We start from the raw sequence: 56,461 nt of genomic DNA on the forward strand, positions 1-56,461 counted from the left end.
CGCACCGGCTCGTCGCGCGCGATCCCCGCGATCCGGGTCCGGTACTGGGCGCTGTGGATCAGCCGGTCGGCCGGCAGGCCGGCGAAGACCTCCGGTACGCGCGGGTCGCGGCCACCGCCGACGACGAGGTCCCGGCAGCGGATCTCGTCCCCGTCCGTCAGCAGCACGCTCCACCCGGACACCGAGCCGTCCGCCCCGCACACCGGGTCCACCTGCGCCGCCCGCGCGCCGTAGCGGATCTCCACCCGCTCCAAGGACTTCGCGACCCACTGGAGGTAGTCCGAGAACTCCCAGCGGAACGGGTGGAAGGTGCCCAGGTTGATGAACTCGTCCAACCGGCCCTGTTCGTGGAGGAAGTTGAGGAAGGTGAACCTGCTCGACGGATTCCGCAACGTCACCAGGTCCTTCAGGAAGGACACCTGGCTCCGCGCCCACGGCATCAGCAGATCGCGCTGCCACTTGACGTCCGGACTCTGCTCCAACAGGAGCGTTCCGTCCGCCAGTTCGGCCGAACCCGACTCCTCGATGGCCACTGCGAGCGCCAAATTCGCCGGACCGGCACCTATCGCCAGAACACCGACCTCCCGAACAGCCACACTTCCCCCTCGAACGCAGTGATCCCAGTCGCGGACAGGCAGTAGCGAGGCTAGATTTCCGCCGTTCCCGAGAGATAGGGGAACTTGTCCCGTCGAGTGGGGAATCTGGGCGGGGAAGGGTCGAGCGGGGAAAGCGGGTCTTCGAACTCAACCGTGCCCGGTGGGCACGGTCCGCTGTCAGGGTCTTGACGGGTGCTCCGTCGATCCCACCGCGGTCACGGTTGACGCCGCGGCTGCGCACCTCGGCCGGGGACGCGGTCGCCGACCGCGGACGGACGGTGGTGCAGGCCGCGCGCGACTGCGAGGTGTCGTGGCCGGTGGCATGTCGGGCTGGTTGACCCGGGGTCCAGGTGGTCGCGATCACGGAGATACATAAAGGATTCATATAAAGCTGTTATGCTTCAGGCATGAGTCGCCGAGACGCCGCGCACGGCGCTTCCGATGCCATCGGGTCAGCCCTCTACGGTCTGGCCACCAGGGCCGTGAGACGCCTTCCCCGCGACATGAGCCTGACGTCCGCCGCCACCTTGGCCACCCTGGACAAGACCGGCCCGCGGCGGATCACCGATCTGGCGGTGGCCGAGGGCGTCACCCAGCCCGCGATGACCGTCCTGGTCCGGGTGATGGAGGAATCCGGGCTGGTCGAGCGGAAGGGCGATCCGTCCGACAAGCGGGTCACGCTGGTGTGCCTGACCGAGGCCGGCGCGTCGTACGTCCGGACGCGACGCCAGGCGGGCGTCGACGCGTACGCGCGGTTGATCGACGAACTCACCGGTGACGAGGTCGAGGCCTTGACAGCAGCCCTTCCGGCGCTGCTGCATCTGGCGGAGCTCGAAAGCCACGCCCGAGAGGAGTCGGACCGGTGACCGCGGCCCAGGCTCATGACCAGCCCATGAGTGCTGCCCCGATACGTTCCGAGGCACGGCTGCTGGTTCCCGCCCTGATGTTCATCGCCCTGGTCGTGGCGGCGGTCGCCAGCCTCGGGACGCCGCTCATCACCAGCGTGGCGACCACGTTCCACGTCTCCCTCGACAGCGCGCAGTGGACGCTGACCATCGCCCTGCTCAGCGGCGCCGTCGCCACACCCGTCCTCGGCCGGCTCGGAGCCGGTCCGCACCGGCGGGCCACGGTCCTCGCCACGCTGGCGATCGTCGTCGCCGGCAGCGCGCTCACCGTGCTTCCGGTGCCGTTCGCCTGGCTGCTCGTGGGCAGAGCGGCCCAAGGCGTCGGACTCGGTCTCACGGCGCTGATGATGGGCGTGGCCCGCGACCATCTTCCCGAGGAGCGCAGCGCGGCCACGATCGCCCTGGTCTCAGTGGTCTCCATCATCGGAGCCGGCGTCGGCTACCCGTTGGCCGCGCTGCTCGCCGAGTTCGGCGGACTGCGGGCCGCCTACGGCCTCGGCCTGCTCGTCACCGCCATCGCCTTCGTGACCGCGTGGCGCTCCATGCCCGCAGCTCCCGAAGGCCGCTCCGCTCACGTGAACGTGGCCGGTGCGCTCGTCCTGGCGGGTGGACTGCTCCTCGTCCTGTTCCTGGCCGGCGAGAGGAGCCTGTGGAGCCGACACCTCGCCGTGGCGGTGACCCTTGCCGTCGCCGCCGTACTCCTGCTCTGCGTCTGGACCGTTTCCGAACTGCGGACCAAGACGCCCCTGGTCGACGTCCGGGCGGTACGGCACCCGGCGGTCGCCGGGGCGAACATCGCCATGTTCGTCGGCGGGAGCGGCATGTACCTCCTGCTCACGCTGATCACCCGCTACGCGCAGACGCCGCACAGCGCCGGCTACGGCTTCGGACTGACCACCTTCGCGGCGGGGCTGGTCCTCATCCCGTTCTCCGTGCTGGGGTTCGTCGCCGGCAAGCTCACGCCGCGGGTCCGCGAACGGATCGACGGCCCCCTGCTCCTGGCCGGCAGCGCCGCCATCGTCGGCGGCGGGTTCGTCCTGTTCGCCGCCGCCCGGTCCAACCTGGCCGAACTGCTCGTGGCCATGGGGGTACTGGGCTTCGGCGTCGGCAGCTTCTCGGCCGCCATGCCCGGCGTCATCCTGGCCGTCACCCCCACGAGCGAGACGTCGAGCGCCATGAGCTTCAACTACGTCGTCCGCAGCGTCGGGTACTCCCTGGGCAGCGCCATCGGCGGCCTGGTCCTGGCCGCCGGTACCCCCACGGGCCGCCTCTTCCCGAACGACGACGCCTACACGACCGCGGCGCTGGTCGGCGTCGCCGCGATGGCGGTCACGGCGACGGCCGGCCTCGCCCTCGCCCGCCGACGCTCATGCTTCTGAGCATCAGTTCCGAACACGAGAGGTGCCGTGGCCGGCACGCATACGATCCGGCGTGACGACCGATGAGGGAAGCGGGGGGTCAGGACACCGGCGCGGGATCGCTTCCCTTCGCGGCGGTGCGGGACGCTGCCGGCGCCGCGCCCGACACCGCCGCGGCCTCCACTGCCTCCGCGGCCTCCATGGCCTCCAACCGCCTCAGTCCGGTCCGCCGCTGGACCACGGCGACCCCCGCGACGGCCGCCCCCAGCGCCAGCCAGCCCGCCGGCCCGGCCGCCATCACCACACCCGTCAGCAGCATCGGCCCGGCCGACTTCTGGATGGACTGGGACATGCCCGCCACCCCCAGGTACGAGGCCCTCGCGTCCCGGGGCGCGAGGGAGACGGCCAGCTCCCAGGAGCTCACCGAGCGCAGCAGCTCTGCGGCCGTGACCAGCACGGCGGCGGCCAGCAGCGCGATCGATGCGGCCCAGGCCCCGTCTTCGGGGGTGAGGGCCAGCAGCACGCAGCAGCCGAGCAGGGTCAGCCCGTACAGCCGGGCCGCTCCGGCGGCCTCGCGCGGCCGCCGGACCCGCGCGGACACGGTCATCTGCAGGACCACGACGAGCACGGTGTTGATGATGAGGAAGGCCGGGACCAGGGCGTGCGGGGCGTCGGTGTGCTCGATCAGCCACAGCGGCAGCGCGACCCCCAGGATCGAGTCGTCCAGGCACAGCGGGATGTCCAGGAGGACGAACCGGAGGTAGCCGCGGTCCCGCCAGGGGTTCGCGTCCGGCCGCCCCTCGCCGGGCGCGTCAGCGGCCTCGGCGGCCGCCTCGACGCGCCCGTGCCGCTGCTCCCGGGTCCGCCACACCAGTGCCGCGGCCAGCACGAACGACAGCGCGTTGCCCAGGATCAGGACCTGGTACGCCTCGCGGGTGCCCACGGCGAGGCCGATGGCGGCGAGGCCCGCGCCGAGGGCGTACCCGGCGTTCGCGACGCTGCGCGACAGCGCCTGGTACGTGCCGCGCCGCTCGCCCGCCGCCCGGGTGGCGAAGAGCATCTCCAGCATCTTGGCCGCCCGGTCGCCGAGCGAGGTGACCGCGACCACGAGCAGCAGGACCTCGAAGCGGGTGAAGACGAGCAGCGCACAGATCGTGGCGAGGCGCAGCAGGTGGCAGCCGATCAGCAGCGTACGGGCGGGGAAGCGGGCGGCCAGGTGGCCCGCCAGCGGCGAGCCGGCGATGCCCGCGACTCCGGCGGCGCCCAGCAGCAGGCCCACCTGCCGCCCGTCCAGCCCGGCCACGAAGGTGAAGAACAGGACGCAGGACGCGCCCCACACGCCCGTCCCGGTGCGGTCGAGCAGCTGGGCGAAGAGCATGATCTTGGCGTCCCGGCCGCCGGGCGGACGGCGCAACTGTGCCAGCAGCCCGGTCCCACCCTCGCGGAGCCCCCGTTCCCCGCGGTCCTTCCGCTTCCCCACCCCGCGCCGCCAGCTCATTCGGACCCTCCGCTTCCCCCGTCGAAAGTATCTCGATATCGAGATACCTTGCGGTAGCCTGCCGGAAATCAATCTTGACGTCAAGATAAATCCGGGGGCATCCGCGGCATCCGCCTCCGGAGGCCCGCCACCGCGGCGATAGGCTGGGCGCACGGACGAGGGGAGCAGTCGTGACCGACCGCAAGCCACCGGGCGTCAGCTTCGAGTCATGGGTGGACCGGCAGATCAGGGAGGCCGCCGAGCGCGGCGAGTTCGAGCGCCTCCCGGGCTACGGCAAACCCCTGGCCTCGATCGACGCCCCGTACGACGAGCTGTGGTGGATCAGGGGGAAGATGCACCGCGAGGGGTTCGCCGCCCTGCCGCCCGCGCTCGCCCTGCGCAAGGAGGCCGAGGACGCCCTGGAGGCGGTCCGCGCCGCCCGGTCGGAGCGCGAGGCCCGCGCCGTACTCACCGAGATCAACGAGAAGATCCGCGCCGCGCTGCGCCGGCCACCGCCGGGCCCGCCCCTGCGTCTCTCCGCATTCGACGTCGATGCCGTCCTCGCCACCTGGCGCGAGGGCCGGACCGGCTGACGGCGCGCCCGGGCGCGGTCGTGGCGGCTCTCCCGGCCGCGGGCCACCGACAGTGCTACAAATGGTTCGTGACCCATCCTTGCAACCCGTGCCGGGGACGTCGGTGCGGTCACTGAGCCAAAAGCGCCCGCGCAGCGTCGCCCGACAGGTATTCGTCCTTCAGGTGGCGATCGTGGTGCTGCTCGCCGCCGGAGCGGTGCTGGCCCTCGTACTCCAGTCCCGGCACGACGTGGACCGGGAGGCCCGGACCCGCTCGGTGGCGGTCGCGCAGACCTTCGCCCATTCGCTCGGGCTGCGCCAGGCCCTCCTGACCCCCGACCCCTCCGCGATCCTCCAACCGCTCACCGAGGTGACGCGCAAGGACGCCGGGGTGGACTTCATCGTCGTGATGAACGACCAGGGGGTCCGCTACACCCATCCGCTCCCCGACCGCATCGGCAAACAGTTCGTGGGCACCATCGCGCCCTCACTGGCCGGCCAGGTGTACACCGAGAGCGTGAAGGGACCCCTGGGCCAGGAGATCCAGGCCGTGGTCCCCGTATTCGCCGACCCCTACAAGGACGGCGGCAAGGTCGTCGCACTGGTCTCGGCCGGCCTCACGGTGAAGAACGTCACCGGCGTGTTCCAGCGGCAGCTGCCCCTCATCCTCGGCACCAGCGCGGTCGGGATCGCCCTCGCCACCGCCGGCGCGGCGCTGATCAGCCGGCGCCTGCGCCGCCAGACCCGCGGGCTCGGCCCCCTCGAGATGACCCGCATGTACGAGCACCACGACGCGGTGCTGCACTCCGTGCGCGAGGGGGTGCTGATCACCGACGGCGGCGGCCGGCTCCTCCTCGCCAACGACGAGGCGAAACGTCTGCTCAGGCTCCCGCCCGACGCGGAGGGGCAGCACATCCGGGAGCTGTCGGGGCTCGACCCGCAGATGGCCGACCTCCTGCTATCCGGCCGCGAGACCACGGACGAGGTGCACGAGGCCGGGGACCGGCTGCTCGTCGTCAACCAGCGTGCGACCCGCCCCCGCGGCAGGCCCGAGGGCACGGCCGTCACCATCCGGGACTCGACCGAGATGCAGGTACTCAGCACCCGCGCCGAGGCCGCCCGCAAACGGCTCCGGCTGCTGTACGACGCGGGCGTCGGCGTCGGCACCACCCTGGACGTGCAGCAGACGGCCCAGGAGCTCGCCGACGTGGCCGTCCCCCGCTTCGCGGACTTCGTCACCGTCGACCTGGCGGAACCGGTTCTCCGCGGCGACGAACCCACCGCCGTCAAGTCCGACCTGCGGCGCACCGGTATCAGCGGGATCCGGGACGACGTCCCGCTCTACCCGCGCGGCCGGCTGATCGACTTCCTGCCCTCCACCCCGCAGGCCCGCGGGCTCAGCACCGGCCGCGCCGAGCTCGTGACCGACCTGACCGACGCCCCGGGCTGGCACGCCCAGGACCCGCCGCGGGCCAAGGCCATCGTCGACTACGGCGTCCACTCCCTGATCACGGCCCCGCTCAAGGCCCGCGGCGTCGCGCTCGGCGTGGTCAACTTCTGGCGCTCGGAAAAGGAGCCCTTCGACGAGGAGGACCTGACGGTGGCGGAGGAGCTGGTCGCCCGCGCCGGGGTCAGCATCGACAACGCGCGCCGGTACACGCGCGAGCACGCCCTGGCCGTGGCCCTCCAGCGCAGCCTGCTGCCGCGCGATCTGCCCGAGCTGAGCGCGGTGGAGGTGGCGCACTTCTACCTGCCCGCGCAGTCGGGGGTGGGCGGCGACTGGTTCGACGTGATCCCGCTGCCGGGCGCCCGGGTCGCCCTCGTCGTCGGCGACGTCGTCGGGCACGGTCTGCACGCCGCCGCGTCCATGGGGCGGCTGCGGACGGCCGTACTGAACTTCTCCTCGCTGGACCTGCCGCCCGACGAGCTCCTCGCCCGCCTCGACGACCTCGTCCAGTACATCGACCAGGGCATGGCGGGCGGCGACGGCGCCGAGGGCGGCCTGATCGGCGCCACCTGCCTGTACGCCGTGTACGACGCGGTCACCCAGCGCTGCACGGTGGCACGGGCCGGCCACATGCCGCCGGCGGTGGTGCGCCCGGACGGCACCGTGGAGATCCCTGAGCTGCCGGCGGGCGCGCCGCTGGGCCTCGGCGGCTTCCCCTTCGAATCGGCGGAGCTGCAGCTGAGCGAGGGCACCCAGCTGGTGCTGTACACCGACGGGCTGATCGAGGACCGGGCCCGCGACATCGACGAGGGGCTCGTCCTGCTCCGCTCGGCCCTGGCGCACGCGGACCGCAGCCCCGAGGAGACCTGCCGGGAGGTCCTGGCGGAGCTGCTTCCGGTGCGCCCCCGCGACGACGTGGCCCTGCTGGTCGCGCGGACGTCGGCGCTGCCGGCGGACCGGATCGCCGAGTGGGAGGTCCCGTTCGAGCCGAGCGCGGTCGGGGCCATGCGGGCCGTCGCCATGGCGAAGCTGGAGGAGTGGGGGCTTGCGGAGCTCACCTTCGGGACGGAGCTGGTGCTGAGCGAGCTGATCACGAACGCGATCCGGCACGGCGCCGCGCCGGTCCGCGTACGGCTCCTGTACGACCGGGTGCTGACCTGCGAGGTCTTCGACGGCAGCAGCAGCTCCCCGCGACTGCACTACGCCAAGACGGAGGACGAGGGAGGCCGCGGCCTCTTCCTGGTGGCCCAGCTCAGCCGCCGCTGGGGAGCGCGCTACACGCCGGATGGCAAGGTCATCTGGTCGGAGCAGCCGCTGCCGGATCCTGAGGAGACCGGCCCGGCGTGACGTGGGCCCGGCCCTCCGGTCCGGCGCCGCCCCGGGCCAGGTCCAGGAGCTGCTCGTGGAAACCGCCGAAGCCGCGCGGTTCGTCGACCAGGTGGATCTCCAGGATCCAGTGACGGCTCCACCCGGCCCGGTCGGTGCGGCGCAGCATCTCGGGACGACCGCCGGGCCGCGGGCCACCCGGCGCGTCTCGCGCGGCCCGCCTCGGCGTCGCTCCACTGGTGGACGCTGAACAAGGTCATCGCCCGATACCTCGCCTCGTGAGCAGGAGTCGGAGCGTTACCGCCCGGGCGGCGGCCCCCCATAGCGCATCTGCAAGGTCACTCACGCAAATTTGATTCGCAGGTGCCTGGCAGAACAAACAAGAGCTCCGCACATGTGGACCTGGAGATCCGTTCAGCGGATCCGGTGCACCCGCTGGCTGGTGAGTTCGTACCGTGCTCCGACGACGGCCAGCTTCCCGGCCGCGATCCGGGCGGCGAGATCGGGCTCCGACGCGAGGCGGGAGCGGACGAGGCGGACGTTCTGGGTGACCGCCGCGTCGACGCGCGCCTCCCTGCTCAGTGAGCGGTCGACGGCCGGCCGGATCTGCTCCGCCAGGTAGCGCAGGTGCCCGGGCAGCTGCTCCAGCCCCTCGGCGGCGCGGACGGCCGCGGTCACGGCCCCGCAGGACTGGTGCCCGAGGACCACCACCAGCGGGATGGCCAGCTCCACGACCCCGAACGCGATGCTGCCGAGCACGGCGTCGTCCAGCACCTCACCGGCCGACCGTACGGTCATCAGATCGCCGAGCCCCTGGTCGAAGACCAGCTCGGGCGGGACGCGGGAGTCGACGCAGCCCAGGATGACGGCGAACGGGTGCTGTCCCCCGACCAGTGCCTGCCGTACGGTCCGCGTGGCGTCGGGATGCCGCTCGTGGTAGGTCCGCCAGCGGACGTTGCCGGCCGACAGCGCGCGCAGCGCCGCCTCGGGCGTACCGGGCCGCGGACCGTGCAGGCCGGTGCGGGAGCCGCCGCCGGTGGGGCCGCCGGCGGCCGCCAGCGCGGCGCCCAGCCCCACGGTGAGGGCGCCCCGTACCAGGCGACGCCGCCCGGGAGTCCCGTCGGCCCGGTGCTGCTCGGCAAGGACGCTCATGCGGGCCCAAGCTAGGCCCCGCGGGACCGGGGAGGCGGAGGCGGGCCCGCGCTTGGGGAACTCTTGGGCAAATGCCGGGACCGGCGTGGCGGTCGGGCACGGGATCGGACGGTTCGGTTCCGGTTCAGCGGCCGGTGCCGGACGTGTCCTGGCCCTGGTCGAAGTAGGCCGCCAGGGCAGGATCGAGCGGCGGCACCCTTCGGGGCGTTCCGCCGTCGCGCAGGGACTCCGTCGCCATGCAGCCCACCGCGACCGCCATCCGGGCGGCGACCGGCGAGGTGTCCGTCGCGCCCCCGTGGCGTACGAAGCGCAGGAATTCGTCGATCAGCAGCGGGTCGGCGCCGCCGTGCCCGCCCGCGCCCTCCCCGTCGGGGACGGTGTACGAGGCGTCCGGCACGGCCCGGTATCCGGAGCGCCTCGCGTTCCAGACCCGGACCTCGGCGCCCGGGCCGTCTCCGAAGTTCTCCAGGCGGCCGGCGTCGCCGATGACGGTGTAGTTGCGCCAGTAGTCGGGGGTGAAGTGGCACTGCTGATAGGCGGCCAGCACTCCGCCCGCGAGGCGGAGGTTGAGCAGCGAGACGTCCTCGACGTCGATGACCGGGTTCAGGCCGCGCTGTGTGTGCGGCGGCCAGTGGCCGTCCTGCGTGTACCAGTCGTCGCCCTTGGGCTCGCCGGGGGCGCGCCGGTGCGGATTGTCCCCGTAGACCATGAGGTCGCCCATCGCCTGGACTTCGTCGGTGTAGGAGCCGGCCAGCCAGTGCAGCACGTCGATGTCGTGCGCGGCCTTCTGGAGCAGCAGGCCGGTGGTGTGGCGGCGCTCGGCGTGCCAGTCCTTGAAGTACCAGTCGCCGCCGTAGCCGACGAAGTGCCGTACCCAGACCGTCCGGACCCGGCCGACCGCACCGGCCGCGATCAGCTCGCGCATCATCCGTACGACGGGCATGTGCCGCATGTTGTGCCCGACGTACAGACGGGTGCCGCTCGCGTGGGCGGTGCGCAGGATGTCGTCGCAGCGGTCGACGGTGATGGCGAGGGGCTTCTCGACGAAGACGGGCTTGTGGGCCAGGAGCGTACGGCAGGCCAGGTCGGCGTGGGTGTGGTCGGGGGTCAGGACGAGGACGGCGTCGACGTCCGGGTCCTCGATCACGGCTGCCGGATCGGGGGTGACGTACGCGCCGGGAAAGACCGCGGCGGCGTCCGCCCGGGCCCGCGGGTCGGGATCCGCGACGGCGGTGACGCCCGCGCCGCGGCCGGGCCGGTGTGCCGTACGCGCGATGCTGCCGCGCAGCCCGTATCCGAGGACGCCGATGCGAAGGTCGGTGGTCATGGCCGGGTCCTTTCCCGGCGGCGCCGCGTTCATCCGCCCGGCCGAGCACCGGATGCCGCCCGCGCCGGGCCGGGGCAGGCTGTGGGCAAGGCAGTCACCACCGCACAGACGAGGACCGCGCCATGTCCCACAGCCGGCGTATCGGCGTCATCACCGCGGCCGCAGCACTGCTGCTGACCGCCACCGCCTGCTCGGGCCTGGGCCGGAGCACCGTCGGCATGCTGACGTTCCGCGGCCACGACTCGCCGGTGGAGCTGAGCTACTCGAACACCTCGGTGAACGGATGCCAGAAGATCGCCCTCCCGAAGGGCGCCACCCACGTGGAGAACAACACCCTCGTCGACGTCGTGCTGTACCGGACGGCGGACTGCAGCACGCCCTTGGGGAACGACGGCATCTACGTCGCCACCACGCTCTCGAACGTCACGGCCCCGGTCAGCCTCCCCTGGCGCAGCTTCAGCGTCATCCACTGACACCGGAGGCCGGGCGCCCGCCGACAGGAACGCCGCGGCCACGGCGGTCGTGGCCACGAGGGCGGTTCTGGTCGTGGGGACGGTGCGCCGATGACGCATGTCGAGCACGCGGTAGCCGGCGAGCCAGACCATGGTCGTTCTATGGTCCAGCGGTGGCGTCCGAGCCGCTTCGAGGACTCGATTCCCCTGCGGGCGATGCGGTGGCGGATGCGGCGCTGGCGCAACCTCGCGGGCGCACCTTGTGGTGCTGCCGTACATCCTCGCCCGGGCCGCGACCGGCAGTCAGGCCGGAGGCGGACCGGGCCGCGGCCGGTACTCGGCACCTCGGTGCAGGATGACTTCCGATGGCTCGCCACGGTGGTCATGGACGGAGCGCGGGCCCGGTCAGAACACGTCGGTGGTCCACAGGACGTGCATATCCCATGCGATGTCCAGGGATTCCTTCGCTCCCTGATACCACGCACGTTGCGCGGTGTCGTCCGGCACCGTGCGAAGGGCCGCGAGCACATCGGCCGGCATCCATGCTCCACCCCAGTGGCCCAGCCAGGTCCCCGGCGTCTCGGCGGGTTCCGGGGTTCGCGGTATGGAGTAGCCCTCGCTCCGGAGAATCTCCAGAGCGGTATCCCGTTGATTCCTCATCAGATGCTTCGGGGAGAAGATCCCGTAGGCGTCCAGACTGATTCTGTTCCCGTTCAGGTAGGCCTCCCATGCCGCCTCCGCCGTGGGCTGATCCCGCCAATCGACCACGGGGATCTCCACGGAGGGCCGCGCCGCCCACGGGCCGCCGGTACTCGCGCGCACCTCCTGCGGTGCGGATCCCACCACGACGAATGCGAGCTCGTGGCGCGGGACAGGGAGCTCGATGCTCTGTCCCGTCCCGCTGTCCCAGCTGGTCGTCATTCCCGCCGCGATCCGGACGATGTACTCGCCATCGTCAAGCCCCACATGCGCGTCGAACACAGCGCCCTCGGGTATCTCGGCCGGCACGCCGTCACAGTTGAAGAACCTCCGGATCGGAGGGCCCCCCGTCGCGGAAACGATCTCGAAGTCGTAGTTGTCCGGGCTGCCCAGGTCGCGGCCGAGTGCGTAGGACGAAACCCGACGGGCAATACCGTCCTTCACCACGTACGTCTTCCGGACCAGACCGCAGGTGATGAACTTGCGACCCTCAGACGTAGGAACTCTCACCTCCAAGCGCGTCTGCATCAGGTGCAGGCCGTCCTGAGACACCGTCTCCCCCCAGTCGGTGCGGATCTCCCCGTTGGTCATGCTGCTCTCCCTGCCGTTCGGTGCGAGTGGATTCGATGCCCGGACGCGGGCAGGGCCCGATGCCGCCCGGTCCGGAGCTGGGCGATCACGGCGTGCCGGACGTCGGTCTCCGGGGTGAGGACAACGCGACGGTGGCCTTGCCGCTACTCAAGGCACATCTACGGGCTCGTAGAGCACGTCGGTTCTGAGTATTGTTTTCGTACCCTCAAGAAGCGGGGCCGAGTCGTGAAGTGTCCGATGCCAGAAGAGGAGCGCATCGCCCGGTTCGGGGTGGTGGGCACTCAATATTTCCTCAGGCTTCGCGAGCCGCGGCCAGTCAGAGAAGTCACGTTGCGCAAAGGGGAGATCGTTCTGCTTATCGGCGATGAACCGCGTTTCTCCGCCCACGGCCTCATACGACAGGTAGACGACGACCGTCAGGAGAGTGCGCCTTCCGTCGGGAGCGAAATAGGGTGAATCGTAGTGCGGGACAATGAATCCGCCGTGTTCGTACGTGATGAAGCGCATACGCGGATTGACGGCCGTCGGCCTCCAGGGCCTTCCGTCCGAATCCGTCGGATCGCCCGATCCCACTTCAAGCGATAGAAGCGTCCGCAGCCTGCGGTAGAATTCAGCCGCCAGGAATGTGGATTCGGCCGTGGCGCGGAAATGAGCGACCGGATCTCCCTCGGCGTAGTTGGCGGCAATGCCGTCTCGGCCCACCGGGGCAAATCGCTGGGCGGCCAGTTCGGTCGCGAATGCCTCCACTTCGGCCGGAGTGAGGAAATGGCGAATCACCTTGGCGTTGGTCTTTGGGATCTCCAACTCGATCGGGGTCCATGAGTCATCGGCAGATATTCGGCTCAGCGTTTCTTCGGAGAGCTCAAAGGGATTTACCGGCATTTCGAACATGATCACTTCTCCGTGCTGAGGCCGTCGTCGATCTCAACGTGGTCGTGGGCCCCACCGCCCGGAACGGCCGCGGGCAGCGCATCGAGGTGGGCGGCGGGACCGCGGGCCACGTACTTGTGCGCTTCGAGTCCGTGGAGGGACTCGAAGCCCCTGGAGTCAATGCCTGCGGGGAGGGGGCCACTGGGCGGTTATCGTCACGATGACGATATTAGGCCGGGGTGAGCCCACAAAGCAAGCGGGACGACCCAACGCGGCGGAAAGGGCCGGGAGACGGGGCGGGGACCGGCTCAGGGGACTACCGAGGCGAGGTAGTCCCACGCGGCGCTGGGCCGCTCCGTACCGGAGCGGCTGACGCCATCGAGGGCGTCGACCTTGCCGGGCACCGACCAGGTGCGAGTTCCCTCAGCGGGCGCCCTTCGCGCGCTGGGGTCGTAATGCCCGCAGGGGCACGGGAGTTGGAGGGGCCGGCATGCTGGACGAGTTGGCATTGGCGGCAGCGGCGGCGGGCGGATCCGCAGTGGAACAGGCGGCGGGGACTGACGTGTGGAACGGTTTTCGGGGCCGGGTCGCCGAGTGGTTCGGGCGTAGGGACGCGGTGCGGGAGAGCCGTGAGCTGGAGCGGCTGGACCGCAGTGCGTCCGAACTGACGACGGCCGGCCAGGACGAGGTGGAGCGGCTCCGGGTGCGGCAGGAGGCCGTCCGGCAGAGCCGGGTCAAAACCCTGCTGGAGGACCTGGACCGGGTAGAGCGCGACCAGTCGGTGGCGGAGCTCAGCGAACTCCTGGCCCAGGCCCGCCCACAGCCCGGCCCCGCGGACGCCGGCCCCGCCGAAGAGTCCGGCAACACGTTCAACGACCCTGCCGCCTTCCAGATCGGCGGCGAGCAGCACGTCCGCTTCACTTCCGGCTCCCAACCCAACCTCCTTAGAAGCCATCTCATCTGGTGAGTCTGCGCTAGCAGATGAGGGCTGCGGCGATGCCTGCGAACGCGAGAAAGTGCTCAGCCTCGCGTTCGTAGCGGCGGTGTAAGCGGCGGCAGCCGCGAGCCAGGACACGGTCCGTTCCACGACCCATCGGTGTCGGCCGAGCCGGTTCGACGGTTCGATTCCTTCGCGGGCTATGCGGTGCTTGATGCCGCACACTCGGCGATCAAGTGGATCTTCGACCCGAACTTGCCCCGGTCGACAGGATTCGGACCCGTCAGGTCCCCCTTTTCAGGGCCCGCATGTTCACCGAGTCGATCGCGCAGCGGGACCAGTCGAGCTCACCGCGAGCGCCGAGCTCGTCGAGGACCAGGCGGTGGAGTCTGGCCCACACCCGGGCCTTGCTCCACTCCGAGAAGCGTCGGTGAGCTGTTGCTCCCGAAGGGCCGAAGGACGTTGCAGGCAGCTGCTGCCAGGTGCAACCCGACGTGGCCACGAACACGATCGCGGCAAGCACCTCCCGATCACCGTGCCTGCGCCGCCCACCTCCCTGAGGCCGTGACGGCGCTTCAGGCACCAGCCGCTCAACAATCCCCACCATGACCGACAACCTACCCATCAAGCCCAAATGAGATGGCCTCATGATCCCGTACCCGAGCCCAACCATCCGAGGGAAAGGCAGTTCATGCAGAAGCGGAACAGGACGGGGTGCACCGCCGGTTTGCGCCTCAGGCCGGCGTGGGCTGCGGTCGTCCTTTCCGCTCTCGCGGCCCCTCCGTTCACAGGGTGCAAGTGGATCTCGAGCGTCCGATCTACTGGCCGGGCTCAGGCCAAACCAAGGTCGACGGCACGCCGATCTCGCCCACCGAACCGCCTTTCACAGCAGACGCGATGAAGCAGTTCAAGCTCGAGCTCGACCCGAACAAGCGGTATGAGACCGACATCGGCTTCGTCACCCCGAAGAGGGCAGAATTCGATGTACTTCTCGTTCCGCAGGGCGAGCAGGTCGGTGTCTGCATGGAATGCGTAGTCTCCGGCGACGTCAGCAAGCGTGACTGAGCAGCGCCGCCAAGGCAGGGCCCCGGACCGTTTCGGTCCGGGGCCCTTCCGCGTTCCGGGGCCTCAGGCCGGGAGGGAGTCGACGGTGGGGGCCACCGGGGCGAAGAGGTCGGCGATCGTCGTGAGGCTCGCCGCCTGGAGGGCGGCGGCGGGGATCAGGGTGCCGTCGGGCGCCGTGAGCGTGCGCGTCGCGGTGGCCTCGGCGACCACCGTCGGGCGGTAGCCCAGGTTGAAGGCGCCCTGGGCGGTGAACGTGACGCACATGTGGGTCATGAAGCCGGCGATCACCAGGTCCGGGCCGGCGCCCAGCTGCTGGAGGGTCTTCTCCAGCTCGGTGGCGTGGAAGGCGTTCGGGACCTGCTTGACCACGACCGGCTCCCCCTCGTGCGGTGCGACCTCGGCGCTGATGGCACCGATCTCGGCCCGGATGTCGTACGGGGTCCCCTCGCCGCCGTCGTTGACGACGTGGACGACCGGCGCGCCGGCGTCCCGGGCCGCGGCCAGCAGCCGGGCGCCCGCCGCCAGGGCCTCCTCGGCACCCTCCAGGGCCATCACGCCGGAGCGGTAGGTGTTCTGGAAGTCGACCATGATCAGGACGGAGTCGGCCAGGCGGGGCAGCGTTCCCGGCAGGCCGATCACGTCGCGCAGGGTGGTGGAGGGGGTGGATGCGGTGGATGCGGTGGATGCGGTGGATGCAGACATGGCGGATCGTCCTTCTGTGGGAAACGGGCACGGCGAAGCCGCGCGCCGGCGCGCTGTCGCGCCGGGCGGTCGGTGAGTCGAGACGGTCGGTGGGCCGGGACGGTCGCCGGCCGAGACGGTCAGTGGGCGGTGCGGAAGCGGCGGCGGTACGCGGCCGGGGTCGTGGCGATCTGCTTGCGGAAGGCACGGTGCAGGGTCTCCACCGAGCCCAGGCCTGCCGCCGCGGCGACCTGTTCGAGCGGCTGGTCGGTGGTCTCCAGCAGCCGTCGGGCGGCTTCCACCCGTACGGCCTCCACGTAGGCGGCGGGGCTGGTGCCCAGCTCCTTGCGGAACGTACGGGCGAAATGCCGCTCGCTCAGGCTCATCCGCTGCGCGAGCGCGGCCGCCGACAGGTCCGCGCCGAGGTGTTCGGCGATGTGGACCCGCAGGGCGTCGATGTCCCGGCGGGAGGCCGCCGGGCGGCTGAGCGGCACGCTGAACTGGCTCTGCCCGCCCTGCCGCTTGAGGTACATGACCAGCTGCCGGGCGACCGCGAGGGCCAGTTCCTCGCCGTGGTCCTCGGCCACCAGGGCCAGCGTCAGGTCCATGCAGGCGCTGATCCCGGCCCCGGTCCACACCCGGCCCGACCGGACGAAGATCGGGTCCGGGTCGACCTCCACCCGCGGGTGTTCGGCCGCCAGCTGGCGGGCCGTGGACCAGTGGGTGGTGGCCCGTCGCCCGTCCAGCAGGCCGGCCGCCGCCAGCAGGTGGGCGCCGACGCACACGGAGGCCACGCGCCCGGCGTACGGGGCGGTGGCGGCGACCCACCGCACCACCGCCTCGTCGACCCGCGCGACCGGGCCGTCCTCCGTCGGCTCGACGGCGCCGGGCACCACCAGGGTGTCCACCGCGGCGCCGACCTCGTCGAAGGCGAGGTCGGTGACCAGCCGGACGCCGGCCGAGGTGGTGACCTGGCCCCCGTCCGGGCCCGCCAGGCGTACGTCGTACAGCCGCCGCCCGGCCTCCCGGCTCGCGAGGGCGAAGACCTCGGCGGGGCCGGTGACGTCGAGCAGGTCGACTTCGGGGAAGACCGCGATCACTACGCGGTGGGGCGTGGACATGCGTCCATCCTGGCCGGACGGGCAGGTGTCCGCAATGACGGCTCTCTGTCACATCCGGACACCCCGGATGCGGCGCCCGCCCGGGCCGGGGCCCCGGGCCCGGCCCCGGTCCGGGCCCGGCCACCTCACCGTGAACCGAACTCGGTCCGTCTCCGCCGGAACCGGCACGCTCCTCCGTCCGACCACCTCCGCGTGCGGGGAGCCACCCGGCACCGGACGACGGGAGGGCGACGGATGGGCGGGCTGGACGTACGCATGCGGGGGGTCGCCTGCCGCCACGGACGCGTCGAGGCGGTCGCCGACGTGGACCTGGAGATCGCGGCGGGCGAGCGCGTCGCGCTGACCGGGACCAACGGCTCGGGCAAGACCACGCTGCTGCGGGCGGTCCTCGGGCTGCACCGCCAGGTGTCCGGCAGTATCACGGTCGGCGGCCGCGGCACCGGCTCGGCCGCCGAATGGGCCTGGCGGCGGCGCTGCTGCGCCTGGATCCCGCAGAAGCCGGCGGCCGGCCGGTTCCCGCTCCTCGGGGACGAACTGCTGGCCAGCGGCGGCGCACCGGCCGAGGCCGCCGAAGCGGCACGGAAGCTGGGTGTCGGCGCGCTGCTCGGCCGGCCGCTGCACACGCTGTCCGGTGGGCAGTTGCAGCGGATGTACCTGGCCCGGGCGATCGGGGCGGTGGCCGCGGGGGCCGAGGTACTGCTGGCCGACGAGCCGACCGCCGCGCTGGACTTCAGCGGCCAGGAGGAGGCGGCGGACGTACTGGCGGCACTGCCGGTGACCCTCGTCGTGGTGACGCACGACCGGGCGCTCGCGCAGCGCTGTGACCGCGTGCTGGAGATGGCCGCGGGCCGGCTGCGGGAGGTCGAGTGATCCTCGCCGGCGTCCTTGCCGGCGCCGACCTCGGTGAACTGCTGCGGCTGCTCCCCGTACAGCGGGCGGGCTTCGCCCTGCTGCTGGCGGCGATCGGCCTGCCGGTGATCGGCGTGGTCATCGTCGGACTCGACATCATGCCGGTGCGCTTCGCGATGATGCACGTCGCGCTGCTGGGCATCGCGGTCGGGCTGCTGACCGGGCTCGACCCGATGCTGTGTGCGCTCGTCGCCTGCGCCCTGGCCGGGGCGGGAGTGGCCCCGCTCGCCCGCACCCCGGACGGGCTGTCCGGGGCGATGGGCCTGCTGATGAGCCTGGCCATCGCGGCCGCGCTGCTCGTCCTGGCCGTGTCGGGGGTCAACGCCTCCGGTGCGTTCGCCCTGTTGTGGGGCTCGATCCTGTCCGTGGGCACCGCCGATCTCGTGGTGCTCGGCGCGCTGGCGGCCCTGGTGCCGGGGCTGTTCCGGTGGCGGCGGCGCGATGTGGCCCTGCTGCTGTACGACCGGGAGCTGGCGCAGTGTTCGGGGGTCCCGGTGCGGGCGCTGACCGCCGTACTGCTGGTCCTGGTCGCGGTCGCGGTCGCCGGGGCGATCAAGCTCACCGGGGCGCTGCTCGTCGACGCCCTCACCCTGCTTCCGGCGCTCGCGGCCCGCCGCCTGGGCACCTCGCTGCGGTCGATCACCCTGTGGGCGGTCGGCATCGGGGTGGCCGTGAACCTGACCGGGTTCCTCGTCGCCCTGCGGCTGGACTGGCCGCCGGGTCCCGTCCTCGTCCTCACCGCGGGGGCGCTCGTCCTCGCGGTCCATCTCATCCCCGAACGGAGCATCAGCACATGGCGCGCACCCGCGTCCGATTCGCTTCCCTCCTCGCACTGAGCGCGGCACTGACGGCCCTCGTCAGCGGCTGCGGAGACGGCGGCGGCAACGGCGACACCGCTTCGAAGGACGACGCGACCGGCCCCCGCGGCGGGAAACCGGTCGTCGTGGTCACCACCACCTGGGAGGGCGCCTTCGCGAAGGCCGCCGGCGCCGAGGAGGTGAAGGTGATCGTGCCGCAGTCGGTGCACCACGCCCCCGACTACGACCCCAAGCCCTCCGACCTCGCGGCCGTGGGCAAGGCCGACTTCGTGCTCTACGCGCCCTTCGAGCCGTACGCGGCGAAGATCAAGGAGGCGGCCGGCTCGAAGGCCGAACTGATCGAGGTGGACCTCGACAACGACGCCGACAAGGTCAGGGCCGAAGTGGCCAAGCTGGGCAAGCTGTTCGGCACCGAGGAAGCCGCCGCGCGGTGGACGGCGTCGTTCGACACCGAGTACGCGAAGCTCTCGAAGGAGGTCCAGGGCTCCTGGCCGGGCGGGAAGAGCCCGGCCGTCGTCAGCCAGGTGTTCACCGCCTGGTCCGCGAAGCTGGCCGGGGCCGCGCCGGTCGGCACGTACGGCCCGGAGGCGGTCACCCCGGCGCAGCTCGCCGAACTCTCGCGGAAGAAGCCCGCCTTGGTCCTGGACAACGCCCACATGTCGACCGGGACGGTCCTGCCCGACTCGGGTGCCCGGCAGATCGAGATCGTCAACTACCCTGGGGCTGACCTCGACTTGCTGCCGGTGTACCGCAATGCGGCGGTCGAGCTGAAGAAGGCCATGGGCGGTTCCTGACCCGCGGCGCACGGGGTGGGGGCGCGCCCTGTGGTGGGCGGTGCAGGGGCGGTTCCCGGTCAGTCCGGCGGCGGACAGCAGCCCGGTGCCCGTGCAGACGGCGCCGGGGTGAGGCCGGGGCGCGCGGCCGCGGCGAGGCCGCGCGGGAGCGTGCCGCGCCGGATCTCGGCCCACGCGCCGGGTTCGTCGCGGCGCGCGTATCCGCCGCCCGGTTTCCGTCAGCCCGCGTGGGCGAGCGGAGCGGCGGGGGCCTGCCCGGGGGCGGAGGGCGCGGTCCGCGTGAGGCGCTCGCGCAGGGCGGCGCGGTCGGGCTTGCCGGCCGGCGTGAGCGGGAGTTCCGCGAGCACCAGCAGGCGCTCGGGGTGCTTGCGCCGCTCCAGCCCTCGGCGGGTGAGGTGCTCGCCCAGCGAGGCGAGCGTCGGGGCCTCGGGGCCGCGCGGTACGACGCAGGCCGCCAGGCGCTCGCCCATCAGCCGGTCCGGGATGCCCACGCACACCACGTCCCGTACCCGGGGGTGCGGGGCGAGCTCCCGCTCGACCTCGGCGGGGCTGATGTTGGCCCCGCCGCGGATGACGATGTCCTTGAGGCGGCCGACGAGGTGCAGGATCCCGTCCTCGTCGATCAGGCCGAGGTCTCCGGTACGGACCCAGCCCTCGGGGGTGCGGTAGCGGGCGTCCAGCTCCGGGGAGGCGACGTAGCACATCGGGGTCATGGGGCCGCGGGCGATGATCTCGCCGATCTCCCCGTCCGGGAGCCGCTCGTGCGTGTCGGGGTCGGCGATGCGGATGTCCGCGACGCGCGGGTCGGGGCGGCCCGCCACCACTCCCGCGGCGTCGGCCCCGCGGGTTTCCTCGCCCAGGCCGGTGTGGCAGTTGACCCCGTCGGCCGAGCCGTAGAGGTTGACGACCGGGCAGCCGAAGGCGCGGGCGGCCTCCTCGGCCGTGGTCTCGTCCAGGGCCGAGCCGCCGAGGACCAGGGCGGTGGGCGCGGGCAGTCCGTCCGTGTCGGGGCCGGGGCCTTCCAGCCGGTCCAGCATCATGCGGACCATCGTGGGGACGCCCAGGACGTGCGTCGGCCGGTGCTCGCGCACGGCGGCGAGGGCGGCCTCCGGGGTGAAGTGGTCGAGCAGGATCAGCGTTCCGCCGTGCCGGGCGAGCGTGACGGCGGTGCCGTTGGACCCGAACGCCGACCCGAGCGGTACGAGGAACAGGCTGCGCGGCGGGGTCCCGTCGGGCATGAGCGAGGCGAGGAAGTTGCCCCGGCCCCCGGCCAGCGCGTTGTGCGAGTACGCGACCATCTTCGGCTCCGCCTCCGAGCCGGAGGAGACGAGGATGCGGGCGGCGCTGTCGGGGTCGGGCCGGGCGGGCACGAACGCGGCCGGGTCGGAGCGCAGCAGTCCGGTGAGCGGAATCGTTCCTTCAGGCGTGCTGCCGACCCGCCCCGCGGCGATGACGTGGCGCAGCCCCGGCAGGGCCGGGCCCAGGACCCGCAGTGCGGCGGCGGGGTGACTGCCGCGGTGTTCCGCTGCCGCGATGACCGCGACGGCCTCCGCCGTGCGCAGCAGGGCTTCGGCCTCCAGACTCCCCCGGCCGACGGGGAAGGGCAGCGCCACCGCGCCGAGGGCGGCAAGGGCCAGATCGGCGATGACCGCGCCGCGGCCGTCGGGGAGCTGGACGCCGACCACCTCGCCGGGCCGTATGCCGAGGCCGGCGAGGCCGGCGGCCAGACAGCGCACCTTGCGGTCCAGCGCGGTGTAGCAGAGCTTGCCCTTGGCGTCGATGACGGCGGTGGCGTGCGGGTCGGCGATCTGCCGGGCCCGGAACAGGCTGTACAGGTCGAGGTCGGGACAGGTCCCGTCGACCGCCCACCCGCGGCGGAGTCCGGCGGGCAGCAGGTCGTGCAGAGCGACGGTCACAGGAAGCTCCAGGGGTCGGGAACGGCGGGGGCACCGTGCGCGTCGCGGCTGATCGAGCCGGGGAAGCGCGGGTCGTGGTGCAGGTCGGCCGGATCCATGGTGACTCCGGTCGCTGAGAGGCCGTGGGCGCGCAGCTGTGCCAGGGCCTCCGCGGTGGGCAGTTCGCGCAGGTCGTACGCGGCGGTCGCGGGCGCGCAGGTGTCGGTGGGGGCGATCCATCCGTCCGCGGTGCGCAAGGGGCGGCGGAAGCCGGCCGGCCGGCGCGGGTCCTGCCCGCGCAGCGCCCGGCGCAGGGCGGGGGCGGTGAGGGCGTCGGCGGCGCCGAGCAGCGAGGAGTCGACGCGGACGCCCGCTCCGCCGCTGCGCTCCCGCAGGAGCAGCCCCGCCAGTACGGCCTCGGCGCCCAGGAGTCCGCCCAGTACGTCGAGCAGGGTCATCAGGGAGGGTGCGGGCGGCTCGTCCTGCGGCCGGGCGGCCTCGCCGACGCCGGTGCGGGCCTGGACCATGAAGTCCGTGCCCATCGGGGCGCCGGGGATCCGGTCCGCCCAGCCGCCCGTGTACGCGTAGACGAGTGCGGGGTTCACGGCGGCCAGATGGGCTGAGTCGAGTCCCAGTGCGGCCGCCTTGCCGGGGGCCCAGTTGTGCAGGAAGACGTCGGCCCCGGAGGCCATCTGGCGCAGGCGGCGCCGGTCGGCGACCGACTTGATGTCCAGCTCGACGGCTCGCTTGCCGCGGTTGAGCGCGAGCCAGCGGGCGGAGATCCCGGAGCAGGCGGGCGGCATCCCGCGCAGCGGGTCGCCGCCCGGGGGCTCGATGCGCACGACGTCGGCGCCGAGGAGGCCCAGCAGGTGGGCGGCGAGGGGGGCCTGGATCCGGCGGCCCGCTTCGAGCACGGTCAGCCCGGCCAGCGGCCGGGAGGGCGCGGGAGCCCCGGGGTCGCGGTGGGGGGCCGTGGGGTGGCCGAATCCGTACGGGCTGAGGGACCAGGGCGCGGCGCCGTCGTGTTCGGCGGCGCGTTCGGCCAGGGTCCGCAGGCGGCAGACCTCGGCGCCGCAGGCGGCTGCCGCAGCCTCGATCCGCCGCCAGGTGTGCGTACGGGCCGTGGTGTGCAGGGCCGGCGGAAAGGGGGCGCAGGCGGTGGCGTACCGGAACTGGAACGGCCGCCACCCGGCGCGCACGGCGCCGAAGGGGGCCTCCAGGGCCTGCCAGAACGCGGCCCAGGCGCCCGGGTCGAGGGTCTCCAGCTCGAAGAGGACTCCGTCGGAGGAGGTGAACGGGGGTCCTCCCGGGGCGAGTTCGGCGGCTTCGCCCTCGTCGGCCCCGGCCGCGGCGAGATACTGGGACACCGCCAGCAGCCCGGCCCGGTCCGCGCCCGTGGTCACCTCGACCGCCCGGCCTCCGCGGGCCTGGGCGAGCAGCCCGGCGAGCATCCCCTGTACGGCGAGTACGCCCGTGGCGGTGGCCGCGTAGTCCACGGCCAGACCCCGGGGCGTCCCGTCGCGACGCCCGTGCACGGCCATGATGCCGGTGGCCGCCTGGACGGTGGCCTCGTCGGTCATGCCGCTCGCGGGATGCGCCGACCAGCGGACGGTCGCGTCCTGCCGGTCGAAGCCGGCGCCGGACAGGGAGATGCGGGCCGGCGTACGGCCCTCGCCGGGGCGGTCCGGCTCCGCTCCCGCCCCCGTTCCGGCTCCGGCCCGGGTGACCGCGCCGAGGAGCCTGAGGTGCTCAAGGGCCGGGCCGGTCGGCCCGGGCGGCCCCGAGGCGTCGAGGTGCAGTCCTTCGAGCGGCCGGACCGTGCGGGTGACGGCTGGTGAAGCCATGCCTCTCCTCTTCTCGGATGTGCGCGACGCGGGGAACCAGGAGGGGCGCGCACCCGACCAGTTCCTCGGAAAGGCAGTCGGACCGCCGTTCCCACGGGTTCCCGGCACGTTGGAGGAAAGTGGTGCAGAGCCACGGAGACGCATTGAGGGACCGGGTCGCGGACTTCGTCCGGAACCGGGTCATGCCCTGCGAGCCCGTACTCGACGCGGGCGGCCCGGGGGCCGCCGCGGCCCTGCGGGAGTTGCGGGCCCGGGCGAGGCAGGAGGGTCTCTGGGCGCTGCCGCTCCCCGCCGAACTCGGCGGCCGGGGGCTCTCCTTCGAGCGGTACGCCGCGCTCGCCGAGGCCGAGGGGGCGAGCGACCACGGGCCGGCGGCCCTCGGCTCCGCGTCCCTGCTCGACGCGGCGATGCTGTGGAAGCACGGCGGCCACCGGATCCGCGAGGAGTACCCCGCGCGGCTGGCCGCGGGGGAACTGCGCGCCTGCTACGCCATGACCGAACCGGACACCCCGGGCACCGAACCGCTGCGTACCGCGACCCGCGCCGAGGAACAGCCCGGCGGCGGCTGGCGCGTCAGCGGCCGCAAGTGGTTCGTCTCGGGAGCGGCCGGGGCCGATCTGGTGACCGTCCTGGCCCGGACCGACGGGGAACCGGGAGACCGCGAGGGCCTCTCCCTCCTGGTGGTCCCCACCGGCTCCCCCGGCTTCCGCGTCGTACGCGAACTGCCCGTCTTCGGGGCCGGCGGCCAGTGGGAGATCGACTTCGACCGGGTCCCGGTGGACGCCGACCACCTCCTCGGCCGGCGCGGCGAGGCCCTGGCCGTCGCCGCGGAGCGGCTGCAGACGGGCCGCACCCTGCGCTGCCTGCGCTGGCTCGGCCAGGCACAGCGCGCCTTCGACCTGATGTGCCTGCGCGCCAACTCCCGTACGGGGTCGCGCGGTCCGCTGGCCGGCCACCAGCTCGTGCAGAGCCACGTCTTCGAGGCGCTGCTCGCGCTGCGCACCACCCGCCCGCTGGTCCACGAGGCCGCGGCGAAGATCGCCGCCGGGCTGGACGCGCACGTGGAGGTGGGACTGGCCAAGGTCGCCGCGGCCCGGATGCTCCAGCAGGTCGCGGACGCGGCCATCCAGGTGCACGGCGCGGCCGGGCTCGGCCCCGACACCCCGCTGCCGGCGCTCTTCCGCACAGGCCGCGCCGCCCGCATCCTCGACGGCCCCGACGAACTCCACGTCACCTCGGTGGCGCGCCGGGTCCTGCGTGCGTACGAGAAGTACGAGAACGACGGGAAGGGGACGTACGAGCAGTGCGCGTCGTAGCGGGTGTCAGATCACCCTGACATCGGCGAGCCCGGTCAGCGCCGCCAGGCCGAGCGCCAGGAAGAAGTCGCCCCACACCAGCTCGTGCCGGACCGCGATGCCCTTCCCGGCGTCGTAGCAGCCGTCCAGCAGCATGCCCCGGGTCAGGTGCTCGCCCACCAGCCGCTCCAGGATCGAGGCCGCCCGGTACGCGTACGCCGGAGCGGCCCGGCAGCCCGGCACGGCGGCGAGCTTCAGCAGCGCGACGGCCGCGATGGCGGCGGCCGACGTGTCCAGCGGCCCCGCCGGCCGCGCCTCGTCCGCCGGCGGGACGAGCGGGGTGCAGGGCCGGGTCCACCCGTCGGCCAGCCGCTCCGCCGCGGCTTCGAGCCGGCCCGGGGCCGCGCGGGCGACTCCGGGACGGTGCCGTGCGTCGGCCACGGCCAGAAGCAGCCAGGCGCTGCCCCGGCTCCAGCCGGCCGGTGGTTCCTCGTAGGCCCGCCAGCCCGCCCGGGGGTCGAACTCCCAGGCCGGTGCGGTGCGTCCGCCCGCTCCGAGGCACAGGTCGAGATGGCGGTGGAGGTGGGAGGCGGCGGCCCGTTCGCCTTCCGGGCCTCCGGCGGCGAGCAGCGCCACCATGCCCGGTACGCCGTCCACCCGGGCCAGCAGCCGGGGGCCGCCGAAGGCCGATCCCCAGGGCACCAGGCCGAGTTCGGGGTCCAGCGCGGCGAGAGCGGCCCCGGCCGCCCGGGTCCGCAGTGCGCGGGCCCCGGGGTCACCGGTCGCGAGCGCCGTCCCGTACCAGAGGATCAGCCCGCGTGTCGCGGTGTCCGCCTCGACCCAGTCGGCCAGCCGCGCCGTGCACGCGGCGGCGGCCTTCCGGTCGGCCGCGTCGCCGGTGTGCCGGGCGCGCAGCCACAGCAGCCCGGCCCAGAACCCCCCGGTCCACGCGCCGCGGCCGGTGGTCGTCCAGCGGCCGGTGCCGGGGTCGGCGTACAGCGGGAACCGGTCGCCGGTCTCCGTACGGGTGGCGGCGGCCCGGCCGAGTACGTCGGCCAGCGCCCGCCCGGCCCAGTCACGGGGTGTCCGGCGGATCACGCCGGGACCTCCGCACGCGGGCCGCGCCGCCGTTCCCGTACGGCCCAGGTCGTGGCGACGGCGGCGGCCACGGCGAACTCGGCGGCGACCAGCAGCCATCCCGGCCCGTACCGGCCCGCTTCCGCCAGCCGTCCGAACAGCGGCGGCCCGACCGCGAATCCGGCGAAGAACCCGGCGGCGACGAGCGCGGAGTCCTGGCCCGCCCGGCCCGGGGCGGCCCGCTGCATCACGAGCACCATGGAGACGGCGTTGCCGGATACGGCGAACACCCCGACCGCGACGGCGGCGACCCAGACCAGCGGCGGCACGTACAGCGCCGCGGCCAGCAGGCAGGCGGCCGCCACGGCGCCCGCCGCCAGAGCGCCGGGCAGCCACTCGGCACGCCCGGGGCGGGCCGCCTTCGACCAGCCCACCCGGCCGGCGATGCCCGCGACGCCGAGGACCGCCACCAGGGCCGCGGCCGACGTCGGCCCCATGCCGAGCTTCTGGGCTCCGAAGAGGGCCACGTACGTGTTGACCGAGGCGATGGCGCACCCCAGGAAGAGGGAGAACACCGCCAGCCAGGCGATGGCGCCGCGCGGGACGAGCGAGGCGCGCACCATCGCCGCCTTCGCCGACGGGTCGGCCGGCAGGGCGCGGTGGGCCCAGAGCGCGCACAGCGCGGCCGCGGCGGCGGCCGTCCAGACGGCCCCGCGCCAGCCGACACCGCCGGCCAGCGCCGCCAGCGGCAGACCGGCCGCGAACGCGCCGAGTTGGACGCCGGACTGTTTCATCCCGGTCATCGACCCGCGCCGGGCGGGCGGGGCGGCGGCCAGGATCGCCTTGTTGGTCGCGGGATTGGCGAGCGCCTGCGGCAGTCCGCCCAGCGCCACGGCGGCGAGGAGGAACCCCGGGCCGGGCGCGGCACCGATCAGTGCGAGCGCGGCCGCGGACACCAGGAGCAGGACGACGAGGGAGCGCCGCGGGCCCGTCCGGTCCACCATGCGCCCGCCGACCGGTGAGAGCACGGCCGCAGTGGCGAAACCGATGGCGGCCGTCAGGCCGAGTGCGGTCGGCGAGACCCCCAGCTCGTCCACGAGGCGCGGGCCGAACGCGCCGAGCAGGAACAGCTGGAGCATCGAGAAGGCCATGGCGCTGGTGAGCAGCGCCGTCAGCGGGCCCTCCGCTCCCGTCCGCGCCGTCTTCGGCGCTGCCGTCCGCTCCCCCACCATCGACTCCCTTTCCGTGGCCGTCATTTCGGTCCGGGGCAGGAGTCGTGGCGGTGAACCACCGGGTTCCCGGGCCCTGTTGTGGCATGCGACACATATGGTTTTGTCCGGTCGTGCCAATTCTCGACGCCCCTCTGTAGCCGTCTTGAGAGGGGTGCGACGATGAGCCCGCCATGACTCCCGGTCGATGTTGCCGAGCCTTCAGGGCCGCGTTGTTCGCGGCCGTCTGCGTGCTGCTCGCGTCCCTCGGCCACCTCCTCATGTCGGGTGCGACCGTCCCCTGGTGGGCGCTGGCAGCGGCCGCGGCGGCCACCGGGGCGGCCGCCTGGTTCCTCGCCGATCGTGAACGCGGCCTGTCGGCCGTCACCTGCGCGACCGTCGCCGTCCAGGCAGTCCTGCACACCGCTTTCTCACTGGCCCAGGCAGCGGCCCGCCCCTCGGCGCTCCCGCCGCCCGTGCCGGGTACGGGCGGGCACGCCCACCACGCCGCGCACGCGATGGCCGACGGCGGCACGGCCATGCCGATGCAGATGCCGATGCAGATGTCCGACGGCCACGTCCTCGGCTCCGCGTCGTCGACCGGCATGCTGGCCGCGCACCTCCTCGCCGCCCTGCTCTGCGGGCTCTGGCTCGCGTACGGGGAACAGGGCGCGTTCCGCGTCCTGCGCGCCCTGGCCGGCCTGCTGCTCGTACCGCTGCGGTGGGCCTTCCGGCTCCCCGTGCCGGCCGACCGGCCGCGCCCGCGCGTACGCCCCGGCCGCCGGGCCGGGACGCTGCGCGGGCTCCTGCTCGTCCACGCCATCACCTCACGGGGTCCGCCTCCCGGGACCGCTGTCATCTGACAGCCGGCTCACCGACGCGCGCGACGCCGCAACCGCCGCGCGCCTCGGTCATCGGTCTTGCCGTCCGGCAGGCCGTACCGCTCACCGGCCCGCCCCGCCCCGCAGGGCGCGCGGCGCCGGACCCGGATTCCGGATTCCCAGAAGGACATCAGGCGATGACCCCTGCCCTGCTTCCCCGTCCGACCGCCGCCGCGGCGGCACCCGCACGCCACGAGGGCGGGCCGGACGAGTCGACGACGCTGCTGGCGCTCGCCGCGCGGGACGGCGACCCCGACGCGGTGGACCGGTTCGTGCGCGCCCTGCACCGCGACGTCCGCCGCTACGTCGCCTACCTGAGCGCAGATCCGCAGTCGGCGGACGACCTGACCCAGGAGACCTTCCTGCGCGCCCTGGGCAGCCTGCACCGCTTCGAGGGCCGCTCCTCCGCCCGTACGTGGCTGCTGTCGATCGCCCGGCGCACCGTCATCGACAGCCTCCGCCACAAGGCGTCCCGGCCCAGGATCTCGGACCGGGACGACTGGCAGAGCGCCGCCGAACGGGCCCAGCCGCGCGATCTGCCGGGCTTCGAGGACGGGATCGCCCTCGCGGAGCTGCTGGGCACGATCCCCGCCGAACGCCGCGAGGTCTTCGTCCTCACCCAGGTCCTGGGGCTCCCGTACGCCGAGGCGGCGAGTGCGCTCGGCTGCCCGATCGGCACGGTCCGCTCCCGCGTGGCCCGCGCCCGTACCTCGCTCATGGAGCTGCTCGCGGACGCCGACACCGGTGCCGGAGGTGATGCCGCCGCCCTCGCGGCCCCGGCCGCCGCCTGACCCGCGGCCGTACGTCCGTCCTGCCGGGGCGGATCCCCGCCCCGGCGCCCCGGCCCTACCCGCCGCCCTTCAGCCGGCGGACGACCTCGTCGGACACGCGCCGTTGGAGGTCGGCGAGCTGTTCCGGGGTGTAGGCGGTGAGGTCGCCGGGGTCCTTGGCTCCGCCCGGGCCCTGGCCCGCCTGCTGCTGTTTCTGCTTCTCCTGTTCCCGGCGCTGGAGTTCCTGCTCCTCCGGTGATCCGGGCGCCGCGTACGCGCACTTGATGAGGGCTCCGTCGGCGGCCTTCAGGCAGGTCGCCTCGCGTCCGCCCACCTGGCCCCGGCCCTCCACGCGGTAACGGATGTTCTGCGCACTGCCGACCGTGGCGGTCCAGGTGCTGCCGCCGGTCGGCACCACCTCGAACACCTGGTCGTCGTTGTAGCAGCAGACGTCCCGGTACTCGGCCTTGATCAGCGCGACGAGCGCCTGCGGTGAGGACCAGGTCGGATCGAGCCGGTGGACCGTCATCGGGGCGAGTCCGCCGCCCTCGTGCCGGGTCGGCACGGTCGACACGGCCACCACCGAGCTGGCCTCCCCCTGGGGAGTGAGGGGGGTGACGTACGCGCTGCGGCCGCTCGTGTCGCGGTACTTGAGGGTGAACTCCGACTCGTTGCCCGCGTTGGCCCCGTCCTCGGAGGCGTCCCAGCCGCTGCGCTCGAACCACCAGTCGCTGAAGCTGCCCACGGCGGCGGTTCCCTCCCGCTGCCGCGCCGCGAGGCTGAGCGGATAGGACGGGCCGGGCACCTTCGCCGTGTCGGTGGTGAGGGTGAGCTTCCCGGTCCGCCCGTTGTAGAGGGCGAGCCCGGCGGGCCGTTCGGTCACCACCAGGATCCCGGTCTGGCGTTTGAGGGGGACGACCACGGTCGGGGTGTCGCCCTCGCAGGTGACGTACGCGTCGTCGGAGTCGAAGCGCACCCAGCGCTGCTGTGCCGAGATCTTCCGGCCGAGGTTGTGGCCGAACCAGCCGCCGATCCGCGCGTCGGCCTCGTCGATGTCGAAAGAACAGCGCTGTTGGCTGCGGCTGTTGCCGCCGAGCGGGACGTCCTGTTCGAGGCCGACCTCGTACCCGGAGAGCCAGCCGCGCCGTTCGACGAGGGTCGCGAACCGGTCCGAGTCGGGCAGGTACGTGATGTCGGAGATCTCGCCGGTGACGTCTCCGAGGTGCGGGGCGGCCTGCGCCTTCCCGACCACGTAGGGCGCGCGGGCCGTCAGTTCGGGCACCGGCTCGCTCACGATCTGCACGTTCTCCATGTACGCCCGGTCCTGGAGGTACGACCCGTACACCAGCCACCAGATGCCGAGACCCAGCCCGAGGACGGCGCCCAGCCATCCGAGGACCACCCCGGCGCTGCCGCCGCCCGAGCCGCCGTCCCGCCTGCGCCGGAGGAGCTTCAGCACCAGCCCGACCAGCAGGAGGAAGGCGACGAGCAGCAGCGGGACGGCCAGCCAGGACAGGAGTTTGCGGCCCTCCCAGACGATGATCGTGGTGGCGTACGAGGCCCACCAGAAGAACAGCCCCGCCAGGAGAACGGGTATCCCCACCCACACTGCCCGCGAGACCCGTGGTGCCCGCGCTGTCTGTCCCATGACCGCCCCCCGACGTCAGCCTGCCCAATTCTGTACCGGGCACGTGCGGTTGTCATCCACTCGCCGCAGCCCGCGGGTCACCGGGCGGCCGTCGGAGCCGGACACCCGGGCAGCGGTGGGCGGTCCTTCGTGCGTACGGCGGGGAGCCAGGCGATGGCACCCGGCTCCGCTCCCGGGCCGCCGCCGGGACCCGCGCTCGGCAGGCGGATCCGGAACCAGTGGGTGGACCGCGTGTCCGACTCGTCGATGACCACCTCGCCGCTCAGCAGTTGGCAGTCGGCTTCCAGGACGTCGGCGTGCCAGACCCGGGTCGGCACGACGTTCCCGGCCGTGTACGGCCGCATCGGGTCGATCGCCAGTCCCAGACTGCACCGCGGATCCCGGTCCGTACGCTCCCGGCAGCCCTTTTCCGCGTTGAACACCCTCACCTGGAGCGGCGGTTCGGCGATTCCGACCCGCCCGCCGGGGGCCGCCTCCCGGCCGGTGTGCCCCGCGTACGACCAGATGGCGGGACCGATCGCCCCGCACGCCGCGAGGGCGAGGAGGGCGATCCGCGTCGCCCGCCCGAAGCGGCCCGTCCGGCTCCGGGGGACGGACGGGGCCGCCTGCCGGACGGCGATCCGCTCCAGCAGGCTCTCGGCGGTGTGCGCGGCGCGCGCGGCATGGGTCGGGGCGAGGCAGTCCGTGGCCAGCGCACGCCAGAACTCCGGGACCCCGTTGGCCATGCGCAGGGGCGCGCGCCCGGCCGCGTACTCCTGTACGGCGGCGCCCCGCGCCACCGGCGTGGCCCCGGAGAACAGCGGGGCACCCGAGGCGAACACCTCGTGGATCACGACGCCCAGGGCCCAGATGTCGGCGCTCGGGCGGACCTCCACGCCCAACTCCCCCAGCGGGGCCCGCCAGCGTTCGGGCGGGAGGTAGTCCAGCGTGCCCATCGGGGGCCCGTGCCCGTGCGTGCCGGTGGTCAGCTCGGCGGCGAGCCCGAAGTCCGAGAGCTTGACCGAACCGTCCTCACCGATGAGGACGTTCTCCGGTTTGAGGTCGGCGTGGACCCAGCCGGATCGGTGCAGGTGGGCGAGCCCCTCGCAGATCCCGGCGATCAGGCGGGCGCCCTCGGCCTCGGTGATCCCCGCGCCGAGCAGATCGCGAAGGCTGGCCCCGGCCCGCTCCATGACCAGGACGATCGCCCCGTCCAGCGCCGGGTGGCCGGGGGCGCTGAGAACGGTGCTGTCCAGCAGCCGGATGAGCCGCGGATGCCCTGCCCGTACCCCGATCTCGACCTCGCGCCGGGCCGCCTCCGCCACGCTCCGGGCCTGGCGCGGTGCGAGTCCGGAGGTCGGCATGATCTTGAGGGCGACCTCGCGGGGCTCCTGCGCCGCCCCCGGCGCGTCGGCCCCGGACCTCGTTCCCGCGTACACGGTGGCCCAACCCCCGGCCCCGATCGGCTCGGTGACCACCCAGTCGCCCACCCGGTGGCCCGCGGGCAGCAGTTCCGTACCGCTGCTGTCCCACGAGGCGCCCGGACCGCCCGGAGCCCCCGGCCCCTGCACCCGCATCACGTCGCCTACCGCCCCCGCGCGCCCGCTTCGGCCCGGGGAGGCAGCAGTGCGAGGTGCTCCTCCCGTACGACGGCGAACTTCAGGGCGAGTGCGACGACCGCGTCCCGCTTGCCGTTGCGACGGTCGCCCGCGGCGGCGGTCCCGGTGCAGCCGCCCGCACCGGCCTCGTTCGCGGCGGCCGCGGCGCCGATCCGCAGCTTCTCGTCGGCCAGGTAGTCGATGTGCGAGCTGACCGCGCGCGCCGTCAGCCCGCCGCCGGTGGCATGGCCGCGCAGCCGCTCGACGACCTGCGGGGTGGTGGGCACCGCGACCGGAGACTGGTCGCGCAGCCAGGGTTCGCACAGCGCGACGAGCACCAGGAAGTACGTGGCCGTCTCGTCCAGGGAGTACGCCGTGACGGTACGGCTCGCCCCCCAGGAGCCGCCCGCGCCGGGCGGGTCCAGGTAGACGTGGTCGGGCGCGAACACCTGGAAGGAGACGTTGGTGCCGCGGCGCGTGGGCAGCACCACGCGGGAGAACTCGAAAGGGATGGGCGCCCCGGCCCGGCGCGGGGACACCCGCAGGTACTCGCCGGCCCCCTCCGGGTTCTCCACGAGGTAGGTCTGCGTGGTGCTGTGGTTGGTCAGCTGCCAGTGGTCGTCGGTGACCCGGATCTCTCCGGCCAGCCGGGAGATCGCCTCGTCGGCGAGCCGCAGTTCGACCGGGGTCGTCGACGAGCCGCGCCCGAACCGCGCGACCTCGCCCGGCCCGAGCCGCAAGGTCACCGCACCGCCGCCGGGCTCCCCGTCGGCGCCGCCGCTCCCCCGCGGCAGATGGACGACTATGCCGCTCACCACTCCCCCTGTACGACGTACCGACAAGACGCCGTACGGGGAACGTTACCGGCTGGAAGCCTGACCACAGGGTGGTACACCAGCCATTTCCGGGGCCAGCGAGCAGGCGTTCAGTACAGGGGTGAACCTGCCGGGAGCGGCGCGACCAGGCGTTCCCCGAAGGCGTTCCACGGTCCCCAGCCGCCGCTGGGCCGGTCCTGGACGCGGGTGCGGATCCGGCCATCGGCGGTGACGGCGAGGACGTGGATCCGCCCGGTGGCGTCGGCCACGGCCGTGGGCGTGGCGGCGAGCGGTACTCCGGGCTCGCCGAAATCCTCCTCCGCGGCCCAGGTCCCGCCGGTGTCGGCGTACCAGCGGTGACTCAGCCGGGCCCCGGCGGGCGACAGGGCGAAGGCCTCCAGCCTGCCGTCGGCGCCGGGAGCGAGCGCCGGGGCCGCGGCCGACCAGCCGAAGAGGTACTGCCAGTCGCCCCAGCCGCCGCTCGCTGCGGTCTGGCGCCGGTGGAACGTGGCCAGGCCGCAGGGGGCGACGGCGGCGACGGTGAGCCTGCCCGTGCCGTCCCGGGCCGCGCGCGGCACGCCGCAGGCCGCCGTACCGAACGTCCGCCATTGCGCGGCCCAGGCTCCGCCCGGGGCTTCCTGCCAGCGGTGGTGGATCGCGGAGCCGCCCGGCGCGAGGGCGAACACCTCCAGGCGGCCGTCGGCGTTGGCGGCGACGGCCGGGGGCGCGCCGACCGGTCCGCCGAACCCCCCGTCCCAGGGATCCCAGGCCGGCGAGCCGGGCGTCCGCTGCCGCCGCCGCGCGAGGCGGGCACCGCCGGGGGCCGGCGCGAAGACCTCCAGCCGGCCGTCGCCGCCGCGTGCGACGGCGGGGGCGGCTCCCGCCGGGCCGCCGAACTCCTCCCAGTCGTACCAGCCGCCGTCGGGCCGCTGCGCCCGGTGGTGCAGGTTGACGCCGCCCGGGGCGAGGGAGAACACCTCCAGCCGGCCGTCGACGTCGCGGCCGAGGGTGGGCACGGCCCCGGCCGGGCCGCCGAAGGACTCCCACTGCGACCACGTGTCGGAGTCCGGGTCGAGCTGGACGCGCCGCAGCATCGACCGGTCGCCGGCGTCGAGCGCGAAAACGGTCAGCCGGCCGTCCACGTCGAGCCCGGCGACCGGGTTGTCCGTGCTCTGCCACGGCGGCGGTGCCTCGTCCCGCCACCGCAGGGGCGCCACGTACAGGCCCTGGCGGAACCAGCCCGCGGCGCTCGCGTACCACTCCTGCCCGTCGGAGACGACCTCGACGGCGTGGCCGGGGACGTGGCCCGCGTAGCCGCCCTGGCCGAAGCGGAACGGATCCCTGGACGCGAACACGTCCGTACCCTCGTAGCCGCCGCGCGGCCCGATGAAGAGGTGGTACCAGCCGTCCCGTTCGACCACGCACGGTGATTCGGTGACCGAGAGTGTCGCGTCGCTGCTCGGGTCGGTGAAGGCGGTCTCCGGCTCGCTCCAGTGCACCAGGTCGGTGGAGCGCCGTACCGCCACGATGTGCCTGCCGTGCGGGGCGGACAGCTCGGTGTAGTACATCACCCACTCGTCGGCGATCCGCAGCACCATCGGGTCCCGCGCCGCGAGCCCCCGGAAGAGGGGGCCGGTCGGGACACGCGTCCAGGTGAACAGGTCGGTGGAAGTCGCCATGTTGACGGCGGCGCCGTCGCGGCCGCCTGCGGCGTAGAACATCCGGAACGTGCCGCCCGCCTCGACCACGTGCGGGGCCCACAGGTGCTCCTCGCCGAAGTACGAACGGTCGACGGTCAGCGCGTCGGCGTGCGCGGTCCAGGGCCCGTACGGATCCGGGGCGGAGGCGTGGGCGAAGGCGATCTCGGCGGCGCTGTCCGGGGATTCGCCGGGGCGGGCGCTGTCGCCGACGATGCCGAACAGGTGCCACCGGCCGCCCGCCTTGAGCAGGGTGTGGTCGTTGAGGTAGCGCCGGCGGCCGGGGAGGGAGGGGTCGTGGACGTGGGTGAAGGGCCCGGCGCCGACCCACCGGTGCGGCGGATCCGCCGCGGCCGCGCCGCCCGTCACGGGCAGGGCGAGCGCGCCCGCCGCGGCGGCCGCTCCCCGCAGCACGCTCCGTCTGCTGATCGGATGCACGGTTGCCTCCGGGGTCAGTTGACGGCGGGGCCGGCGGTGCCGTTCACCCAGGCCCATTCGGACCAGGTGGTGAAGCCGGTCTGCCATTTGTGGAAGACGCCGGCGCTGCTGGTCCCGAACACCTCGATGCGGCCGTCGGCGTTGGCGGCGGCGGCGATCTCGGTACCGCCGCCGCCGAAGGTGCCCCACTGGCCGTACGGGGCGTTGACCCCGCTCTGCCAGATGTGCTGGGCGGTGGTCGCGTTGACGGCGAAGACCTCGACGCGGCCGTCCGGGGACCGTTCACTGGTGAGCTGGGAGTCGGCCGGGCCCCCGGTGGGCTCCCAGCCGGACCAACCCGACGCGCCGGTCTGGTATTTGTGGAAGACGCCGACCGGTCCGGAGGCGAAGACCTCCAGGCGGCCGTCCTGGTTGTGGTCCACGGTCAGATCCCGACCGCCGCCGCCGAAGTCCTCCCAGGCCGACCAGCCGCCGCTCACGGCCGTCTGGTACAGGTGCCGGAAGGCGTCGCCGTTCAGGGCGAAGACCTCCAGACGCCCGTCGAGGGACTTCTCCATCTCGATCCGGCTGTCGGCCGGACCGCCACCGGCGGACTCCCACTCGGACCAGCCGCCGTTCGGCGCGCTCTGGTACCGGTGGAACACCCCGACCGGACCGGAGGCGAAGACCTCCAGACGCCCGTCGCCGTTCGCGCCGACCGCGATGTCCTTGCCGCCCCCGCCGAAGGACTCCCAGCCGGACCAGCCGCCCGAGGGCTGGAGCTGGTAACGGTGGTAGAAGGTGTCGTTGTTGATGGCGAACAGCTCCAGCCGGCCGTCGGCGTTGGGGCCGATCGCCAGCTCCGCACCACCCGGGCCGCCCAGTGCCTCCCACGCGGACCACGAGCCGTTCACCGTGTTCTGCCAGGCGTGGTGGATGCCGTCGGCCCCGGCCGCGAAGACCTCCAGCCGGCCGTCCGCCGACCGGGCCGACACCACCCGGCCCGACTCCGCCGGATACGTCAGCGGACCCGGGCCCGGTTCGTGGTGACCGAGCCGGTCCACGGCCGCCCGGGCCTCGTCCATGTGCCGCTGGTGCGCGCCCGCGGTGTACGTGGACCAGGGCTGCCAGTTCGTACCCCCGGCGGAGATCTCGAAGGCGGCGTTGGCGTTGCACTGGGCGTCGTAGGCGCAGGCGTCGTCGACCTCGGGGTGCCAGTAGTCGTTGATCTGCCACAGGCCGCGGTCCCTGGACGGGGGCGTGTTGTTCTGGACGTTGGTCGCCGACGGGTTGCAGCTCGACTCCGCGAGGGCGACGGCCACGGCGGTCACGAGGCCGTCGCCGCGGAAGCCCGCGTTGTAGCCGGTCTGCGCGCACAGGTCGCTCGACGCGGCGGATGCCGGCGAGGCCCCGGCGACGAGGCCCGCCGCACCGAGCAGCATGGCCAGTGCCGGTGCGGCCAGGCGGCGGGCGGTGCGCCGCCCCGGTGATGTCGTACCGGTGGATCCCGTGGGCGAGGAGCGCTGAGACCTGGACAACCGCTGCCCCTTTCGGGCGTGGTGTGGGGTGGGCCGAGGTGGGGCGGGGCGGGACGGGTCGAGTGGCGTCGCGTCAGTTCACGCCGGGGCCTGCGGTGTTGGTCACCCAGGCCCACTCGGACCAGGTGGAGAATCCGGTCTGCCATTTGTGGAAGACGCCGGAGCCGCTCGTGCCGAAGACCTCGATGCGCCCGTCGGCGTTGGTGGCGGCGGTGACTTCGGTCCCGCCGCCGCCGAATTCGGCCCACGGGCTGTACGGGGCGTTGAGCCCCGTCTGCCAGGTCTGCATGGCCACGGTGTCGTTGATGGCGAAGACCTCGACCCGGCCGTCGGCGGTGCGTTCACTCGTCAGCTGTGCGTCGGCGGGGCCGCCGGAGGGTTCCCACTGCGACCAACCCGTCGGGCCGGTCTGGTATTTGTGGAACACTCCCACGGGTCCGGAGGCGAAGACCTCCAGCCGCCCGTCGGCGTTGTGGTCGACGGTCAGGTCGTGACCGCCGCCGCCGAAGTCCTCCCAGGCCGACCAGCCGCCGTTGACGGCCGTCTGGTACTGGTGCTGGAAGGCGCCTCCGTTGACGGCGAACACCTCGAGCCGGCCGTCCGGCGACTTCTCCAACTCGATCCGGCTGTCGGCCGGACCGCCACCGGCGGACTCCCACCCGGACCAGCCGCCGCTGGGCGCGTTCTGGTACCGGTGGAAGATGCCGGCCGGTCCGGAGGCGAAGACCTCGATGCGCCCGTCGGCGTTGGTGCCGGCGGCGATGTCGCGCCCGCCGCCGCCGAAGGCTTCCCAGCCCGACCAGCCCGCGGAGGGCCCGGTCTGGTAGCGGTGCTGGAAGGTGTTGCCGTTGATGGCGAGCAGCTCGAGCCGGCCGTCCGCGTTGGGGGCGATGGCCAGTTCCGCGTTGCCGGGGCCGCCGAGGGCTTCCCAGGACGACCAGCCGCCGTTGACGGCGGTCTGCCACGCGTGGTGGACCCCGTCGGCGCCCGCCACGAACAACTCCAGCCGCCCGTCCGCCGACCGGCCGGAGACCACCCGCCCAGACTCCACCGGATGCACCACCGGTGCGGGGCCGGGTCCGGGGCCCTCGCCCGGCGTACAGGGCATGGTCACCCCGCGTTCCGCCAGGTAGGGAATGGGGTCGGTGCGCACGCTCGCGTTCGGGTCGCCCCAGATCCGCAGGTGGAGGTGGGGGCCGGAGGACTGGCCTTCGCTGCCCACGAGCGCGATCTGCTGGCCGGCCGTGACGTGGTCGCCGACGGCGACGTCCCGCCGCTGCATGTGCCCGTACTCGGATATCGTCCCGTCGCCGTGCAGGATGCGGATCCACTGCCCGTAGTCGGACACGTAGCCGGAGACGATGACCTCGCCGTCGCCCACGGCGTGGATCGGGGTGCCGTAGTCGCTCGCGATGTCGATGCCGTTGTGCGCTTGGCTGTAGTACTGGGATATCCAGCCGGCCGCCGGGCACGAGGCGGCGAAGCCCGCGGTCCGGGCGGCGGCCGTGGACGGGGCCACCAGCGCCGGCGCCCCGGCGGCCGCCGCCGCCAGCAACAGCACCGACGCGCGTCGCGAAATACCGAGAACCACGTGACGTTCCTCCCCCTGGGTCGTCAAGCCGGACGTACGGGAACGTAGCAACGGCCCGGGACCGGGGGATCCGGAACATTCCGGAATGACACGCGAGCGCGGCTCGGCTACGAGGTCACGCCGTCAGGCCGTCAGGCCGTCCACCTCGGCGGCGTAGAGCCGGGCGGGGTCCAGGCCCATGCCCGTGAAATGGCCGGCCAGTTCGAGGGAGAGCACGCCGTGCAGGCGGCTCCAGAAGGCCAGGGCCAGGCGCAGGGCCGACGGCGGGGCGTCGGGGTGGCTCCCGGCCCATTCCCGGTGGCCGGCCAGGTGCTCCTCGAGGGCGCCCTCCCTTCCCTCCGGGGCCTCGGCCGTACAAGCGTCGAGCAGGACGGACATCATCTCGGCGGTGATCGCGGTGGTGTCCTGCGGCGCGCGGTAGCCCGGCACCGGGGTGCCGTAGACGAGGAAGTAGCGGTGCGGGTCCTCCAGGGCCCAGCGCCGCAGCACCTGTGCCAGCGCGGCGAGTCCGGCCCGGCCCGCTCCCCCCTCGCCGCTACCGGTACCGGCGCCTGCGAAGGCGTCGGCGAGGCTGCGGTACGCGTCCCGGATGAGCTCGGTGATCAGCTCGTCGCGGTTGGCGAAGTACCGGTACAGCGCAGGTCCGCTCATGCCCATCTGTCTGGCGATGGCGTTGAGGGACAGCGCGGAGGCGCCGGAGCCGGCGATCTGCTGCCAGGCCTTCTCCTTGACCTCCTCGCGCACCTGCTGCCGGTACCGCTCGCGAGGGCTCTCCGTACGCCCGGTCGTTCCCATGCCCGCCACCTTTCGTCACCCGCCACTGAAGTAGTTAGACGCTATCACTATCGGCAATGCCCATCGCGATCGGACGAGCCGTTCGCTTGACATCGCCGCCACCCCCGCTCATTCTAGTTATAGCTTCTAACGAACACGAGATGCAGAAACAACCACCCTTCTGGAGGTCATGGTGAACACCGTCGAGCGCGTGGAGATCGTCCTGCCGGGCAAGGTCGAGCCCGAGGGCCTGGAGCTGCACCGCGGCCCGGTCCCGGTGCCCGCGGCCGGTCAGGTGGTCATCGCGATGGAGGCGACGGGAGTCTCCTTCGCCGAGCAGCAGATGCGCCGCGGCCGGTACTACGACCAGCCCCCGTTCCCCTTCGTCCCCGGATACGACCTGGTCGGGACGGTGCAAGCGGTGGGTGGAGGCGTCGACTCCGGTCTCCTCGGCCGGCGGGTGGCCGCCCTGACGAAGACCGGAGGCTGGGCGAGCCACATCGCGCTCGACGCCGCCGACGTGGTGGAGGTACCGGACGGCGTCGGCGCGGTGGACGCCGAGACCGCGGTCGTCAACGGCATCACCGCCTGGCAGATGCTCCACCGCAAGGCCCGGGTGCGCGCCGGCCAGACCGTCCTGGTCCACGGCGCCAACGGCGGGGTCGGCTCGATCCTGGTCCAACTGGCGCTCGCCGCCGGGGCCGAGGTGATCGGCACCGCCTCCACCCGCCACCACGACGGGCTGCGCGCGCTCGGGGTGATCCCCATCGACTACCGGTCCGGCAACGTCTGCGCGCGGGTGCGGGCACTCGCGCCCCGCGGGGTGGACGCGGTCTTCGACCACGTCGGCGGCGAGGGCATCGTCGACTCATGGCGACTGCTGGCGCCCGGCGGCACCCTCGTCTCGTACGGGACCGCCGCCACCCGGGACGACCAGGGCTCGGGCTCGCTGCCGGTGCTGAAGCTACTGGGCCGGGTGTGGCTGTGGAACGCGCTGCCCAACGGCCGCCGCGCGTACTTCTTCAACGTGTGGGCCGGCCGCGCCTACGCCAAGAACCGCTTCCGGGCCCGGCTGCGCTCCGACCTGACCCAGGTGTTCACCGCGCTGCAGCGCGGCGAGATCTCGGCCAAGGTCGCAGCCGAGATCCCGCTGGCCCGCGCCGCCGAGGCGATGCGCCTGGCGGAGTCGGGAACGGTCGCCGGCAAGGTGGTCCTGGTCCCGTGACCCCGGCCGGCGCCGGTCCTCATCTGCTGCCGCCCCTCGGGGCCGCCCTGCCCGCCAGGCCGGGCACGTCGGCCGCGGCCAGTCGCTCCAGCAGCTCGACGGCCCTTTCCACGTCCGCCAGCCGGTCCGCGGGGACGCGCCGGTCGATCGCACGGGCCAGGTAGGCCGCACGACCCGCCAGCAGCTTGTCGATCAGCTCGGCGGCGGCGGGATCCGCGCTCATCAGCTTCCGGCGCCCGTCGTACGGATCGGGCTCGCCGTGCACCAGCCCGGCGGCCTTGAGGACCGCCAGGCTCTGCGCGATGGACTGCGGGCTGACGTGCTCCAGGGAAGCGAGCCGGGCGGCGGTGACCGGGCCCTCCCGTACGACGCTCGCCAGGACGGCGAGCTGCGTGACGGTCAGGCCCGTCGCGTCCTGCCCCGACTCCGCGCGCAGCCGTGCGCGCAGGCGCTTGATCGCGTCGTCGAGCCGCTGCGCGGTCACGACGGACGGCGACGCCTGCCGGCCGGGTTTCGTGATCATGACTCCTCCGTGAAACCCCACAAGCAACTTTGCCAAGTTACTTGTGGAGTTTGAACGGCCGAAGGAACCGGAAACACTGCCTCCGATCTCACCTGACCGGCGCCGCCCTCCTGCGTCCGGCGCGGTGCGCCCGCAGCTGTTGGATGGGCACCGTCGACGGCTGCACGGTCGTCGGGTACATCGCGACGGCCTGACGGGCCACGTACACCCGGGCGATGAGCTCGTCGCGATCCGTCTCCGGCACCTCCATGCCGAACAGGTCGCGCAGGAGACCGGGGATCTCCTCCGGGGCGTAGGTGTGCGCGGTGGCCGTGCCGTCCGGCAGGGTCCGGGTGAGGACACTGCCGTCGAGGAAGACGTGCTCCTGCTCGCGCATCTGCTGCACGAGCAGCCGGCCCGCGAACGGCGAACGCGGATGCGTGGACAGGAAGTGGTTGGCCACCATCCAGTCCTGCGGATACCGCTGGTCGAGGGTGAAGGCGTGCAGGTCGTACCAGCCGTCGGCACCCCGCGTCCGCATCGCGTACAGCCGGTCGCCCGTCTCGGTGGTGGAACCCTCCAGCCGGAAGCCCCAGCCGCCGAACGAGGTCTCGGCGCCCTCCACCAGCTCGATGGGCTCGATGGGGTTGCGGCCGAAACCGGGGTCGCACACCCACACCTTGCCGGTCTCGGGGGTCTCGGCCGTCTCCACGCGCAGCATCGCGTGCGTGGCCGCACGGACCACCCCCTCGGAGCCGATGCGGACCCGCGAGGCGAGCCCCGTCACCCGGAAGCCCACGCGCTCCAGCACCGCCGCGAGCAGCACGGTGTGCTCGTAGCAGTAGCCGCCGCGGCGTCCGTGGACCAACTTGTTCTGGATGTCCTGCAGTTCGAGGGAGATCGGCCTGCCGAGCACGATCTCGACGGTCTCGAAGGGGATCGAGGTGATGTGCTTACGCGTCAGCGCCCGGAGAACGTCGAGGGTGGGCGCGAGCTCTCCGTCATAGCCGGTACGCCGGAGGTAGGCATCCAGGTCGAGGCTGCCGCCCTGCCAGGCTGTGGCATCGTCGTTCGTCGTCATGGCAGACATGGTGCATAGAAAACCGGTCATGGCCGGAGGGCCCGGGGAAGAGAAAGTCACCTCCCCGGGAAACCCCCGCGGCCGGATCAACCCCAGGTACGGGAGCAGAGCACCAGCCGGTAGCCGTCCGGGTCGGCGACGGTGACTCCGTGCTCGTCCCAGTACGGGTTGTGCGCGGCGACGCGCGTGCCGCCGTGCTCGACGAGCCGGCGGACGAGGTCCTCGTCGGGCGCCTCGCCCAGGTAGACGACGAAGAGGTCGTCCACGGTGGGGGCGGGCACGATCGGGTTCTCGGGATCGTGGGTGAGCTCGAAGTGCCAACCGCCTCCGGCCGGACCGACCATGAGCAGGTCGTGTGCGCCGGGCACGCGCTCGGTGCTGCGCCACTGCACTTCCAGGCCGAGTCCGTCGACGTAGAACCGCTCGGCGGCCTTCAGGTCGAGGGAGGGGCGGGCGACGCGGACATGGGTACGTGAATTGATCATGGCGCAGAGGGTACGGGCGCGCATGGGCCCGGGCCAGAGGGCCCGGGCAGGGTGTGGCAGGTCGGTGTGGGGCCGCGGGTCCCGTCAGCGCAGGGTCATGGAGACGTGGTGGGCATCGATGCGGAAGCCGTTGCGCAGGTAGGTCCGGTGCGCGGCGTGGCGCTGGTGGCCCGTGTCGAGGTGGAACTCCTCGCACCCTTCGTCGGCCGCGATGGCCTTCAGGGCCGTGAGCATGCGGCTGCCGAGTCCCCGGCCGCGGACGGCCTCGTCGGCGACGAGGTCGTCCAGGTACAGGATGCGGCCCGAGATCATCGTGTGCATGACGCGGAAGCCCGCGGCGACGCACACCTCGCCGTCCTCCTCCAGGTAGACGATGCGGTAGCCCTCCGCGGACTGCGTCCGCCAGCGCTCGGCGAACCCGTCCTCGTCCAGGTGCGGGCGCAGCTGCGAGAAGACCGGCCAGCAGCGGCGTACGGCGCTCTCGTCCTCGGCAAAGATCACATCCATGCCAGAAGGGTCGCACGCCGCCGCGAACTCGCGTCCACCGCGGGCCTGATCCGCCCTCTTTGCCGTCAGGTCCCGTGGGGTGGCGGGCAGGAGGGCCCGGCGTCGGGGCCGCCCTGCCGAAGGCGTCGAGATCGAGCCCTTCCGGGAGTTCGGCGCATGGAGCGGCGCGCGGCGGGGCACCGATGCCCGCGTGCCCCTGTCGGAGCGGGGACGTTGCGCCCGCCTCCGGTGGCCGCGCGCGACCGCCCGTACCACCTGCCGACGCGACAGGGTCCCGCTGCACCGTCGCGGGGCCGAAGGAGGCGTGACATGCCGGCCGGCTTATCCCCCTCGCCCCGGGCCCTCACCAGGGACGCCTGCCCTCACGGCACCTGGGAGGTGGTCCGCGGCCGGCCTCATCCGCGGCTGCGGCCGGGTGTGCGCGGGTACCGGGGCTACCGCATGGACCTCGGGTACGGGCGCCGCCGGCTGGAGGTGCCGGACGCCTGCGTCTCGCTGGTCTTCAACCTCGCCGGCCCGGTGTGGGTGACGCTCGGCACGCGGGTCGACGCGATCGCCCGCCCCTACACCTCGCTCGTCTCCGGCCTCCAGACCCGGCCCACGTTCGGTGAACACGCGGGCCGGGTGGAGGGTGTGGAGGTGCTCCTCGCGCCATGGGCGGCGTTCGGACTCCTGGGACAGCCCATGAGCGACCTGGCCGACCGGATGGCCGATCCGGGCGAGCTCCTCGGCCGGCGGGCCGATCTGCTGGCCGAGGCCCTGTACGAAGCGGTGGGATGGGAGCCGCGCTTCGCCCTGCTGGACGCCACGCTCCGCACCTGGACGGAGGCGACGCGCGCGGGTGCCGCCGAGCCGCTGCGCCGTGCGTGGGGGGAGTTGCTGCGCAGCGGTGGCAGCCTCCCCGTCGAGGAACTGGCCGTACGTGCCGGCCGCGGCAAGCGGCGGCTGGAGTACCTCTTCCGGGAGCAGATCGGTCTGACGCCGAAGACGGCGGCGCGCGTGCTGCGCTTCCAGCGCACGCTGTGGCTCGTCGACCACGGCGGCCGCCCGCTCGCCGACGTGGCCGTCGCCTGCGGGTTCAGCGATCAGGCCCATATGAACCGGGAGTTCAAGGCGATGAGCGGGCGCACGCCGCGGCGGTTCCGCTCGGAGCGGGGCGCCGCCCTGCCCGGCGGCCCGGCCGGGGTCGACCGGGTGGCCGGGCAGGTCACCAGCATCGTGCTGCCCGACCGGTTCAGTCGATCTTGATGGAGCTGACCCGGTTGTCCCATCCGCTGCGCATCGAGTCCTCGATGTGGTTCGGGCCGGTGTTGCCGGGGTACCAGTACCCGCCGCCGCCCGGGTTCTCGGCGAGGTGGGCCGTGCAGGCACCGGTCCAGTAGGAGGACGTGGAGTTGTCGAAGCTGTAGGCGGAGAGGTTCTGCCAGTACCCGCGGTCGTAGAACTTCAGGTCGCGGCCCCCCTTGCCCGTGTACTGGTACAGGTCCAGCGGTGTGGAGCAGGCTGCGAGGACCTGCCGCGTCGTCGCGGTGGCGCGCAATTGCCTTTCCCGCGCCTCCTGTTCGGAGGCCGTACGGAAGCACTCCACCGCCCCGCGGCCCTGCCAGACCATGCAGACCCTGGCCTCGCCCCAGTCGCCGGACAGATCCAGGGTCCGCCCCTCGAACGAGGCGTACCGGGCCGTGGCGTCCGCAGCGGGGCCGGTGGCCGCTCCTGCGGGTGCACCGAGGAGCGCGGAAGCCGCGAGCGTTCCCACCGCGACGACGCCGAACGCCGCCTTGCGCGTATCGAACACGGAATGCGTCCCTTCACGAGGTACCGCCCGGCATCTGCCGGGCAGCCCCCATCCTGGGACCCCCGCCGCCCCGCCTTCTTGAACAAACGCGCACCCCGCCGCACGAAGCGAACGGTGGCCGGACGGGTGGCCGGAGCCGATCCCCCGACGTCGCGGCCGGTCGGCCCGGTGGCGTCAGAACGCGTAGACCGGGTTGCCGTTCAGGGTCGCGGACATCGCGCACGCGTTGGAGAAGGTGTGCTTCCACGCGACGTGGGCCCCGCGCCACACGCCGTCGGCCGTGACGGTGACGGGGTCGTAGTGCATCGGACAGGCGCGGTCCGGGTTCGGCGCGGCCAGCAGGCGGTTGAACTCGCCGCCGGTGGCGTTGAGGGCGTCGCACGCGGCCCTGGGGGCGGGGTGCGTGCCCTCGGCGGCGTAGGCGCAGCTGAGGGTGGTGGCCCTCAGGACCGTACCGGTGGCGGCGTTGTCCCCCTGGGTGACGGTGAAGACCATGGCGGAGGGGGCGTACAGGCTGTCGGGGCTCGCCTCCGCCGCACCCGTGGCGCCGGCGAGGCAGAGGAGAGCGGCGGCGGAGACGGTGGCCAAGCGGTGACGCATGAGAAGACTCGCTTTCGATTCGAAGGTGATTAGGGGCGCTACGTCTTTCATGTAGCGCTCAACTGAGGCTGAGCCTGCCAGGCATGAAGGTCCGCTGCACATCGGCGGTCGATTTACGGACAGTTGGTTCGCATATCGGTGAGGAGAGGTGTGTTCGCCCAGCTCGCGCCGGGTACCCGCAGGCCCGCACCACGCGGGGGCGCACCGCATCGACCGGCGCGACGCCGTCTCCCGTACCTCCTGCCCAGGTGACGGCCACTCACGGTTCACCGAACGTCCCCTCAGAGTGACCGGATCGGTGCGGTCGCCCCCGCGGGGGCCGAACCACCCGCGCCCCACCGGTGGTCACAGGCCTCCCGTGAGCTCCTCCGTTTCTTCCGTTTCTGCAAGCCGCCGTTCGTCGCTCCCCCGGCCGACAACGAGGGCGTCAAGGCGGTCCCGCGGGCGGGGAGGCCCGCTTCGCCCCGAGCCTCCCGCTCGAACGCGTCGTCTCCGACGCCTCGCTGGTGCGCCGCCGGCAGGGTGTCTCACCTTTGGGTCCGAATGGTGGACCCAGCTCGCCGGTGGGCGACCGTGCGTCCTAGGGTGGCCCGTGCAGCTGGTTCGCCCCCGTCAGCCGGGCGGGAGCGTCGTAAGAGGGAACCCGGTGGGAATCCGGGACTGCCCCGCAGCGGTGAGCGGGAACGACCGCCGTCATACGCACTGGGACCGGACAACGGTCCTGGGAAGCGACGGCCAGTAGGTGCCCGCCGGGAGACCGGCAGGCGTGCCCGCGAGTCCGAAGACCTGCCCGTTGCCCGCACGCGGACGATTCCCGTGCGGACATCCCGGTGACCTCGTGGGCGGGTCGGCGTACACAGCGAGCGGCACGTGCGGTGTTCCCCCGCGACGTGGTCCGCACGTTCTGCCGTTCCTTCGCGTCCGCGTCCCCCACCGGGGTGTTCAGGACACATCTCGCGAAGGAGAGTTCCGTGACAGCGAAGCCCGCAGCCGCGGCAGCACGAGCCACCGTGTACGGCTACCCCCGCCAGGGGCGGAACCGCGAACTGAAGAAGGCCGTCGAGGGCTACTGGAGGGGCAGCGTCACCGCCAACGCCCTCCGGGAGACTGCAGCCGACCTGCGTCGCTCGAACTGGCGGCAGCTGGCCGATGCCGGCATCACCGAGGTTCCGACCGGCGATTTCTCGTACTACGACCACGTCCTGGACACCAGCGTCATGGTCGGCGCCGTCCCCGAGCGGCACCGCGCGGCGGTCGCCGCCGACACCCTCGACGGCTACTTCGCGATGGCCCGCGGCACCCAGGACGTCGCCCCGCTCGAGATGACCAAGTGGTTCGACACGAACTACCACTACCTGGTCCCCGAACTCGGCCCGGACACCGCCTTCACCCCCGATTCCGCCCGGCAGGTCGCCGAGCTGGAGCAGGCCCTCGGGCTCGGGCACACGGCCCGCCCGGTCCTGGTCGGTCCCGTCACCTACCTGCTGCTGGCCAAGCCCGCCCCGGGCGTGGCCGCCGACTTCCAGCCGATCACGCTGCTCGACCGGCTGCTGCCCGTCTACGCCCGCGTCCTCGCCGACCTGCGGGCCGCCGGCGCCGAGTGGGTGCAGCTCGACGAGCCCGCCCTGGTCCAGGACCGCACCCCGGCCGACCTGAACGCCGCCGCCCGCGCCTACCGCGAGCTCGGCGCGCTGGCCGACCGGCCCAAGGTGCTCGTCGCCTCGTACTTCGACCGGCTCGGCGACGCCCTCCCGGTGCTGGCCGCGGCCCCCGTCGAAGGCCTCGCCCTCGACTTCACAGGACGCGGCGCCGCGAACCTCGCCGACCTCGCCGCGGTCGGCGGGCTGCCCGGCAAGCGGCTCGTCGCCGGCGTGGTCAACGGCCGCAACATCTGGATCAACGACCACCAGAAGTCCCTGACCACCCTCGGCACCCTCCTGGGCCTCGCCGACCGGGTGGACGTCGCCGCGTCCTGCTCGCTCCTGCACGTCCCGCTCGACGCGACCGCCGAACGCGACATCGATCCGCAGATCCTGCGCTGGCTCGCCTTCGCCCGCCAGAAGACCATCGAGGTCGCCACCCTGGCCCGCGGGCTCGCCCGGGGCACCGGCGCCATCGCGGCCGAACTCGCCGCCAACCGTGCCGACCTGGCCTCACGCGCCGGCTCGGCCATCACCCACGACCCCGCCGTGCGCGCCCGTACCGCCGCGATCACCGATGCCGACGGACGGCGCTCGCAGCCCTACGCACGGCGGACGGCGGCCCAGCGCGCCCTCCTCGGGCTGCCCCAGCTGCCGACGACGACCATCGGCTCGTTCCCCCAGACGAACGAGCTGCGCACCGCCCGCGCCGACCTGCGGGCCGGCCGCATCGACACCGGGGACTACGAGGAGCGGATCAAGGACGAGATCCGCGAGGTGCTCTCCTTCCAGGAGAAGACCGGCATCGACGTGCTCGTGCACGGTGAACCGGAACGGAACGACATGGTGCAGTACTTCGCCGAGCGGCTCACGGGCTACCTGGCCACCCGGCACGGCTGGGTGCAGTCCTACGGCACCCGCTACGTCCGCCCGCCGGTACTGGCCGGGGACGTCTCCCGCCCCGAGCCGATGACCGTGCGCTGGACCTCGTACGCCCGATCGCAGACGGCCAAGCCCGTCAAGGGGATGCTGACCGGCCCGGTCACCATGCTCGCCTGGTCCTTCGTACGGGACGACCAGCCGCCCGGGGACACCGCCCGCCAGGTGGCCCTCGCCCTGCGCGACGAGGTCGACGACCTCGAGGCCGCCGGTACTTCGGTCATCCAGGTCGACGAACCCGCCCTGCGCGAGACCCTGCCGCTGCGCGCGGCGGACCACCCGGAGTACCTCGCCTGGGCCACGGAGTCCTTCCGTCTCACCACCAGCGGTGTCCGGCCGGACACCCAGATCCACACCCACATGTGCTACGCGGAGTTCGGCGACATCGTCCAGGCCATCGACGACCTCGACGCCGACGTCATCAGCCTGGAGGCCGCCCGCTCCCACATGCAGGTCGCCGGCGAACTGGCGCGGCACGGCTACTCCCGTGAGGCCGGGCCGGGCGTCTGGGACATCCACTCCCCGCGCGTCCCGAGCACGGGGGAAGTGGCGGCCCTGCTCCGCGAGGGGCTCGCGGCCATCCCCGCCGAACGGCTGTGGGTCAACCCCGACTGCGGGCTGAAGACCCGCGGCTGGCCCGAGACCCGCGCCTGTCTGGAGAACCTCGTCGCGGCCGCGCGTGAGGTGCGCGCGGAGCTCACGGGCGACCACTCCTGACGCAGGGGTTCCGGGTCGGACGCACGACGGGCGTCCGACCCGGGCCCGGGAGGCCGGCGGGTGCGGAGGGCGTGGTCGTCACTGCGCGCGGTCGGCGACCTGGTACGGGACGAAGGTGCTGCTGTTCTCGTCGACGGCGAGCGGGCGCCCCAGCGGAGGCACCGCGCGCTGCGGACAGTCCAGGCGCTCGCACAGCCGGCAGCCCATGCCGATGGGCGTGTCGGCCGCGGTGTTGTCCAGGTCGAGGCCGTCGGAGTAGACGAGCCGCGAGGCGTGCCGGATCTCGCAGCCCAGCCCGATCGCGAAGGTCTTGCCCGGTTCCCCCCAGCCGGCGCGTTGGCGGGTGACGGCGCGGGCGGTCCACAGGTGGCGCTGCCCGTCGGGCATGGCGGCGACCTGGACGTGGATGCGGCCGGGTGCCGCGAAGGCCTCGTAGATGTTCCACAGCGGGCAGGTGCCGCCCGCTCTGGAGAAGTGGAACCCGGTCGCGGACTGCCGCTTGGACATGTTCCCGGCCCGGTCCACGCGCACGAAGGAGAACGGCACCCCGCGCAGCCTGGGCCGTTGGAGGGTGCTGAGCCGGTGGCAGACCGTCTCGTACCCCAGCCCGAACCGGTCGGTGAGCCGCTCGATGTCGTAGCGGAATTCCTCGGCGGCCGCGTGGAAGGCCCGGTACGGGAGGATCAGGGCCGCGGCGAAGTAGTTGGCGATGCCGATCCGGGCCAGACCGTGCGCGGTGGACCCGGCCGGGAAGTCCTGCGACGCACACCGGTCCAGCTCGTCGGCGTGCTCCAGCAGGGCGAGCTGCGTCGCCATCCGGAACGCCTGCTGCCCCGGCCGCAGCCGGGCGGACAGCTGCAGCGTCCGGCTCTGTTCGTCGTAGCGGTGCAGCCGGTCGCAGTCGGCGCTCACCCGTACCCCGTGTACGTCGGCGAGGCGCGCGGACAGGGTCCGGACCACCTCTCCGGGGCGGATCCGGATCGCGCGGGCCAGTTCCTCGGCGGCGAGGTCGGTGTCGTGGAGGTAGTTCTGGCGGCGGTAGAAGAACTCCCGGATCTCCTCGTGCGCGGAGCGCGGAACGGCCCCTGCGGCGGCACCGGCCGCACCCGGCACCGCGTCCCGCCCGCCCTCCGCGCCGGCCAGGCTCTCGGCCAGGACCTGCGAACGCCGTCCGAGGTCCAGCAACACCTGCGCGACCGCCGGCATCCGCGAGGCCAGCTCGGCGAGGTCCGAGGCGGAGACCCGGGCCTCGGCGACCTCTCCGGCCAAGGCCTCGCGCAGGTCCGCGACGAGGCGGCCGGTGTCCCGCTCCGAGAAGAAGCCCGGATCGACCCCGAAGGCTTCCGTCAGCCGCAGCAGTACGGGCACGGTGAGCGGGCGGGAGTCGTGCTCCATCTGGTTCAGATAGCTGGGCGAGATGGCGAGGACCCTGGCCAGATCGACCTGGCTCATCCGCCGCTCCTCGCGCAGCCTGCGCAGCCGCGCGCCCGCGTACGTCTTGCTCACCGGACCTCCCCTGGTGCCGAGCGGCCAGCCTATGCGCAGAGCCGCATCGGAGAGCCTTCGCATCCTTGGCAAAACCTCGCGAAAAGATGCGCAGAACTTGGCATGCGTCCCCGATTGATGGCACTGGGTGTCACTGGGAGAGTCGTCCTGCGGCCCGCCGGACCAGGCGGCACGAACGGAACCGACGGAACCGAGTCACGCCCTGACATCGGCAACCCCGACCGGTTCCGACGGGTGGCACGGCACCATTGCTCAGCTCGTCCCACGCAACGGGGCGGCGGGCCGCGATCTCATATGTGGCACCTGGTGCCAATTCTTCGCACCTTTGACGTGCGGGGGCATTCCCGAGCGACTCATGGAGACGGTGACGGTCATGGCAGGCACGACGAACACGACGGCAGCGGCGGCGGACCTCACCGAGCGCTGGGCGAGCGACCCGCGCTGGGCCGGCATCGAGCGGACGTACTCCGCCGCGGACGTGGTCCGCCTGTCGGGCAGCGTCCGCGAGGAGCACACCCTGGCCCGGCGGGGCGCCGAGCGCCTGTGGCGACAGCTCCACGAGCAGGACTACGTCCACGCGCTCGGCGCCCTCACCGGCGGCCAGGCCGTCCAGCAGGTCCGGGCCGGGCTGCAGGCCATCTACCTCTCCGGCTGGCAGGTCGCCGCCGACGCCAACCAGGCCGGTCACACCTACCCGGACCAGAGCCTCTACCCGGTCAACTCCGTTCCCCAGGTGGTCCGTCGGATCAACAACGCGCTGCTGCGCGCCGACCAGATCGCGACCGCCGAGGGCGGCACCGACACGACGGACTGGCTCGCGCCCATCGTCGCCGACGCCGAGGCCGGCTTCGGCGGACCGCTGAACGCCTTCGAGCTCACCAAGGCGATGATCGCGGCGGGCGCGGCCGGCATCCACTACGAGGACCAGCTGGCCTCCGAGAAGAAGTGCGGCCACCTCGGCGGCAAGGTCCTCGTCCCCACCTCCCAGCACATCCGCACCCTGAACGCGGCCCGCCTGGCCGCCGACATCGCCGACACCCCCACCCTGATCATCGCCCGTACCGACGCCCTCGCCGCGAACCTGCTGACCAGCGACGTCGACGAGCGCGACGCGCAGTTCGCCACCGGCGGGCGCACCGCCGAGGGCTTCTACCGGGTGCGGAACGGAATGGCACCCGTCATCGCCCGCGGGCTCGCCTACGCCCCGTACGCCGACCTCATCTGGGTGGAGACCGGCACCCCGGACCTGGCGCAGGCCCGCGAGTTCGCCGAGGCGATCCACGCTCAGTACCCGGACCAGATGCTGGCGTACAACTGCTCGCCGTCCTTCAACTGGAAGGCCGCCCTGCACGACGACCAGATCGCCAAGTTCCAGCGCGAGCTGGGCGCCATGGGCTACCGCTTCCAGTTCATCACCCTGGCCGGCTTCCACTCCCTCAACCACGGCATGTTCGACCTCGCCCGCGGCTACGCCGAGCACGGCATGACCGCGTACGTGGACCTCCAGGAGCGCGAGTTCGCCGCCCAGGCGCAGGGCTTCACCGCGGTCAAGCACCAGCGCGAGGTGGGCACCGGCTACTTCGACCTGGTCTCCACCGCCGTCAACCCGGCCTCGTCCACGACCGCGCTCACCGGCTCCACCGAGGAAGAGCAGTTCCACTAGGGGGTGTCCGTTCCGGGCCGTCGACCGCCCGGAACCTCGCACGCACCACCGCGCCGCAGGCCGGGGTACCCGAGAACGAGAAGCACTCGGGCACCTCTCCGGCACCGCCACCCACGTTCCCCGAAGGCCGGAGGAGCCATCTCCGTCCGGCCGTCCCGTCTCCTGGAGGAGACCCGCATGTCCGTCCACGCACCGACCCGCCGCGTCGAGGTACTCGGGACACCGGGCGACCGCCACGACGAGATCCTGACCCCCGAGGCCCTGGACTTCATCACCCGGCTCGACGACGCGTTCCGCTCCCGGCGCCTGGAGTTCCTCAAGGAGCGCGTCCGCCGCTCGACCCACCTGACCGGCGGCACCCCCCTCGTCTTCCCCCTCGCCACCCGCGCGATCCGGCACGACTCCGAGTGGAGGGTCGCGCCGCCGGCGCCGGGTCTCACCGACCGCCGCGTCGAGATCACCGGACCGCCGGACCGCCGGATGGCGGTGGACGCCCTCAACTCCGGCGCCCGGGTGTGGATGGCAGACCTCGAAGACGCCACCTCGCCCACCTGGGACAACGTCATCGGCGGCCAGTTGACCCTGCTCGACGTGATCGAGCGGCGGATCGACTTCACCACCCCGGGGGGCAGGGAGTACCGGCTCGGGTCGGACCTCGCGACCATCATGGTCCGCCCTCGCGGCTGGCACCTCCTCGAAGAACACCTGGAGATCGACGGCCGTCCCGTGTCCGCCTCGCTCGTGGACTTCGGTCTGTACTTCCTCCACAAGGAACGCGAGGCCGAGGACGGCTTCGACGGCTCCTGGGTCGCCCACCCCGGCCTCGCCCCCGTCTGCCGCGAAGTCTTCGACGACGTCCTGGGAGAGCGTCCGAACCAGCCGGAGCGCACGCGCGAGGATGCCGAAGTCACCGCCGCCGAACCGCTGTCGGTCCGCCGGATCACCGCCCCGCCGACCTCCGAAGGCATCCGCTCCCACGTGGCCGTCGCACTGCGCTACTTCGACGCCTGGCTCCGGGGCCGCGGAGCCGTCGCCCTGAACGGGCTCATGGAGGACGCGGCGACCGCCGAGATCGCCCGCGTCCAGATCTGGCAGTGGCTGCGCCACGACAGGGCGGAACGCTCCGCGGTCCTCGACCTCCTCGACGCCGAATGCGAGGCGCTGGCGGAAGAGGACCCGCAGGCCCTGGTCACCGAGGCCCGCGAGCTCTTCGTGCACACCGCGCTCTCCCCCGGCCTGCCCGCCTTCTTCACCCCCGGGGCCTACACCCGCCACCTCGTCCGCCGGACGGAGGCCCGATCGTGAGCACCTCGATCCGCCGGATCGGCGTCGTCGGAGGCGGCCGGATGGGCGCCGGCATCGCAGAGGTGTGCGCCCGCGCCGGCCTCGACGCCGTCGTCTGCGAGGCGGATGCCACCGCCGCACGTGCCGCCCGCGAACGCGTCGCCGTCTCCCTCGAACGCGCCGTCCAGCGCGGGAAACTGGACCGGATCTCCGCCGAGGACGCACTGGCCCGGATGGTCTTCACCGGGGACCTCGAAGACCTCGCCGACCGGCAGCTGGTCATCGAGGCCGTCGTCGAGAACGCCGACGCGAAGACCGGGATCTTCACCGCCCTCGACAAGATCGTTGAGGACCCGGAGGCCATCCTCGCCTCCAACACCTCCGCCATCCCGATCATGCGCCTCGGCATGGCCACCGGCCGTGCCGACCGCGTCCTCGGCCTGCACTTCTTCAACCCCGTACCGGTGCTCCCCCTGGTCGAGATCGTGTCCTCCCTCCACACCACCACGAGCACCGTCGAAACGACGGAGTCCTTCGTACGGGGCGCGCTCGGCAAGACCGCGATCCGCTCCCGGGACAGGTCCGGATTCGTCGTCAACGCCCTCCTCGTGCCCTACCTGCTGTCGGCGGTCCGCATGGCCGAATCCGGCTACGCGAGCGCCTCGGACATCGACGACGCAATGGTGCTCGGCTGCGCCCACCCCATGGGCCCGCTGAAGCTCGCCGACCTCATCGGCCTCGACACCGTCGCCGCCGTCGCCGGATCCCTCTACGACGAGTTCAAGGAACCCCTCTACGCCCCGCCGCCGCTCCTCCTGCGGATGGTCCAGGCAGGCCTGCTGGGCCGCAAGACGGGCCGCGGGTTCCACACGTACGACCGGGACTGAGGGGTCCCGGTTCGCCGGCCGGGCCGAGGGTGCCCCGGCAGCCGAGGAAGAGCGGGGCGTGACGAGTGGTGTCGTCACGCCCCGCTCCCGCGTACCCGCTGCGTCCGGCCGAAACCCGTGGCCGGCCAGCTGAATCGGCATGCGCCTCCGGCCGCCCCTTCTCGGGCCGTACGATGCGTTCTGCTCCGGCGAAGCCGGTGAGGCTGGGACACCGGCCGCGCCGTCACCGACTTCGTCTGCATCACCCTCGCGGGCCCGGCCGTCCTCACCACGTTCCGCCGCGCGGCCCGCACGGCCCGCTTCCACGCCGCGGTCCGCTTCGACCCCGCCCCGCCTCCGATCGGGGGAAAGTCGGCCGCGGGAGGAAACGACGGAAGTGCGTAAGGGGAGCAATAGATCCATGACCGTTACCGCGAGCATCGACTCGACGCGCCCCGTGGCCACGCTCATCAACGTCTTCACGGTGGCCCCCGAGCGCCAGCAGGAGCTGATCGCCCTTCTGGCGCAGGCCACCGAGGAGACGATGAAGCACCAGCCCGGCTTCATCTGCGCCAACTTCCACGCCAGCGAGGACGGGCAGCGCGTGATCAATTACGCCCAGTGGGAGTCGGAGCAGCACTACCGCACCATGCTGACCAACCCCGAGGCCCGCGTCCACATGGACCAGGCGGCGACCATCGCCACCGACGTCCAACCCCGCCTGTTCCAGGTCGTCTCCTCGCACCCCAAGGGCTAGGGGGTGTCTCGCCCCCGTCGAGCCGGAGGGCCCGGCCCTCCCGCCCGGTCGACGGGGTGCACCGGGGCCGGGTTCGGCGCCGAGGTGATGCCCGTGGCCTGGAACCGAACCCCGCAAGGTCCGTCCAGCGCACAGCGACGCGTGCTCGCTCCGCTGGCGCTCGCGCAGTTCATCTGCAGCTTCGCCGGTGTGCTGTGCCCGGTGGTGTCGGTGGGTACCTGGTGGTCCGTCATGGCGGTCGGCCCGCACCTGGGGCCTGGCTGGGCGGTGGCTCCCCTCTCGGCGGCCGGCCTCGTCCTCCTCGTCATGGGCATCCTCGTCGTGGTCACCGTCGCCGGCATCGCCATCCTGATCGCGATGGCCGTGATCGGGCTCGCCGGACTCGCCGCCGCGGTGCTCCTCCCGAGGAAGCCGTCCCCCGGCCGGGCGCCGGGCTCCGCCCCCGGGCCCGCCACCCGGCCCACGTCGTAGAACGCGAGAGACCGCCGGGCAGCCGGGCCTCCCACCGTCGGCGCACGCCCGGAGGGCGATCTTGTCGAGTCGCGCACAGAATGACCACGAGGGACACGTCCCGATCCTGGCGGAGCGTCGGTCCGCACGGCGCTCGGCGCCGCCTGCCGCACCGGACCCGGACCCGGACCGGAGAAGGGGTGACGGGTGATGTCGGACGAGAGGGCCGAACGCATCGCGGACTTCATCGAGCCGCTACGGGTACCGCCGGGGTCGAAGGTGCGCCTGGACCGGGACTTCGACCCCCGCTTCAAGGCCGGCATGAAGAAGCGGGAAGGGACCGAACTGCTGCGTACGGGGGTGTCCTTGCTCGCCGAGTACCAGGAGCGGCTGGCCGCCCAGGACACGTACGGCGTGGTGCTCTGCCTCCAGGCGCTCGACGCCGGGGGCAAGGACGGGACGATCCGCCACGTGATGAGCGGCGTCAACCCGCAGGGCGTGCGGGTCAGCAGCTTCAAGGTGCCGTCCGCCGAGGAACTCGACCACGACTACCTGTGGCGTTACGCCCTGCGGCTGCCCTCGCGCGGCGAGATCGCCATCTTCAACCGTTCGCACTACGAGGAGGTCCTCGTCGTACGGGTCCACCCCGAGGTCCTCCTCCGGCAGAAGCTTCCCGATCACGTGCTCGGCGAGGACATCTGGGACCGGCGCTACCGGGAGATCAACCGCTGGGAGCGCTATCTCACGGACAACGGGTTCAAGGTGGTGAAGATCTTCCTGAACCTGTCCAAGGAGGAGCAGCGCACCCGTTTCCTGAAGCGGATCGACCTGCCGGAGAAGAACTGGAAGTTCTCCGCCGCCGACGTCCGGGAGCGGCGCCGGTGGGACGACTACCAGCACGCGTTCTCCGAGATGCTGTCCGCCACGAGCACGCGGTGGGCGCCGTGGTACGTGGTACCGGCGGACCGGAAGTGGTTCGCGCGGATCTGCGCCGCGGCGGTCCTCGCACACACCCTGATGGAGATCGACCCTCAGTACCCCGAGGTGGCGCAGGAGGCACGGAAGGACCTGCTCGTTGCGAAGCGGGCCCTGGAGCGCGAGGCCCCGGCCGGGGTCCCGGCCGACCCGTACGCCGCCCGGCACCCGCCGGCGCACCGGGGCGGCGGGCACGGGAAGAAGCCGGGCGGGAAGCGCGGATAGCGACCCTCGGACGGAGCTCGACCGGCCCGGATGCGTCCGCGGCCCCGGAGCGGAGGCACAACCATGACGGTGCGGTCGGATTCCGTGGCGGAACAGCCCCGGGCTGCCGGGGACGGCTGGTACACGCGCTCTCCCGAGGAGGTCGTGGCGGCGTTCGGTGTCGATCCCGCGGTCGGTCTGTCCGCGGCGCGGGCTGCGGAACTCCTGAGCGCGCACGGCCCGAACGCGCTGCCCGAGGAGGCCCGTACCCCGGCCTGGCGCCGGTTCCTGGCGCAGTACCGCAGCTACATGCAGATCGTGCTCCTGGCAGCGGCGATCGTCTCGCTGGTCATCCGGGAGTGGACCACCGCCATCCTGCTGATCGTGCTGACCCTGCTGAACGCGGTCATCGGCCTGCGTCAGGAGGGCAAGGCCGAAAGCGCCATGAACGCGCTGAAGTCGATGATGAAGGCGACGGCGCGGGTGCGCAGGGACGGCCGGGAGGCCGAGATCCCCGCCGAACAGCTCGTCGACGGCGACGTCGTGCTGATCTCCGCCGGGGACCAGGTGCCGGCGGACGGGCGTCTCATCGAAGCCAGCGCCCTGCAGATCGACGAGTCGGCGCTCACCGGGGAGAGCGTTTCCGCCGCGAAGGACACCGCCGCGCTGGCGGGCAGCCGGCTGTCGCCCGGCGACCAGACCAACACGGCGTTCATGAACACGCCGGTCACCCACGGCAGCGGCGTCGTGATCGTCACCGCGACCGGCGCGGGCACCGAGCTCGGCAAGATCTCCGGAATGCTGTCGGCCACCGAGAAGGAGGTGCCGCCCCTCACCAAGGAGCTCGACCGGCTGACCCTGTGGATCACGGCGGCGGCGGGCCTCACCATGATCGTGATGTTCGCCCTGGGACGCCAGCGGGACCAGGCCTGGGACGTCCTCTTCGTCAGCGCCGTCTCACTGGCCATCGCCGCCATCCCCGAGGCCCTGCCGACGGTGACCCAGGCGATCCTGTCCGTCGGGAGCCTGAACCTGGCGAAGCGGCACGCCATCGTGAAGGAACTGCCCTCGGTCGAGACGCTGGCGTTCACGTCGGCGATCAACTCGGACAAGACCGGCACCCTGACGATGAACCAGATGA

Annotated in this window: 49 protein-coding genes, 4 pseudogenes and 1 riboswitch (1 of these 54 only partly in view); of the genes and pseudogenes, 24 read left to right on the forward strand and 29 right to left on the reverse strand. The window is 73.0% G+C overall.

Annotated elements, in window-relative coordinates:
• On the reverse strand, positions 1 to 545 hold a 545-nt coding region (locus tag K7B10_RS06485), incomplete at its 3' end, for a SidA/IucD/PvdA family monooxygenase (RefSeq protein WP_267501344.1).
• 458 nt (positions 546 to 1,003) lie between these two features.
• Here K7B10_RS06485 and K7B10_RS06490 point away from each other — a divergent pair.
• Entirely contained in the window at positions 1,004 to 1,462 is a 459-nt protein-coding gene (locus K7B10_RS06490) for a MarR family winged helix-turn-helix transcriptional regulator (protein ID WP_229334988.1), read from the forward strand.
• A 26-nt stretch (positions 1,463 to 1,488) separates the two neighbouring features.
• A complete protein-coding gene (locus tag K7B10_RS06495; RefSeq protein WP_229334989.1) occupies positions 1,489 to 2,880 on the forward strand; it encodes an MFS transporter in 1,392 nt (463 codons plus the stop codon).
• A gap of 79 nt (positions 2,881 to 2,959) precedes the next feature.
• On the opposite strand, the gene K7B10_RS06500 is transcribed toward K7B10_RS06495, so the two are convergent.
• Positions 2,960 to 4,357, reverse strand: coding sequence for an MFS transporter (locus K7B10_RS06500; RefSeq protein ID WP_229334990.1), 1,398 nt, complete (start codon positions 4,355 to 4,357; stop codon positions 2,960 to 2,962).
• A gap of 170 nt (positions 4,358 to 4,527) precedes the next feature.
• On the opposite strand from K7B10_RS06500, the gene K7B10_RS06505 reads away from it, so the two are divergent.
• Both K7B10_RS06505 and K7B10_RS06510 read left to right on the forward strand, forming a co-directional pair.
• Positions 4,528 to 4,929 carry a DnaJ family domain-containing protein gene (locus tag K7B10_RS06505; protein ID WP_229334991.1) on the forward strand — a complete coding sequence of 134 codons (402 nt, stop codon included), beginning with the start codon at positions 4,528 to 4,530 and terminating at the stop codon, positions 4,927 to 4,929.
• A 61-nt stretch (positions 4,930 to 4,990) separates the two neighbouring features.
• Positions 4,991 to 7,702: a SpoIIE family protein phosphatase gene (locus tag K7B10_RS06510; protein ID WP_229334992.1), complete on the forward strand. Its 2,712-nt coding sequence runs from the start codon at positions 4,991 to 4,993 to the stop codon at positions 7,700 to 7,702.
• Positions 7,703 to 7,739: 37 nt separating this feature from the next.
• Here the strand turns inward: K7B10_RS06510 and K7B10_RS06515 are convergent.
• The 3 genes and pseudogenes from K7B10_RS06515 to K7B10_RS06525 form a co-directional block, all read right to left on the reverse strand.
• Positions 7,740 to 7,847: pseudogene (locus K7B10_RS06515) on the reverse strand (M24 family metallopeptidase); the annotation flags it as partial.
• Positions 7,848 to 8,095: 248 nt separating this feature from the next.
• Positions 8,096 to 8,833: a carbonic anhydrase gene (locus K7B10_RS06520; RefSeq protein ID WP_229334993.1), complete on the reverse strand. Its 738-nt coding sequence runs from the start codon at positions 8,831 to 8,833 to the stop codon at positions 8,096 to 8,098.
• A 124-nt stretch (positions 8,834 to 8,957) separates the two neighbouring features.
• A complete protein-coding gene (locus tag K7B10_RS06525) occupies positions 8,958 to 10,160 on the reverse strand; it encodes a Gfo/Idh/MocA family protein (RefSeq protein WP_229334994.1) in 1,203 nt (400 codons plus the stop codon).
• A 122-nt stretch (positions 10,161 to 10,282) separates the two neighbouring features.
• Here K7B10_RS06525 and K7B10_RS06530 point away from each other — a divergent pair, with 122 nt between their 5' ends.
• The gene (locus K7B10_RS06530; RefSeq protein ID WP_229334995.1) at positions 10,283 to 10,633 is read left to right on the forward strand and encodes a hypothetical protein; all 351 of its coding nucleotides are present in this window, start codon (positions 10,283 to 10,285) and stop codon (positions 10,631 to 10,633) included.
• Between the two features lie 84 nt (positions 10,634 to 10,717).
• Here K7B10_RS06530 and K7B10_RS06535 read toward each other — a convergent pair.
• From K7B10_RS06535 to K7B10_RS06545, 3 genes and pseudogenes are all read right to left on the reverse strand, one after another.
• Positions 10,718 to 10,857: pseudogene (locus tag K7B10_RS06535) on the reverse strand (IS5/IS1182 family transposase); the annotation flags it as partial.
• Between the two features lie 160 nt (positions 10,858 to 11,017).
• Positions 11,018 to 11,902, reverse strand: a complete 885-nt coding sequence (locus K7B10_RS06540; protein ID WP_229334996.1) for a hypothetical protein — start codon at positions 11,900 to 11,902, stop codon at positions 11,018 to 11,020.
• Between the two features lie 147 nt (positions 11,903 to 12,049).
• Positions 12,050 to 12,793 carry a 2OG-Fe(II) oxygenase gene (locus tag K7B10_RS06545; RefSeq protein ID WP_229344802.1) on the reverse strand — a complete coding sequence of 248 codons (744 nt, stop codon included), beginning with the start codon at positions 12,791 to 12,793 and terminating at the stop codon, positions 12,050 to 12,052.
• Positions 12,794 to 13,262: 469 nt separating this feature from the next.
• On the opposite strand from K7B10_RS06545, the gene K7B10_RS06550 reads away from it, so the two are divergent.
• Complete coding sequence (locus K7B10_RS06550; RefSeq protein ID WP_229345775.1) at positions 13,263 to 13,739, forward strand: hypothetical protein; 477 nt, start codon at positions 13,263 to 13,265, stop codon at positions 13,737 to 13,739.
• 7 nt (positions 13,740 to 13,746) lie between these two features.
• On the opposite strand, the pseudogene K7B10_RS06555 reads toward K7B10_RS06550, so the two are convergent.
• Positions 13,747 to 14,334: pseudogene (locus tag K7B10_RS06555) on the reverse strand (transposase).
• A 173-nt stretch (positions 14,335 to 14,507) separates the two neighbouring features.
• Between K7B10_RS06555 and K7B10_RS06560 the strand changes: the two are divergent.
• A complete protein-coding gene (locus tag K7B10_RS06560; protein ID WP_229334997.1) occupies positions 14,508 to 14,774 on the forward strand; it encodes a hypothetical protein in 267 nt (88 codons plus the stop codon).
• A 63-nt stretch (positions 14,775 to 14,837) separates the two neighbouring features.
• On the opposite strand, the gene K7B10_RS06565 is transcribed toward K7B10_RS06560, so the two are convergent.
• A complete protein-coding gene (locus tag K7B10_RS06565) occupies positions 14,838 to 15,476 on the reverse strand; it encodes an isochorismatase family protein (RefSeq protein WP_229334998.1) in 639 nt (212 codons plus the stop codon).
• A gap of 119 nt (positions 15,477 to 15,595) precedes the next feature.
• Positions 15,596 to 16,576, reverse strand: coding sequence for a GlxA family transcriptional regulator (locus tag K7B10_RS06570; protein WP_229334999.1), 981 nt, complete (start codon positions 16,574 to 16,576; stop codon positions 15,596 to 15,598).
• Positions 16,577 to 16,810: 234 nt separating this feature from the next.
• On the opposite strand from K7B10_RS06570, the gene K7B10_RS06575 reads away from it, so the two are divergent.
• From K7B10_RS06575 to K7B10_RS06585, 3 genes are read left to right on the forward strand one after another with little or no spacing between them, the layout of a single operon-like run.
• Complete coding sequence (locus K7B10_RS06575; RefSeq protein ID WP_229335000.1) at positions 16,811 to 17,446, forward strand: metal ABC transporter ATP-binding protein; 636 nt, start codon at positions 16,811 to 16,813, stop codon at positions 17,444 to 17,446.
• Positions 17,443 to 18,321: a metal ABC transporter permease gene (locus tag K7B10_RS06580; protein WP_229335001.1), complete on the forward strand. Its 879-nt coding sequence runs from the start codon at positions 17,443 to 17,445 to the stop codon at positions 18,319 to 18,321. Before K7B10_RS06575 ends, K7B10_RS06580 begins: the two co-directional genes overlap by 4 nt.
• Positions 18,279 to 19,097 carry a metal ABC transporter solute-binding protein, Zn/Mn family gene (locus K7B10_RS06585; RefSeq protein ID WP_229335002.1) on the forward strand — a complete coding sequence of 273 codons (819 nt, stop codon included), beginning with the start codon at positions 18,279 to 18,281 and terminating at the stop codon, positions 19,095 to 19,097. The genes K7B10_RS06580 and K7B10_RS06585 overlap by 43 nt, the downstream gene beginning before the upstream one ends.
• Before the next feature lie 218 nt (positions 19,098 to 19,315).
• Here the strand turns inward: K7B10_RS06585 and K7B10_RS06595 are convergent, their stop codons facing one another.
• Positions 19,316 to 21,013 carry a class I adenylate-forming enzyme family protein gene (locus K7B10_RS06595; RefSeq protein WP_229335003.1) on the reverse strand — a complete coding sequence of 566 codons (1,698 nt, stop codon included), beginning with the start codon at positions 21,011 to 21,013 and terminating at the stop codon, positions 19,316 to 19,318.
• Positions 21,010 to 22,836, reverse strand: coding sequence for a CoA transferase (locus K7B10_RS06600; RefSeq protein WP_229335004.1), 1,827 nt, complete (start codon positions 22,834 to 22,836; stop codon positions 21,010 to 21,012). The genes K7B10_RS06595 and K7B10_RS06600 overlap by 4 nt, the downstream gene beginning before the upstream one ends.
• Before the next feature lie 119 nt (positions 22,837 to 22,955).
• Between K7B10_RS06600 and K7B10_RS06605 the strand changes: the two genes are divergently transcribed.
• Positions 22,956 to 24,152, forward strand: coding sequence for an acyl-CoA dehydrogenase family protein (locus K7B10_RS06605; protein ID WP_308284540.1), 1,197 nt, complete (start codon positions 22,956 to 22,958; stop codon positions 24,150 to 24,152).
• Between the two features lie 6 nt (positions 24,153 to 24,158).
• Here K7B10_RS06605 and K7B10_RS06610 read toward each other — a convergent pair whose 3' ends face one another.
• Entirely contained in the window at positions 24,159 to 25,229 is a 1,071-nt protein-coding gene (locus K7B10_RS06610; protein WP_229335005.1) for a sugar ABC transporter permease, read from the reverse strand.
• Positions 25,226 to 26,464: an MFS transporter gene (locus K7B10_RS06615; RefSeq protein ID WP_229335006.1), complete on the reverse strand. Its 1,239-nt coding sequence runs from the start codon at positions 26,462 to 26,464 to the stop codon at positions 25,226 to 25,228. Before K7B10_RS06615 ends, K7B10_RS06610 begins: the two co-directional genes overlap by 4 nt.
• 146 nt (positions 26,465 to 26,610) lie before the next feature.
• Here K7B10_RS06615 and K7B10_RS06620 point away from each other — a divergent pair, with 146 nt between their 5' ends.
• Both K7B10_RS06620 and K7B10_RS06625 read left to right on the forward strand, forming a co-directional pair.
• Positions 26,611 to 27,279, forward strand: a complete 669-nt coding sequence (locus tag K7B10_RS06620) for a hypothetical protein (RefSeq protein ID WP_229335007.1) — start codon at positions 26,611 to 26,613, stop codon at positions 27,277 to 27,279.
• Between the two features lie 155 nt (positions 27,280 to 27,434).
• Positions 27,435 to 28,088, forward strand: a complete 654-nt coding sequence (locus tag K7B10_RS06625; RefSeq protein ID WP_229335008.1) for a sigma-70 family RNA polymerase sigma factor — start codon at positions 27,435 to 27,437, stop codon at positions 28,086 to 28,088.
• Between the two features lie 55 nt (positions 28,089 to 28,143).
• Here the strand turns inward: K7B10_RS06625 and K7B10_RS06630 are convergent, their stop codons facing one another.
• The 7 genes from K7B10_RS06630 to K7B10_RS06660 form a co-directional block, all read right to left on the reverse strand.
• Positions 28,144 to 29,670, reverse strand: a complete 1,527-nt coding sequence (locus K7B10_RS06630; protein ID WP_229335009.1) for a hypothetical protein — start codon at positions 29,668 to 29,670, stop codon at positions 28,144 to 28,146.
• 122 nt (positions 29,671 to 29,792) lie between these two features.
• Positions 29,793 to 31,271: a serine/threonine-protein kinase gene (locus tag K7B10_RS06635; RefSeq protein ID WP_229335010.1), complete on the reverse strand. Its 1,479-nt coding sequence runs from the start codon at positions 31,269 to 31,271 to the stop codon at positions 29,793 to 29,795.
• Positions 31,272 to 31,279: 8 nt separating this feature from the next.
• Complete coding sequence (locus K7B10_RS06640; protein WP_229335011.1) at positions 31,280 to 32,107, reverse strand: serine/threonine protein kinase; 828 nt, start codon at positions 32,105 to 32,107, stop codon at positions 31,280 to 31,282.
• A 110-nt stretch (positions 32,108 to 32,217) separates the two neighbouring features.
• Positions 32,218 to 34,242, reverse strand: a complete 2,025-nt coding sequence (locus K7B10_RS06645) for a DUF8189 domain-containing protein (RefSeq protein WP_229335012.1) — start codon at positions 34,240 to 34,242, stop codon at positions 32,218 to 32,220.
• A gap of 14 nt (positions 34,243 to 34,256) precedes the next feature.
• A complete protein-coding gene (locus K7B10_RS06650; protein WP_229344805.1) occupies positions 34,257 to 35,663 on the reverse strand; it encodes a DUF8189 domain-containing protein in 1,407 nt (468 codons plus the stop codon).
• 169 nt (positions 35,664 to 35,832) lie between these two features.
• On the reverse strand, positions 35,833 to 37,350 hold the full coding sequence (locus K7B10_RS06655; RefSeq protein WP_229335013.1) for a DUF8189 domain-containing protein: 1,518 nt from the start codon (positions 37,348 to 37,350) through the stop codon (positions 35,833 to 35,835).
• Between the two features lie 123 nt (positions 37,351 to 37,473).
• Positions 37,474 to 38,145: a TetR/AcrR family transcriptional regulator gene (locus K7B10_RS06660; protein ID WP_229335014.1), complete on the reverse strand. Its 672-nt coding sequence runs from the start codon at positions 38,143 to 38,145 to the stop codon at positions 37,474 to 37,476.
• Positions 38,146 to 38,314: 169 nt separating this feature from the next.
• On the opposite strand from K7B10_RS06660, the gene K7B10_RS06665 reads away from it, so the two are divergent.
• Positions 38,315 to 39,349 (forward strand): medium chain dehydrogenase/reductase family protein, encoded by a 1,035-nt coding sequence (locus tag K7B10_RS06665; RefSeq protein ID WP_229335015.1) that lies wholly within the window; start codon positions 38,315 to 38,317, stop codon positions 39,347 to 39,349.
• 19 nt (positions 39,350 to 39,368) lie between these two features.
• Here the strand turns inward: K7B10_RS06665 and K7B10_RS06670 are convergent, their stop codons facing one another.
• The 4 genes from K7B10_RS06670 to K7B10_RS06685 form a co-directional block, all read right to left on the reverse strand.
• Positions 39,369 to 39,872 (reverse strand): MarR family winged helix-turn-helix transcriptional regulator, encoded by a 504-nt coding sequence (locus K7B10_RS06670; RefSeq protein WP_229335016.1) that lies wholly within the window; start codon positions 39,870 to 39,872, stop codon positions 39,369 to 39,371.
• Between the two features lie 88 nt (positions 39,873 to 39,960).
• On the reverse strand, positions 39,961 to 40,932 hold the full coding sequence (locus K7B10_RS06675) for an arylamine N-acetyltransferase family protein (protein WP_229335017.1): 972 nt from the start codon (positions 40,930 to 40,932) through the stop codon (positions 39,961 to 39,963).
• A gap of 86 nt (positions 40,933 to 41,018) precedes the next feature.
• On the reverse strand, positions 41,019 to 41,417 hold the full coding sequence (locus K7B10_RS06680; RefSeq protein WP_229335018.1) for a VOC family protein: 399 nt from the start codon (positions 41,415 to 41,417) through the stop codon (positions 41,019 to 41,021).
• An 84-nt stretch (positions 41,418 to 41,501) separates the two neighbouring features.
• The gene (locus K7B10_RS06685) at positions 41,502 to 41,924 is read right to left on the reverse strand and encodes a GNAT family N-acetyltransferase (RefSeq protein ID WP_229335019.1); all 423 of its coding nucleotides are present in this window, start codon (positions 41,922 to 41,924) and stop codon (positions 41,502 to 41,504) included.
• Between the two features lie 309 nt (positions 41,925 to 42,233).
• On the opposite strand from K7B10_RS06685, the gene K7B10_RS06690 reads away from it, so the two are divergent.
• On the forward strand, positions 42,234 to 43,172 hold the full coding sequence (locus K7B10_RS06690; RefSeq protein WP_229335020.1) for a helix-turn-helix domain-containing protein: 939 nt from the start codon (positions 42,234 to 42,236) through the stop codon (positions 43,170 to 43,172).
• On the opposite strand, the gene K7B10_RS06695 is transcribed toward K7B10_RS06690, so the two are convergent.
• Together K7B10_RS06695 and K7B10_RS06700 are read right to left on the reverse strand one after the other, a co-directional pair.
• Complete coding sequence (locus K7B10_RS06695) at positions 43,159 to 43,719, reverse strand: hypothetical protein (RefSeq protein WP_229335021.1); 561 nt, start codon at positions 43,717 to 43,719, stop codon at positions 43,159 to 43,161. The genes K7B10_RS06690 and K7B10_RS06695 overlap by 14 nt on opposite strands.
• A 174-nt stretch (positions 43,720 to 43,893) precedes the next feature.
• Positions 43,894 to 44,319 carry a subtilase-type protease inhibitor gene (locus K7B10_RS06700; RefSeq protein ID WP_229335022.1) on the reverse strand — a complete coding sequence of 142 codons (426 nt, stop codon included), beginning with the start codon at positions 44,317 to 44,319 and terminating at the stop codon, positions 43,894 to 43,896.
• A 582-nt stretch (positions 44,320 to 44,901) separates the two neighbouring features.
• Positions 44,902 to 45,127, forward strand: a riboswitch (cobalamin riboswitch).
• A 163-nt stretch (positions 45,128 to 45,290) separates the two neighbouring features.
• On the opposite strand from K7B10_RS06700, the gene metE reads away from it, so the two are divergent.
• Positions 45,291 to 47,615, forward strand: a complete 2,325-nt coding sequence (metE, locus tag K7B10_RS06705; RefSeq protein WP_229335023.1) for a 5-methyltetrahydropteroyltriglutamate--homocysteine S-methyltransferase — start codon at positions 45,291 to 45,293, stop codon at positions 47,613 to 47,615.
• Positions 47,616 to 47,693: 78 nt separating this feature from the next.
• On the opposite strand, the gene K7B10_RS06710 is transcribed toward metE, so the two are convergent.
• Positions 47,694 to 49,121, reverse strand: coding sequence for a short-chain fatty acyl-CoA regulator family protein (locus tag K7B10_RS06710; protein ID WP_229335024.1), 1,428 nt, complete (start codon positions 49,119 to 49,121; stop codon positions 47,694 to 47,696).
• A gap of 373 nt (positions 49,122 to 49,494) precedes the next feature.
• Here K7B10_RS06710 and aceA point away from each other — a divergent pair, with 373 nt between their 5' ends.
• The 8 genes and pseudogenes from aceA to K7B10_RS06750 form a co-directional block, all read left to right on the forward strand.
• On the forward strand, positions 49,495 to 50,784 hold the full coding sequence (gene aceA, locus K7B10_RS06715; protein WP_229335025.1) for an isocitrate lyase: 1,290 nt from the start codon (positions 49,495 to 49,497) through the stop codon (positions 50,782 to 50,784).
• A gap of 177 nt (positions 50,785 to 50,961) precedes the next feature.
• Positions 50,962 to 52,089: an aldolase/citrate lyase/malate synthase family protein gene (locus K7B10_RS06720; RefSeq protein WP_229335026.1), complete on the forward strand. Its 1,128-nt coding sequence runs from the start codon at positions 50,962 to 50,964 to the stop codon at positions 52,087 to 52,089.
• Positions 52,086 to 52,955 (forward strand): 3-hydroxybutyryl-CoA dehydrogenase, encoded by an 870-nt coding sequence (locus tag K7B10_RS06725; RefSeq protein ID WP_229335027.1) that lies wholly within the window; start codon positions 52,086 to 52,088, stop codon positions 52,953 to 52,955. The genes K7B10_RS06720 and K7B10_RS06725 overlap by 4 nt, the downstream gene beginning before the upstream one ends.
• A gap of 201 nt (positions 52,956 to 53,156) precedes the next feature.
• Positions 53,157 to 53,339 (forward strand): annotated as a pseudogene (locus K7B10_RS06730) (ECF transporter S component); the annotation flags it as partial.
• Between the two features lie 16 nt (positions 53,340 to 53,355).
• Complete coding sequence (locus K7B10_RS06735) at positions 53,356 to 53,691, forward strand: antibiotic biosynthesis monooxygenase family protein (RefSeq protein WP_229335028.1); 336 nt, start codon at positions 53,356 to 53,358, stop codon at positions 53,689 to 53,691.
• Between the two features lie 93 nt (positions 53,692 to 53,784).
• Positions 53,785 to 54,162, forward strand: coding sequence for a hypothetical protein (locus tag K7B10_RS06740; protein ID WP_229335029.1), 378 nt, complete (start codon positions 53,785 to 53,787; stop codon positions 54,160 to 54,162).
• A gap of 189 nt (positions 54,163 to 54,351) precedes the next feature.
• A complete protein-coding gene (locus K7B10_RS06745; RefSeq protein ID WP_229335030.1) occupies positions 54,352 to 55,341 on the forward strand; it encodes a polyphosphate kinase 2 family protein in 990 nt (329 codons plus the stop codon).
• A gap of 63 nt (positions 55,342 to 55,404) precedes the next feature.
• Positions 55,405 to 56,461: the start of a cation-translocating P-type ATPase gene (locus K7B10_RS06750; protein WP_229335031.1), read on the forward strand. Its footprint extends 1,664 nt past the window's final position; the window shows 1,057 of its 2,721 coding nt (coding positions 1-1,057); it begins with the start codon at positions 55,405 to 55,407; the stop codon falls past the right edge of the window.

This window comes from Streptomyces flavotricini (genome assembly GCF_020639365.1).
GTDB lineage: Bacteria > Actinomycetota > Actinomycetes > Streptomycetales > Streptomycetaceae > Streptomyces > Streptomyces flavotricini.

Coding starts and splice junctions, on each gene's coding strand:
- K7B10_RS06500 (WP_229334990.1), bottom strand. CDS start 4,357: ATGAGCTGGCGGCGCGGGGTGGGGAAGCGGAAGGACCGCGGGGAACGG.
- K7B10_RS06600 (WP_229335004.1), bottom strand. CDS start 22,836: ATGGCTTCACCAGCCGTCACCCGCACGGTCCGGCCGCTCGAAGGACTG.
- K7B10_RS06700 (WP_229335022.1), bottom strand. CDS start 44,319: ATGCGTCACCGCTTGGCCACCGTCTCCGCCGCCGCTCTCCTCTGCCTC.
- K7B10_RS06745 (WP_229335030.1), top strand. CDS start 54,352: ATGTCGGACGAGAGGGCCGAACGCATCGCGGACTTCATCGAGCCGCTA.
- K7B10_RS06525 (WP_229334994.1), bottom strand. CDS start 10,160: ATGACCACCGACCTTCGCATCGGCGTCCTCGGATACGGGCTGCGCGGC.
- K7B10_RS06635 (WP_229335010.1), bottom strand. CDS start 31,271: ATGCGGGTGCAGGGGCCGGGGGCTCCGGGCGGTCCGGGCGCCTCGTGG.
- K7B10_RS06670 (WP_229335016.1), bottom strand. CDS start 39,872: ATGATCACGAAACCCGGCCGGCAGGCGTCGCCGTCCGTCGTGACCGCG.
- K7B10_RS06680 (WP_229335018.1), bottom strand. CDS start 41,417: ATGATCAATTCACGTACCCATGTCCGCGTCGCCCGCCCCTCCCTCGAC.
- K7B10_RS06495 (WP_229334989.1), top strand. CDS start 1,489: ATGAGTGCTGCCCCGATACGTTCCGAGGCACGGCTGCTGGTTCCCGCC.
- K7B10_RS06660 (WP_229335014.1), bottom strand. CDS start 38,145: ATGGGAACGACCGGGCGTACGGAGAGCCCTCGCGAGCGGTACCGGCAG.
- K7B10_RS06570 (WP_229334999.1), bottom strand. CDS start 16,576: ATGTCCACGCCCCACCGCGTAGTGATCGCGGTCTTCCCCGAAGTCGAC.
- K7B10_RS06625 (WP_229335008.1), top strand. CDS start 27,435: ATGACCCCTGCCCTGCTTCCCCGTCCGACCGCCGCCGCGGCGGCACCC.
- aceA (WP_229335025.1), top strand. CDS start 49,495: ATGGCAGGCACGACGAACACGACGGCAGCGGCGGCGGACCTCACCGAG.
- K7B10_RS06490 (WP_229334988.1), top strand. CDS start 1,004: ATGAGTCGCCGAGACGCCGCGCACGGCGCTTCCGATGCCATCGGGTCA.
- K7B10_RS06530 (WP_229334995.1), top strand. CDS start 10,283: ATGTCCCACAGCCGGCGTATCGGCGTCATCACCGCGGCCGCAGCACTG.
- K7B10_RS06540 (WP_229334996.1), bottom strand. CDS start 11,902: ATGACCAACGGGGAGATCCGCACCGACTGGGGGGAGACGGTGTCTCAG.
- K7B10_RS06545 (WP_229344802.1), bottom strand. CDS start 12,793: ATGTTCGAAATGCCGGTAAATCCCTTTGAGCTCTCCGAAGAAACGCTG.
- K7B10_RS06550 (WP_229345775.1), top strand. CDS start 13,263: ATGCTGGACGAGTTGGCATTGGCGGCAGCGGCGGCGGGCGGATCCGCA.
- K7B10_RS06665 (WP_229335015.1), top strand. CDS start 38,315: ATGGTGAACACCGTCGAGCGCGTGGAGATCGTCCTGCCGGGCAAGGTC.
- K7B10_RS06620 (WP_229335007.1), top strand. CDS start 26,611: ATGACTCCCGGTCGATGTTGCCGAGCCTTCAGGGCCGCGTTGTTCGCG.
- K7B10_RS06575 (WP_229335000.1), top strand. CDS start 16,811: ATGGGCGGGCTGGACGTACGCATGCGGGGGGTCGCCTGCCGCCACGGA.
- K7B10_RS06565 (WP_229334998.1), bottom strand. CDS start 15,476: ATGTCTGCATCCACCGCATCCACCGCATCCACCGCATCCACCCCCTCC.
- K7B10_RS06720 (WP_229335026.1), top strand. CDS start 50,962: ATGTCCGTCCACGCACCGACCCGCCGCGTCGAGGTACTCGGGACACCG.
- K7B10_RS06735 (WP_229335028.1), top strand. CDS start 53,356: ATGACCGTTACCGCGAGCATCGACTCGACGCGCCCCGTGGCCACGCTC.
- K7B10_RS06520 (WP_229334993.1), bottom strand. CDS start 8,833: ATGAGCGTCCTTGCCGAGCAGCACCGGGCCGACGGGACTCCCGGGCGG.
- K7B10_RS06510 (WP_229334992.1), top strand. CDS start 4,991: ATGGTTCGTGACCCATCCTTGCAACCCGTGCCGGGGACGTCGGTGCGG.
- K7B10_RS06585 (WP_229335002.1), top strand. CDS start 18,279: ATGGCGCGCACCCGCGTCCGATTCGCTTCCCTCCTCGCACTGAGCGCG.
- K7B10_RS06675 (WP_229335017.1), bottom strand. CDS start 40,932: ATGACGACGAACGACGATGCCACAGCCTGGCAGGGCGGCAGCCTCGAC.
- K7B10_RS06690 (WP_229335020.1), top strand. CDS start 42,234: ATGCCGGCCGGCTTATCCCCCTCGCCCCGGGCCCTCACCAGGGACGCC.
- K7B10_RS06685 (WP_229335019.1), bottom strand. CDS start 41,924: ATGGATGTGATCTTTGCCGAGGACGAGAGCGCCGTACGCCGCTGCTGG.
- K7B10_RS06615 (WP_229335006.1), bottom strand. CDS start 26,464: ATGACGGCCACGGAAAGGGAGTCGATGGTGGGGGAGCGGACGGCAGCG.
- K7B10_RS06650 (WP_229344805.1), bottom strand. CDS start 35,663: ATGCTGCTCGGTGCGGCGGGCCTCGTCGCCGGGGCCTCGCCGGCATCC.